Raw genomic sequence first — 54,706 nt, forward strand, 5'->3', positions numbered from 1 at the left:
GCGACAGCCGCCCGATCGGCGCCCGACGCGCCGACGTCCTGACCGCCCTGCTCCTCGGGAACCGGCGCGAACGGGTCACCGTCGAGATCCAGGTGATCGCCCCGGTCGGGACCCTCGCCGGACTCGACGACAACCCCACCGAACTCGTCGGCCACGGACCGATCCCCGCACACATCGGCCGGACCCTGGCCGCGGACGCACGCTGGCGCCGGGTGTTGACCGACCCCGCCACCGGAACGGTCCTCGACCTGGGGCATCGCCGCGTACCGACCCCGGCACTCGCCCGCCTGGTCCGCCACCGCGACACCCGCTGCGTCTACCCAGGATGCGCGATGCCCGCCACGGCCTGCGACCTCGACCACACCCTCGCCAGAACCACCAACGGCCACACCGCACTCGACAACCTCGGCACCCTCTGCCGCCGCCACCACGTCATGAAACACAGCCCAGGATGGCAACTCCACCAACCCGAACCAGGCACCTTCATCTGGATCACCCCCACCGGCCGAACCCACCACGTCAACACCACCACCAACGACGAAGAAGGTTTCCTTCCCGAAGAAGACCCCCACACCTGGACCACCAACCCCGCCGCCACCACACCCGACACCCAGACCAGGACACGGAACCCGCCGGGCAGCCGGCCTCCGGCCGACAACCGTTGCCCGTTCTAGAATCCAGTGCAGACCACGCCGTCCTCACGGCGTGCCATGCGGAGAGTACTGGCTGTCCGGCCAGGGCAGGATGGGTGTGTTCGCCAGTGAGGGAGCCTGCCGCACGTTCGACTATCAGGCGGGCGAGGTCGGGTACATACCGTTCGCGGTGGACCACTACGTGGAGAACGCGGGCAGCGAGACCCTGCGGTTCCTCGAGATGTTCAAGGCGCCCGGTTCGAGGACATCAGCCTCGCCCAGTGGATGGCCCTGACACCGCCGGAGACGGTACGCGAGCACCTCCGCCTCAACGACACCGTCATGCGGTCGCTGCGCCGCGACTGGACGCCGGTCTTCCGGCCCTGAGAGGGCCTGTCACCAGAAGGCCGGGCCGGGGCGGAGACAGCGGCGGTCGCGTCCGACGCTGTCTTCCGCGCGCAGCCTGGCCAGCTGGCCGCGCAGCTGGTCATTGACCCGCGCCGCCGTCAGCTGGTCGACAAGACCGTTCCCGTCGGCGACGAGCGTTCCCCCGACGTAGACACCGACCAGGTTGCGCGGTCCGCAGGCGAGTGTGTAAGTGCCGTACGGGTCCCATACGGGCCCCGTGTCGGGCCGGGCCGGATCGACCACGAGGAAGTCCGCGTACCTGCCGACGGCCAGGCTGCCGACATCGTGGCCGACGCCGATCAGTTCGGCCGCGCCACGGGTATGCAGCGCGAGGACCTCGGCCGCGCCCAGGCACGTCGGATCGGCATGCGCGGCTCGCTGCATGTACAGGCCCGCGCGCATGTTCGCCCAGGGATCGGACAGGTCGCCGGAGGACTGGCCGTCAAGGCCCATGCCGATACGAATTCCGGCATCCCGGTAACGGGGGATGTCGGCGACGCCGGAGCCGAGGCGCCCGTTGGAGGCGGGCTGCCAGGCCATGCCGCCGCCGGCGGCGGCGGTGGCCTCGATGATCCGCTCGTCGGTATGTATGAAGTGCCCGAACACCAGGGCCGGCCCGAGTGCCCCGGCATCCTGGTACCAGCGGAACCGCGCGCGCTGGAGGCGAGCGGCATGCGCGGTCTCCAGAAAGTGGGGCTGGTTGACCAGGCCGAACTTGCTCATCACGGCGGCCTCCGCCCGCGCCGCCCACGGGCCCCCGGCCCACTGGACCGTGCCGGTGAGGGCCAGGCCGAGGTGTGAGGGGTGCCGCGCCGTGTCGGCGGCGCGCGCCATGGTCTCGTCGAGGTGTGCCCGCAGGGCGTCGTCGTCCTCCGCCTGGGCCAGCATGACGCTGTGCAGGTGCCGAATACCGGCGTCGACCTTGGCCCGCAGCTGCGCGTGCTGGTAGTCGACCGACGGGACGGCCGCCGCGACCCGTGCCGGGCCAGTCGGGCTGGACTGAAACGTGAGCCCGTTATGGCAGAAGTCGTACACCGTCGTCACGCCGTTTATCAGGCAGTCCTGCGCACCATGTCTGGCCATCCAGTAGATGGCCTCGGGCGAGGCGCCGACGGTGAACCGGCCGGTCGTCGCCAGCCAGCCGTCCAGCGCGTCGTCCGTGGCGAGGCCGCGGAGGCCGGAACTGTAGAGGTGACTGTGCGCGGAGACGAAGCCGGGCGCCACGATCCGGCCACCGACATCGAGCTGTCTCCGGTCCGCGATGCCGGCGATTCCGGCCGGAGGAGGGCCATCTCCGCGCGCGGAGATTCGGCCGTCCTTGCCGACTGTCATCCATCCTTCGAAAGGAGGTGAGCCGTCCATCGGCAGGAACAGGCCGTTCGTGACCAGCAGCCGCGGCCGCGCGTCGACCATGGTCAGATCGTATTCATGGGAACGAAGGCCGGTTTCGCCGCCGTGGGCGGGCCGCGGTCAGGGGTGCGTGTCGGGGGTTTCGACGGTGGCCAGCTCGGTCAGCCCGCTGATCCGCAGGGCGGGCGGCCTGACGTAATGATCAACATCGCTCTGGTGCGATCTGGCCGGATCCGCGGCCGCGACGACAGGCGGGTGGTGATCGACCGGCCGCGTGCCGCCGGCGGGCCGCGTGCCGCCGGCGGGCCTCGGCGGGATGGCGGTAGATCTCGGCCCGTCTGTTGACAGGTGTGGCGGGGGTCTCATAACGTAAAGAGCGAAGGATATTTCGCTATAACGAAAGATGTGCGGAGTCGCCGGAGACCGGAAACGGACCGCTGGCGATGGAGCTCGGCTTCCCGCCGCGGGTCCCCGTCTCGGAGCCCGACCCGGCGTCCATATCCAGACCACGCAATCCAGACCACGCACTCGCGGCGTTGGGCCCGAACTCGAATCGGGCCACGCGCGCCGGGCGGCCGAGTACCACGAGCTGGCCGGAGCGGCGCCTGCTCGATGCGAAGGAGTGTGAGAGTGATCGATCTGGGGCTGACCGGGAAGCGCGCCATCGTGTCCGGCGCGGGCTATATCCCCCAGCGCGCCGGGCATGGTCGGTTCACCGCGCTGAGGCTCGCCGAGGCCGGGGCGGCGGTGGCGTGCATCGACATCGACGAGGGCCGGGCGATCGGGATCGTCGAGGAGATCGAGAAGGCGGGCGGCCAGGCCCTCCCGGTCGTCGCGGACATGACGGTGCCCGCCGAGGTCGAGCGCGCGGTCGCGGAGGCCGTGCGCGGGCTCGGCGGCGGGGTGGACGTCTGCGTCGACATCATCGGCCGGGCCACCTGGAACGGCGCGGAGCGGTTCACGCCGCAGGTCTGGGACGCCACCATCCGGGAGAACCTGTCGCAGGTGTTCTACCTGTTCCAGGCCGTCGGCCGGCAGATGATCGAGCAGGGCACGGGCGGCTCGATCGTCGCACTCACCTCGGTCGACGGCATCGTGGCTGCCGGGTACCACGCGCCCTACGGCGCGGCCAAGGCCGGTGTCATCTCGCTGGCGAAGACCTTCGCCGACGAGCTGGGCCGCTACGGCATCCGGGTCAACGCCGTCGCCCCGGGCAACGTGGGCAGCGGCAACGAGGACCAGCCGGCAGGCGAGTACGCGGTGAACGGGATCAACCCGCTCGCCGCACCCCGAGCGCACGACATCGCCAACGCGGTGCTGTTCCTGTCCTCCGCGCTGGCCGAGCGCATCACCGGGCAGACACTGATCGTCGACGGCGGAGCCAGCATCCACTCGCTGTGGGGACTCAACCCCGACCAGTCCAGACAGTTCGCCGAGGGGGACTACCTGGACGCCACCGGACAGTCGTCATGACGGGCGAGCCGCGGCCCGCGGCCCTGACCGACCTGACCGGACGCTGCGCGATCGTGACCGGCGCCGGCAGCGGCATCGGACGCGGGATCGCGCAGATGTTCGCGGCGGCGGGCGCCGCCGTGGTCTGCGCGGACATCTCCGCCCCGGCGGCCGAGGAGACGGCCGGGCTGGTCCGCGGAAGTGGCGGCGTCGCCAAGGCCGCGACCGTGGACGTGAGCAGCCGCGCCCAGGTCGCCGACCTCGTCGCGTCGGCGGTGGCCGAGCACGGCCGTCTGGACGTGATCTGCAACAACGCCGGGATCATCATCGACGTCCCCGTGCTCGACCTCGACGAGGCCGAGCTCGACCGGGTGCTGGCCGTCAACCTGAAGGGCGTCCTGTTCGGGTGCCAGGAGGCGGGCCGGGCGATGGCCGCGGCCGGTGGCAGCATCATCAACATGGCCTCGGGTGCCGTCGACGCGGCCGCGCCGGGACTGGCGGCCTACGGCATCTCCAAGGCCGGCATCGTGCAGCTCACCAAGACGCTGGCCGTCGAGCTCGGCCATGACGGCGTGCGGGTGAACGCGATCGCGCCCGGCCTGATCGAGACGAGCATGACGCGGCGCCATTACGCCCGCCCCGACGGCTCCGTCGACGAGGACAGACGCGCCGCCGTGCTCCAGCCGATGCGGAAGACGTCGCCCCTGGGCCTGATCGGGGCACCGGAGGACATCGCGTGGGCGGCGCTGTACCTCGCCTCCGACGCCGCGCGGTTCGTCACCGGCCAGATCCTGCGCCCGAACGGCGGCACCTCCATGCCCTGGTGACGGGCGAAAGAACTGCCCGCCGTCGCGCGGCCGAAGGTGACCGGGGCGGCGGAGAACTCTTCTCTTGTCGCGAAAGGAGCCGGAGTGAAACTCGACCTGTTGTACGAATTCCAACCCAAGGTCGGCCCGTACGCGGAGCCGTTCCCTCTTGGTCAGAAACGCGCTGAGCAGCAGACATACCGCGAGGCGTTAGAAGAGATCGCCTTCGCGGACAAGTTGGGGTTCCAGACCGCGTGGGTCGTGGAGCATCACTTCCGGGAGGGGCGGTCGGCGTCCCCGTGCAACGAGACGATCCTCGGGGCGCTCTCCCAGATCACCGAGAGGATTCGGCTCGGCTTCGGCGTCGTGCTGCTGCCCTCCGGGTTCCAGCACCCGGTGCGCGTGGCCGAGAAGGTCGCCACCGTCGACGTGCTCAGCGGCGGCCGGGTGGAATGGGGGTCCGGCCGCTCGACGCCCAACGAGCAGCTCGCCTTCGGTGTCCCGGCTGACGACCGCTCGCGGGATATGTGGCGGGAGGCGTTCGAGTTCGTCATCGCCGCCTGGACGAACGAGCGGCTGGCCTGGAAGTCGCCGACCATCGACTTCCCGGAGCGTTTCATCGCGCCCCGGCCGTACCAGGACCCGCATCCCCCCGCGTGGCTCGCCGCGGCCAGTGAGCAGTCCGCCTACAACGCCGGGAAGCTCGGCCTCGGGCTGCTGTCATTCGCGCTCATGCAGCCCGTCGAGAAGATGGCGGAGGCCATCGCCACCTACCGCCGGGGCCAGGCCGACTGCGAGGCGCCGCTGCCGAAGTTCAAGAACGACCGGGTGGGCGCCTACACCCTCGTCCACTGCACCGACGACCCCGACGACGCCGAGCGCTACGGGCTCTGGGACTCCGTGAAGTGGTGGTACCAGAACCTCGCCGAGTTCACCCTCGAATGGGAGCTCGCGCACCTGCCCGAAGCGGAGAAGGCACAGGTCTTCCCGTTGCTCGAGCCGACCCTCAAAGGCGACATCGACCTGCGGAAGTACACCGAGCAGGACATGATCATAATCGGGACGCCCGAGGAATGCCTGGAGAAGATCCTGCGGTACGAGGAGGCGGGCGTCGACCAGCTGCTGTGCTACACGCAGTTCGGCACGCTGCCCCACGAGAAGGTGATGCGCAACCTCGAGCTACTCGGCACGAAGGTCATCCCCGAACTGGAGAAGCGCGGGCATCGCGTCGACTACGAGGCCCTCTTCCAGGGGGCCTGATCATGGATCCGATCTCAGCGGGGGAGCCGCCCGCGCGCCTGCTTGGTGACGACGGTGGCGCAGGCGCGGACCCGTTCGCCGATGTCGAGGACCTCCCGCCCGGTCAGGCCGGGAGAGAAGCCCGACGCGGTGATCGCGACGAGCACGCGGTGGTCGGCGTCGAACACCGGCGCCGACGCCATGCCCAGGTCGTACGTCCGGGTGGGCTCGACGGTCAGCAGGTCGTAGCCGTCCCGCAGGGAGGCCGACTCCTGCGGCAGGTCGCGGTTGCCCAACGCCTGCCCCAGCGCATATCCCCGCTCGCGCACGGTGGTCAGCGCGAGCCTGGCCCGGTCCGGCTCGAGCGCGGCTCGAGCGCGGCCCAGCCACGCCTCCACCTCGAGGGGATGCGCCCACGCCATGAACACGAGGCCAAGCGGCGGGACGAGCGGTACCCGCTCGCCTTCCCGGAAACCGGGGCCGTACCGGGAACCCGGCCCTCCCACGGCGACGAACACGATCTCCGTCGGCGTCGCGGCCGTCACGACCACGTCGGCGGCGAGCTCGGCGGCGAGCTTGGGGATCTGGTCGGCGGCGGCCCGGATCGCCGGATGCTGCTCGAGCGCCGCCATACCCGCGCTGACCAGCGCCGGCCCGAGCCCGTAGGTCTTGCGGGTCGGATGACGGCTGAGGTAGCCGGTCTGCTCGAGGACGGCGAGGACGGCGTGGGCGGAGCCGAGGCTGCTGCCCGTGCGCCGCGCCAGGTCGGAGATCGTGAACTGCTCACCGCGGTGCGTCACGAGAAGGTCGATGATCTTCAACGCCTTGTCGACGGCGGGGGCCGGTCTCGCCATCCCGTCCTCCCCGGAGCGTGGGCCTCCCCGGAGCGTGGGCCGCGTCGCCGATCACGCTACCTCAATGCCGGCTAGTCTTTCACTTGAGCGAAAAATATTTCGCAGTAGACATTGTCTACCCACGGCGATGCAGAGAGGCTGACCGTCATGACGGCCACCGGCCCCAACCGTGTCCCCACCGCGACGGAACGCGCCGCCTCCACTGGCAGCTGGCTGCTCCCGCCGTTACGCCCGTCCACCATGGGGACGCCGGACGACCTCGCGTCCCGGCGCGCGGCGCTCGGCGCCCTGACCCGGCCCACGCCGGACCCCGAGGTCGCGGTCCAGGACACCTGGTACGCCGGCGTGCCGTGCACGGTGTGCACGCCGCCGGAGCCGCGTGACGTCCTCGTGTACTTCCATGGTGGCGGCTACCGGCTGGGCTCGGCGGCCCAGTTCACGCGCTTCGCCGCCCGCCTGGCCGGCGCTGCCCGCGCCCGCGTGGTCGTCGTCGACTACCGGCTCGCGCCGGAACACCCATACCCGGCGGCCCTGCACGACGCGACGAAGGTCTACGAGCAGGTCCTCGCCGCGTCGGGCACGCCGCCGATCGCCGTGGGTGACTCGGCGGGCGGTGGGCTGGCGGCCGCCCTGGTGGTTGCCTGCGCCCAGGCCGGGGTCACGGCCCCGCGCGGGCTCGTCCTCATGTCCGCGTGGCTGGACCTGCGGTGCGCCGCGGCCAGTTTCCGGTCACGGTCGGCGACCGACCAGCTGTTCTCGCTCGAGGCAGCTCGGCAGGCTGCCGACCAGTACCTCCAGGGCCACGACCCCGCGGATCCGCTGGCGTCCCCGCTCGTCGCCGACGTCGCCGCGTTTCCTCCGGCGCTGCTGTTCGTGAGCGCCGACGAGGTCCTGCTCGACGACACGGTGGCCATGGCGGCGGCGCTCGCGCGGTCCAGGGTGCCGGTGACGACCGTCGTCACCCCCGGCGTGCCGCATACCTGGCCAAGCGTCGCGCCCGACCTCCCCGCGTCGACGGCCGCGCTGGACCTCGTCGCCCGGTTCGTCGATGGGCTGTCGGCAGTCGATGGGCTGTCCGCGCAGGAATGACGGCATCCGCCCGAACTGGGGCGCCAGTGAGATCCCCTCTCGGGGCGCCGACGGCAGCCGTCGGCGCCCTTCTGAGGTCGATGGTGGCGCGCCCGGCGTGCTCCTACCAGGCGAAGTGCTCGGGTGCTGTCCGGTAGCCGGGGAAGATCTCGTTCAACCGGTCGAGTGCCTTCTCGTCCAGGTGCACGTCGAGTGCCCGGACGGCGTCGTCGAGCTGCTGCCGTGTGCGCGGGCCGACGATCGGGGCGGTGACGGCGGGCTGGTGCAGCAGCCAGGCGAGCGCGACGTCACCGGGCTCGTGGCCGAGCTCCGTGGCGAAGTCCTCGTAGGCCTCGATCTGCGCGCGCTTGGCGTTGAGGGTCTGCGCGGCCCGGCCTTCGAGGCGCCGCAGGCCCTCGCGCTCCTTGCGCAGCACGCCGCCGAGCAGTCCGCTCTGCAGCGGCGACCACGGGAGGAGGCCCAGACCGTAGTGCTGGGCGGCCGGGAGGATCTCCAGCTCGATGTCGCGGGTGATCAGATTGTAGAACGGCTGCTCGCTCGACAGGCCGACCAGCCCATGCTGGGCCGCGGCGGCCTGTGCCTGGGCGATGTGCCAGCCGGCGAAGTTGCTGCTGCCGACGTAGAGGATCTTGCCGGCGGTGATGGCGACGTCGATGGCCTGCCAGATCTCGTCCCACGGAGTCGCCCGGTCGACGTGGTGGAACTGGTACAGGTCGATGTAGTCGGTCTGCAGGCGGGCCAGGCTCGCGTCGAGGGCGCGGCGGATGTTGAGCGCCGACAGCTTGCCCTCATTGGGCCACTCGCCCATGTCGCCGTAGACCTTGGTGGCGAGCACGGTGCGCTCGCGGCGACCCCCGCCCTCGGCGAACCAGCGGCCGATGATCGACTCGGTGGAGCCCACGCCGTCCCCGAGGCCGGAGACCCCGGCCGAGCGCAGACCGTAGACATTGGCGGTGTCGAAGAAGTTGATGCCGTACTCGTGCGCCGCGTCCATGATCGCGTGTGCGTCGACCTCGTTGGTCAACGGACCGAAGTTCATCGTGCCCAGGCACAGGCGGGATACGGACAGACCGGAACGGCCGAGCTGAGTGAACTGCATCCTGAGCGGAATCCTCTCTGAGGACGGGGACCGGCCGACACCGCAGTCGGGCAGCCCCCGCATGGCACCCGGACAGTCTCCAACTTCGAGCACGCTCCAGGTCAAGCCCGAGACGTGCCCATCCAATCGGAAACGCGGACCCGGTGAAGGTCGCCGTTTCTCGCCGCGCGAAACCCGACTGGCGGGTCAGCCTGGCGGGTCAGCCGATCCAGACGGACTTCTGGTTGCAGAACTCGCGGATCCCGACGGCGCCGAGCTCGCGCCCGTAGCCGGACCTCTTCACCCCGCCGAAGGGGAGCTCCGGGTAGGAGGTCGTCATGCCGTTGATGAAGACGGCGCCGGCGGCGAGCTCGTCGGTGAAGCGGTCCTGCTCGGTCGGGTCGTTGGTCCACGCGTTGGAGCCGAGCCCGAAGGACGTGGCGTTGGCGATCTCGAGAGCGGCGTCGAGGTCCGGCACCCGGTAGAGGGTGGCCAGCGGGCCGAAGGCCTCCTCGAGGTGCAGCCGCATGGCCGGGGTGACGTCGGCGACGACTGTCGGGGGGAAGTACCAGCCCGGGCCGTCCGGCGTCTTCCCGCCGCAGAGCACGGTCGCGCCCTTGGCGATGGCGTCGGCCAGCAGCTCCTCCAGGTCGACGCGCCCCTGCTCGGTGGCGATCGGCCCGACGTCGGTGCCGTCGGTCATCGGGTCGCCGACCTTCAGCGCGGCCATCTTCTCGGTGAACAGCCGGGCGAACTCGTCGTAGGCGGCGTCGTGGACGATGAACCGCTTGGCGGCGATGCAGGACTGGCCGTTGTTCTGGCAGCGGGCCGTCACGGCGACCGTGGCGGCCCGTTCCAGGTCGGCCGAGGGCATGACGACGTAGGGGTCGCTCCCGCCGAGTTCCAGCACGGTCTTCTTGATCTCGTCGCCGCAGATGGACGCGACCGACTGGCCGGCGGGCTCGCTCCCGGTGACCGCGGCCCCGGCGACCCGGGGGTCGCGTAGCACTCCCTCGACCTGGCGGGCGCCGATCAGCAGGGTCTGGAAGGCGCCGGGCGGGAAGCCGGCTCTGGTGAACAGGTCCTCCAGGTAGAGGGCGCACTGCGGCACGTTGGAGGCGTGCTTGAGCAGGCCGACGTTGCCGGCCATGAGCGCGGGTGCGGCGAACCGGGTGACCTGCCACAGCGGGAAGTTCCATGGCATCACGGCGAGCACGACGCCGATCGGCTGGTAGCGGGCGTATGCCCGGCTGGCGCCGATGGCGGACGGGTCGTCGAGTGGCTCGTCGGCGAGGAACGCCTCGGCGTGCTCGGCGTAGAAGCGCATGCCCTTGGCGCACTTGGCGGCCTCGGCCTCGGCGGAGGCGAGCGTCTTGCCCATCTCGGTCGTCATCGTCACGGCGATGTCGCGGCGTTCGGCGTCGAGCAGGTCCGCCGCGGCGCGCAGCAGGCGGGCGCGCTCGGCGAAGGTCGTGCGCCGGTAGCTCGCGAACGTGGCGGCCGCCCGGGCCAGCTTGGCCTCGATCTCGCCGTCACCGAGCGGGTCGAAGGTCTTCAGGACGGCGCCGGTCGCCGGGTTGATGCTTTGGATCGCCATGCCGCTCACTCCTCGAAGGCCCAGATGGGGCGTCCACTACCAGGTGCTGATCCGGACAGGTCTGGCGCTCAGGCCGCGCCGGCGCGGCCGGCCGGGTTCATCCGGGGCCACGACCATCGTCGAACGCCGCGCGGCCCGCGGCCACCGTGCGGTCCAGGTCGGCCTTCGCGGCGCGCGGAACGTCGACGACGGGCCCTCGGCCGACGGGGAGACGATGTCGAACAGCTCGGCGCTCACCGGTTTCTGCCCACGTGTCGTCGAGGTAGAACACCCGCCGGTGTATCGGCTGGTCCGACACCTCCCTCCCTCGGCCGCCTCACGGGCGGACCGTAGCATCCTGAGCGAACGCTCGCTACCAACATGGACCAGTCGCGATCCGCTCCATGCCCGCTGCGCGTTCTCCGTCAGCCGATCGAGCTCCTAAATAAGTGAGTACATACTTATCAGCAGCTGGGCGCCCGCGGAGCGTTCCATCCCGCACGTCGAACGGTCGCGGGCGGTGGTGGCGCCCAGGGTGGCGGCGAAGGAGCCGGCCACCGCGCGCGGCCGCCCTTCCGCTGATCGTGTCAGGGCCACACGATCCAGGTGAGCCGCCGGGCGCGCGGGCGGGTGACCTGTGCGGCCGGGTACACCGACAATCGCGCCGGCACGACTGATGGCGTTGGAGGTGTTTCATGCGAGGACTTTCGAGAACCAAAGCTCTCGTGCTCACCGCCGCGACCGGAGCGTCGTTGGCCATGGTTCCCGCGGCCGCGGCGAGTGCCGGCACGACAAACAACCCGCTGACGGTCGCCGGAACAGTGCGGTGTGTGCTCGGGACGCCCGTGTCGCTGAAGATCACCGGTGGTGGCGAGTCCCACGGCGGCGTCGTGGGTCCGGGCGGGCAGTTCTCCATCTTCTTTGGCAACCCTCAGCTGCCCAGCACCGCGAAGGCTGAGGTGCGGTGCGATGTAGGCCAGACGAGAACCTACCCTTCCACCACCTTCAACATGGTCAGGCCGGCGGTTGGGCAGACGCTCGTGGTAAACCTCAACGTGGCCTGACAATCTTGGCCCTGGTTGACGCACCGCCCGGTCGCGGCGCGTCAACCAGGGGCGCGTCCGTGCCGTTTTCGTCAGTCCCGCGCGGATTTCCGTGAATCGTCCCGGCCAGTGGACTTCCCACGCCAGGCGATGCGGCCGGCGTATTTTTCTGTCGGCCGACCGGGCGGTCGGGCGCGGGAGGCAGTTACCCGGTGCCGCGGATCTCGGCGATGGCCTCGCCGGCGGGGGCGCCGGTGACGTCGTGCGCGGCGACGTCTGGGGGAGTGAGGCCGCCCGCAGGCTCATCCTGCCACCGCGTGAGGCTCCAGCTGGCCGTGACGTCGCCGTCGAGGACGACCATCCCGGTGTTCGGCAACAGCCATTCGTCGGCGGATCCCACCGCGCCGACACGGATGGCGACCCAGGTCCGGATAGCGGCGCCGTGGCTTATGACCACGACCGTGTCGTCGTCGGCGTGCGCCGCCGCGATGTTCGCGATGGCGTTGTCATACCGGGCGACGAACGTATGGCCGTTCTCCCCGCCCGGCATCAGGGCATCGAGGTCGCCGTGGATCCAACCGCTGACGGTTTCGAGGTACGTCGTGATCGATGCCTTGTCGCTGCGCAGCTCGAGGTCACCCGCGACGATCTCCTCGAGTCCCTCCCGTATGTGCGCCGTGAGGCCGCGGGCCGCGGCGAGGGGAGCCGCCGTGAGCTGGGTGCGGACCAGGACCGAGGCGTAGATCGCCGAGATCGGGTCATCACGGAGAGCACCCGGCAGTGCCAGCGCCTGGGCGTGCCCGAGGGGGGTCAGCCCGGCTCCCGGGCGACCGGTGTCGAGGGCACCGATGACGTTGTACGGGGTCTGGCCGTGGCGGATCAACAGTAGGCGCATCGCCGCCGAGTCTAGCGTCCGATATTCGATCAAGTGTTCGTCGGCCCGGCTGCCCATTCCGCCGGATCTGCCGCCCGGTTCTTCGCCATGGTCGAGGTGCGTGAGTTCGGCGAGGGGTCGCGGCTGCGTTTCTGGATGCGTTTTTCCGGCCGCCCCGTTCGGATCGGCTCGGCGCCCGACAGCGAGTGGGTTCTCGTCGACGGCACCCCCGAGCCGGCCGCCGGTGGCTACGGCCATGGTTCGGTGCGGCTGTGGGCTCCGGACGGCTCGCTCGCGGGCGTGGGAAGCCAGACGGCCGCGCTCCGGTTCCCCCGCGGCTGAAGTCGAGCCGGCTGGCGAGGGCTAGCGGCCCGTGTAGCTGGGCGGGCGTCGCGTGCTGAAGGCGGCGAGCCCCTCGCGGAAGTCCGCGGTGCGGGAGCTCAGCTCCAGCGCCAGGGACTCGTTCTCCAGCGCCTGGGCGAAGCTGTTCTCCAGGTTGCGGTTGAGGCTGCGCTTCGCCAGGCCGATGGCGACGGTCGGGCCGGTCGCCAGCTGCTCGATGACCGCGGCGGCCGTGGCGGCCAGCCCGCCTGTGGGCGTGCTGGCGTGGATCAGGCCCCAGTCGGCCGCCTCGACGCCGGTGAGCCTGCGGCCGAGCAGGAGCAGGTCGCGCGCCCGGGCGAGGCCGACCAGGCGGGGCAGCAGCCAGGTCGCCCCGCTGTCCGGGGTGAAACCGCGCTGCAGGAACGGCTCCCAGAACTGCGCGTCCTCGGCGGCGACGGTGATGTCGGCGGCCAGCGCGAGCTGGAAGCCCAGGCCCGCGGCCCAGCCGCGCACGACGCAGACCACCGGCAGCTGGATCTCCATGAGCAGCTGCACGAGGCGGTGGGCCTGGACCGGGGTGCGCCGCTGCACGCTGCCCGGCCGCGGCCTGGGCTTCGGGGCCTTGTCAGCCCAGCCAGCCTCATCGGCCCGGGCGCTGTCGCCCTTGTCGCCGGTGTTGGACGACACCCAGTCGGCGCCCGAGCAGAAGTGGCCGCCCGTGCCCTCGATCACGACCACCCGCAGCGTGTCGTCCGTCGACGCCGCCTCCAGGGTGGAGACGAGGGCGCCGACGGCGGCCATGTCGAGCGCGTTCCGGCGATCCGGCCGGTTGAGCACGATCCGCAGCACGCCGTCGCGCACGGTCGTCTCGACAGCCCCCGCCGTGTCGACGGCACCCGTGGTGGTCACGGCGCCGGCCGCTTCGCTCGTAGACATCTAGATGTTTACCCTCTGGAGTGTGGTCGAGAGAGGCGGGTGGCCCGCGCTGGCACGGGCCGTCGGCCTGTCACGATTCGGGGATCTCGAAGTGTTGGTCGCGTAGTTGGAAGGCGCGTTTGACGCCGTGGCGGGCGCGTTCTTTGACGAAGTTGTATTCGCCGTCTTCGAAGCTGAGGTTGGTGCCGTAGGCGTGGAGGAGGTAGCTGAGGACTTCTTCGCCTTGGTAGGCCTGGAGTTGTTCGATGAGGCGGAAGGCTTCTTTGGCGATGACGATGCCGTCGGCGGGCATGCGGGAGATCTTGTGGGCCCACCAGTCGGCGCGTTTGGCGACGTCGGTGTCGTCGACGATCTCGGTGAAGATTCCGAGGTGTTCGAGGGTGGCGGCGGGGATGGAGTCGCCGGTGAGGAGCATGCGGCGGGCGAGGACGGGTCCGAGTCGGTGGAGGAAGAGGTGCAGGGAGCCGAGGGCGGGGCCGAGGAAGCGGGTGGCGGGCATGCCGAGTTGGGTGTTGCGTCCGACGACGGCGATGTCGGCCATGAGTGCGATTTCGAAGCCGCCGCCGAGGGCGAGGCCTTCGACCTGGGCGATGGTGGCTTTGGGGAAGCCGAGGAGTTCGTGGTAGAAGCCGAAGGTCTGGCGGTCGACGGTGAGGCGGCGGCGTTGGCTGGGTCGGCGGGGCTTGGTGGGCGGCGTGCCGTTCGTGGCGGTCGTGGTGGTGTCGGGGGTGGTGCCGTTGGTGGTGGTGGTGTCGTCGTACCAGCCGTAGGCGTTGCGCATGTCGGCGCCGGCGGAGAAGTAGCCGTCGGTGCCGCGTAGGAGGACGACCTTGGTGTTGTCGTCGGTGGCGGCGGTGTCGAGGTGGGTGGCGAGCTGGTCGCGCATGGTGGCGTCGTAGGAGTTGCGCCGGTCGGGGTTGTTCAGCGTGATGCGGGCGATCCCGGTGTCGGGGTCGCGTTCGAGCAGTACGCGTCTGTCAGTCAACGCGGTCATCCTTCTCCCGTTGCGCCTGGGTCCTGGCCATCCTAGGGTTAATGTCTAGATATTTCCAGCGAGCCGCGTGCGGTCGACCCTAGCGAGGCAGAGGGAGGCGTCACGTATGGACTTCCGTCTCAGTGACGAGCAGCTTGCCCTGCGCGACACTGTCGTGTCGTTCTGCAACGGCCATTCCGACGTGGCAGGCAGGATGGGCGGGGCGACGAAGGTGGTGAGCGGATGACGGGGACGGACCGGCCGCCCGCATACGGCACGATCAAGTACGAGGTGACGCCCGACAAGGTGGCCACGATCACGCTGAACCGGCCCGAGGCGCTGAACGCGTTCGACCGCCAGATGTGCGAGGAGATCCGCGACGCCTGGAAGCGGATCAAGGACGACCCGGCGGTCAACGCGGTCGTGCTGCGCGCCGCCGGCGACCGGGCGTTCTGCGCCGGTCTGGACGTCAAGAAGAGCTACGGCCAGCCGGACGACGTCTGGAACCACGAGGACCCCGGCGAGCTGCTCTCGCCCAAGTGGCGGAAGGTCTGGAAGCCGGTCGTCTGCGCCGTGCACGGCATCTGCACCGCGGGTGCCTTCTACCTCGTCAACGAGTCGGACATCGTGATCTGCTCCGAGGACGCCACCTTCTTCGACTCGCACGTCAGCCAGGGAATGGTGCTCGCGCTGGAGCCGATCGGCCTGATGCGCAGGATCGGCCTCGGCGAGACGCTGCGGATCGCGCTGTCGGGCAACGACGAGCGGGTCACCGCCGCCACCGCACTGCGCATCGGGCTCGTGACCGAGATCGTCGATCGCGACCGGCTGTGGGAGCGGGCCCACGAGATCGCCGCCGGAATCGCCGAGAAGCCGTCGTCGGCCACCCAGGGCACGGTCCGCGCCATCTGGGAGTCGCTCGACCGTCCCTACCGCGCCGCCATGGAGCAGGGACTGATCTACACCCGGCTGGGCAACCCGATCGGCATGGCCGAGGCCAGGGCCAACCCGCGGCTGAAGCGTCAGCCGAGGCTGCGATGACAAGCGTCGAGAAGGTCGGTCAGGTCATGCCGCACTGCCCGGCCGCATCGCCGACACCTTGATCCTGAAGCCGGCCGCGCCCGCGCCGTTCCTGGAGCTCCAGGGGAGCTGTCGCTCCGAGGATTTCACCAGATCACGAACGGCTCGCGCGTTTCGGGCCAAGGCGCGCGGCGCGGCGCCGACGGCGGCGTCCGGTAGCCCCGTGTGGAGGGCCACCGGCCGCCGTGGGACCGGCAAACAGTCAGACTGGGGTTCCCACCTGCCACGTTTCGGCTCGGGTCAGGCGGGCCAGCCGACGGTCTTGGTTTCGGTGAAGATCTCGAGTCCCTCGATGCCGCACTGGCGGCCGATGCCGGACTGCTTGTAGCCGCCGAACGGGGCGTCGGCGCCGTACCAGAGGCCGCCGTTGAGGCCGAGCGTGCCGGTGCGGATCCGGCGGGCCACGTTCTTGGCCCGCTCCAGGTCGCTGGACATGATGGCGCCGGAGAGGCCGTAGACGGAGTCGTTGGCGATGCGGACGGCGTCGTCGTCGTCCTCGAAGCCGATGACGACGAGGACCGGGCCGAAGATCTCCTCCTGGGCGATCGTCATGCCGGGGGTGACGTCGGCGAACAGGGTCGGCTCGACGAAGTAGCCGCGGTCGAGGTTCTTGGGCACCCCGCCGCCGAGCACCACACGGGCGCCCTCGGCGCGGCCCTTCTCGATGTAGCCGAGGACCCGCTCCTGCTGGCGCTTCGAGACCTGCGGGCCCTGCAGCACCGAGGGGTCGGTCGGGTCGCCGTACTTGACGCCCTCGAAGGCGGCGGTGGCCAGCTCGATGGCCTCGTCGTAGCGGGAGTTCGGGACGAGCAGCCGGGTCGGCATCGCGCAGCCCTGGCCGGCGTGCATGCAGACCATCGCGGCCCCCGGGATCGCCTGGGCGAAGTCGGCGTCGTCGAGGAGCAGGTTGACCGACTTCCCGCCGAGCTCCAGGAACGTCGGCTTCACCGTGGCGGCCGCGGCCGCCATGATGCGCCGGCCGGTGACCGTCGACCCGGTGAAGGCGACCATGTCGACCAGCGGGGAGGTCGAGAGCACCTCGCCGACGAGGTGGTCGGCCGACGGGACGATGTTGACGACGCCGGGTGGGATGTCGGTGCGCTCGGCGATGAGGCGGCCAAGGCGGGTGGTGTTCCACGGGGTGTCCGGCGCGGGCTTGAGCACGCAGGTGTTGCCCATGGCGAGGATCGGGCCGAGCTTGTTCAGCGCGATCTCGATCGGGAAGTTCCACGGGGTGACCACACCGACGACCCCGACCGGCTCCTTCCACACCTCCCGCGCCGACGGGTAGCCCATCCCGAACGCGTCCTTCTCACCGAGCTGCCGCGTCCACGGGAAGGACTCGATCTGCTCGGCGGGCCAGCGCAGCGCCTCCCGCAGCGGCGCGTCGAGCTGCGGCCCGTAGGTGGTGATCACCGGGCAGCCGACCTCGGCGACGAGCTCGGCCCGCAGCTCCTCGACCTCGGCCTCGATCGCGGCCTGCAGCTGCAGGATCGCCTTCTTGCGACCGGCGTGGTCGGTGGCCCAGTCCGACTGGTCGAACGCCGAGCGGGCCGCGGCGACGGCCCGCTCCATGTCGGCGCGCGACCCGTCGGCGGTGACGCCGAGGACCTCCTCGGTCGCCGGGTTGACGTTGTCGAAAACCCGGCCTTCCTCGGCGTCGACGAGCTTGCCGTTGATTAACATTCGCTGCTCGGACATCACTTCTCCGGATAGGTCGGCGACGAGACGATCTTTCTCGGCAGGGGGAGCGGAAGGTCGGCGTAGGTCACGATTCCGGGTGGCGCGGCGACGACGGCGGGAATGGCGTGCACCGCCGGCATGGCCGTCATCACCATGCCCAGAACCATGAAATCCGCGAAAGTGGTTCCCTGGAAGTCGGGAGGCGGCAGGATCTCGACCTTCGTCCGGATCGTCGGCCGGCCGTGGACCTCGATGACGTAACCGGTGTCGATCTTCCAGTTGGGTTCCAGGGACTGGCCCTTGCGCCACCGGAAACGCAGGTCGACGACGGTGCGGCCGGCCACCCTGCCCTGCCAGCTGCCGGCGATGCCCGCGACGCAGCCGGCGGAGATCTTCCAGGAGCCGAGGTCGAGATCCTCGGTGGTCTTCGCGTACTCCGCCTCGCAGACCACCTCGTCGAACTCGACGCCGAGCGCCGCGCCGAGCAGGCGGACGGCGTCCTCGAACACCGCGGTGCCCTTGGTGGTCATCGCCAGCAGGTCCGGGTCGTCGATGGGGCGGGCGAACCCGACCGGCAGCTCGGTCGCGGGGGAGTCGTAGCCGGTGGCGTCGGCCGTCTCACTGACCACGATCTTGTCGACGCGGTCGCAACCGGCGGCGGAGACCATCGCGATCAGGTTCGCCAGGCCCGGGTTGATGCCGGAGCCGAAGACGGAGGTCTGACCCCGGGCACAGGCCTCCTGGATGCGGCCACGGCCCTCGCCGAGGGAGTGGCCGGTGATGAAACCCGCCGTGCTGACGATGTTCGCTCCCGACTCGAGGATGCGCACCATCTCGTCGACGTCGAGCCACATCGGGTTGTAGATGACGCAGTCAGGCTTGAGTGTGAGCAGGGCGTCGACGTCGTTCGTCGCGGCCACCCCGGCGGGCGCCGTACCGCACAGCTCCCCGACGTCCTTGCCGACCTTCTCGGGCGACCACGCGTAGCAGCCCACTAACTCCAGGTCCGGATGGGTGAGTACCGCCTCGACCGACTGCCGGCCGACGTTGCCGGTGGTCCACTGCACAACCCGGTAGGTCATCGCGCATCTCCGCTCCGGACGCGACAAGCTGGACATGGCGCTCGGCGTCCTGCTGAAGGTTCTACCGCCTGAGAGACGAGTCATCTAGATGTATCGCGCATGTTGCCCGCGGGTGCGTCCCGCCGGGCAGGGCCGCTGACGGACGTGCCGCGGGCGGTCCCGTCGACCGTGACCTCCGGGGTGCCGCCGGGCGGCGTCACTCCCCAGGGCGTCCGTGTCCCAGCCCGCTTCCTCTGATAAATATATAGATGTATCGTGCCAGGGCTGTTTGGACCGGCCCGGTGGAACTGGAAAGGATGTCGCCGTGACAGCGGCCACCCACATCGTCACCGAGCTCGGCCTCTCCGTCGCCATCGACGGCCCGCTGGCGGTGGGACGCGCCGCGATCGTTCCGGAGGTGTGCGTTCCGGGGAGCGTCGTGCCGCGGACCTCGGTCCTGGCCACCTGGGCCGACGTGATCACCGGGACGCTCTGCATCTCCGCCGTCGCGCCGCGCATTCCGCTCACGCTCGATCTCGAGGTCCAGGTGTTCGAGCCGCCCCTCGAGGGCGACACGGTCACGGTCGAGGCCAGCATCGTCAAGCGGGGCCGGACCGTCGTCGTGTCCGAGGCCCGGTTCTACGTGCGGGGGTCCGCCGCGCCGGCCGCGCTCGCGCTGGCGTCGTTCATCGCGTCGCCGGACCCGAGCCACGTCTTTCCCCCCGACTTCCACCCGCCGCTGCGGCAGGAGGCCGGCCGGCTGTCGGTGCCGTTCGCCGAGCGGGCCGGGTGCGCGGTCAGCACCCCCGGGACGGCGGTGGTCCCCCGGAAGCCCGACGGGCTCAACTCGTCCGGCGGGATCCAGGGCGGCCTGGTCGCGCTGGTCGCCGAGGAGGCCGCGGCCTCGCTCGCCGACCCGCCGGTGTTCCTACGGTCTCTGATGCTGCGTTACCTGAGGCCGTTCGCGGTGGGGCCGGCCCGGGCGACGGCCGAACGCCACGGCGACACCTGCCTGGTGCACCTGACCGACGCCGGCGTCGACAAGCTGAGCGCCCTCGCGACCGCCCGCCTGGCCGACGCGCCCCGGCTGCGCGCTGCCCGGGCGTAGTTGTCCTGACCATAGCGTTGGCGGCGGTACGCACCGAACTCACGGCACCCGGCTGAATCCCTGCCCCAGCGGTCCCGTCCGCGCGTCGAAGGCACACAGATGCCGCGCGGGTATTGAAGACATGTAGATGTATGGCCTAGTCTCTGCGGGCAGCGCCGGGGCCGCCGCGCGAGGGAGGCTGCATGGACAGCGAACATCCGGAGCGATCCGCCGCTCCGGCGCCGGACCGGTTGGCGCCGGACTGGTTGACGGCGGTCACGGGCGGCGGCGGGTCGCCCGTCGACCTTCCGGGCACGGCCGCCGCCGGGCACGAGGCGACGACCGAACGGGCTCGGTCCTGAGCACCGGCCCGGCCCCGGACGACGAACCCGGCTTACCCGACGGCGGCCCGGGCCCGCCGACCGGCACCATCGGCGTCGACGCGCGGCGGGTCGCCACGTGGCTGCGCGAGAGCCTGCACCCCGCTGTGTCGTCGGCCGCCGTCAGCAAGCTGCCCGGCGGCCACTCCAGCGGGGTGTGGCGCGTCGACGCGGTCATCGACGGCGACGTCCGGCCGATGATTCTCAAGGCTCCTGAACAGCCGAGCGTCGTGTACCAGCGGGATGCCTGCCGTGAGGCGCGGATCCTCGCCGCCGTCCGCGGGATGGGCGCGCCGGTGCCGGACGTGCTCGCCGTCGACACCGGGAAGGCCACCGGCCGGCGGTGCTTCGTCATGGAGCACGTCGAGGGACACGGGCTGGCCGACTCGTCGTTGGCGGGCCCGCATGAGGACACCTGGCTGCAAGGCATGGGCCCGGAAGCCCGGCGGGCGATCTGGGACTCCTTCCACGACGCGCTCGCCGCTCTGCACTCGGTCGACGCGCGGCGGGTTCCCGACGCGAGCCACGGGCCGCGCGGCGCGGTCGATGTCCTCGACTACTGGCGGGCGGCGCTGCTGGACGCCGCGCCGGCGCACTCGGTGCCGCGGCAGCTGAGCGCGCTGGACTGGCTGCGGGACAATGCCCCACCGGGCGCCGACGACGCGCCGGCGGTCTGCATGGGCGACGCCCGCATTGCCAACTGCCTCATCGACGGGAGCGAGGTACGCGCGCTGGTCGACTTCGAGGTCGCCTACGTCGGGAATCCGGCCGCCGACCTCGCCTACAGCATCTTCTTCGACGGCCTGCACAGGGCAGGCGCGCGACAGCCGCTCGACGGGCTTCCGTCGGCGGCCGAGACCTGGAACCGGTGGAGCCGCGCGACCGGGCGGCCCGTCGACAACCCCGCCTACTGGACGGCCTTCGGCGTGACGATCCTCTGCGTGACGGCCACCCGGGCGATGATCCAGTGGGGTCTCGCGGACCAGGGGATCGAGTCGGCCAACCCGATGGTCGCGCGCTGGGAGGCGTGCGTGGAAAGGGCAACCCATGCCTGAGTCACCCGCCAGGTTCACGGCCGACGACGAGAACCTGCATCCGGCCGACCCGCACGTGTGGTCGTGGAACGAGTCCTGGTACTTCTCCTGGATCGACCTGGACGGCGGGCCGGCCGGCTTCTTCCGGCTCGGGCTCCTGCCGAACCAGCGGCGGGCGATGCTGTGGTGCTTCGTCCACGTCGACGGCGCCTGGCATGGCGTCGAGGAGTCCCGGCTCGCGCTCGACCATGTCGACCTCGCCGCCGGGCATTCCTACGACAGGTGGGCCCTGCGGTTCGGCTGGCGCCCGGAACTGCCGCTGGCCGGCGCACACTTCACCTTCGCCGGAACCCTGCTCACCCGGTCCGGCGCCGACACGGGCGCCCAGGTGCCCGTCTCGATCGACCTGACCTGCGCGGCCACGAGCGAGCGCGTCGGCGCGGCGCCCAGCGCCGACACGTCGTATCCGGCGGACCGCTTCGAGCAGTCGCTCCGGGCATCCGGGACCGTCGTCGTCGGTGGCGACGCCCGCCCGGTGCGTGCCGGCGCGCACCGGGACCGGTCCTGGGGGCCGCGCGAGTGGCGCCTGCCGTTCGCGATCGGCGACCTGCAGGGCGGCGACCGCCAGCTCTACTTCGTCGGCTCGCCCAGGCACGGGCGCGGCTCCGGATACCTACGCGACGGCTCCGCCGAGCCGCGCCGGCTCAGTTGGGCCGGCGGGACCGTCGGGTACGACGACGAGGCGCGGACCATCACCCCCGGAACACTGCGCTTCGAGGACGCCGACGGCGCCCCGATCGAGGTGGAGCTCGAACCGATCGAGCCGAGCGTCTGCTTCGACATGGCCCACACCGGCCAGGAACCGGAGCAGTGGCCGTACTGGCGCATCCTCGTGCGGGCCAGGGTGCCCGGGTGGGAAGGCCCGTGCCGCGGCTGGTTCGAAGCCAGCCGCTACGGGATCCTCTGACCTCTGGTCATTGCCGTCTCGGCTGTGCCGCCGAGGCCGCCGAGGCCGCCGCGTCGCCCGAGGCCGCCATCCGTCACCCCGCCGTCCGTCACCCGCCATTCGTCGTCCGGCTACGGCTGGGCCGTCTTCTGGTATTCGGCGACGATCGGGGTGAGCTCCGCGGGGGTCGCGCCGTGCATGATGACGCCGTCGCAGCCGAGGGCGAGCTGGTTGCGGACGGCGGCGACGCACTGCGCGGGGGTGCCGGTCGCCGCGGGCGCGAGCCACTCCGGCGGGATCAGCGTCGCGGCGTGCGCCAGCTGCTCGGGGGTGCCCCTCACGTCGAGGCCGCGCACGCCGGCGATCACCGGGTCGGCCAGGAACCGCCTGAGCACCTCGGGGTCCCAGCCGTTGGTGCGTACGAGCAGGTCGCCGTACCCCTGCAGGTAGGTCCCCAGGCGGCCGACGAGCTTCATGAGCCGCTGGTCCTCCGGGACATGTTCGCCGACGGTCGCGAAACAGGACCAGACCTTGACCGAGCCGGGGTCGCGCCCTGCCTCCTCGGCTGCGCGCTTCACCGTCGCCACCGCGCGCGCCGTGGTCTCGTCGGTGAAGAAGGTGTGCAGCACGACCTGGTCGAACAACCGCCCACCCAGCTTGAGCGTGTTCGGCCCGAACGCCACGATGCCCATCGGCAGGTGCTCGTCGAGCGTCCCGTCCAGGTGGAGCACCGGCCAGGAGCCGGCCGGGCCGTTGTGGCCCATGATGACCTCGCCGCGGAAAAGCCGGCGCATGAGGTTGGTGAAGTCCTCGAGCTGCGCGGTCGTGACCCGGGGGATACCGTACGTGTCCTGCTGCAGGGGGACCCCGCGGCCCAGGCCGAGGACGAAGCGGCCGCCGGTGAGGCTCTGCATGGTGCGGGCGTAGCCGGCGGTCACCATCGGGTGGCGGGTGTTGTGGTTCGTGGCCCCGGTCGCGATCGTGATGCGCTCGGTGACGGCGCCCGCCGCGCCGGACAGCGCCGCGGCCTCCTTCTTGTTGAACCGCTCCGAGATGTAGGCGGTGCCGAGGCCCAGCCGTTCGGCCTCGACGGCCTCGACGAGGATGTCGTGCGACGACTTCGCCTGCCCGGCCAGCAGGTAGCAGCCGAGCTCCTCGTGCACCTGGCCGGTGCCGCTCACGCCGTTCGTGGTGGCGGCGGCGGTGGCGGTGTTCATGGTTCACTCCCAGGAGGACGTCAGACCGGCACCAAAAAAGTCTAGATGGATCCCATCAACGGATCCCATCAGCCGAGCGGGGCCCGCGCAAGCGGCCCGCGGAGACGGCCCGCGCGGGGGCCGTCCTCCGACGGACGTGCCTGGAGGCGTCTCAGGCCATGCGGTACGGGAGACGTCTCAGGCCATCTGGTACCGGATGGGAACGCTCTTGGGACCGCCCACGAAGAGCGTCTCCACGTACTCGGCGGGGCCGGCCAGCTCGATGGACCGGATCCGGGGCACCAGCTCAGCGTAGAGGGCCCGCCCCTCGAGGCGGGCCAGGTGGGTGCCGAGGCAGTAGTGGGCGCCGAACCCGAAGCCGACATGCTTGTTCGGCGTGCGGCCGACGTCGAACACCTCCGGGTTGGCGAAGACGGACTCGTCCCGGTTGGCCGACGGGTAGGAGAGCAGGACCGAGCCACCGGCCGGGATCGTCACCCCGCGCACGACCGTGTCGCGCGTTGCGGTGCGCATGAAGTGCTTCACCGGCGACACCCAGCGGATCATCTCGTCGACCACGGTCGGCACGAGCGACGCGTCCGCGGACAGCCGCCGCCACTGCTCCGGGTTCTGCAGCAGGGCGTGCATCCCGCCGGAGATGGCGGCGCTCGTCGTGTCGTGGCCGGCGGTCGCGATGAGCACGTAGTAGCCGACCGCCTCCAGCTCCCCGATCAGCTCCTCCTGGATCGTGGCGTTGGCGATCACGGAGGCCAGGTCGTCGGTCGGGTTCTCCCGGCGGTTCGCGATCAGCCCCTGGAAGTACTGGAAGAAGTCCAGCAGGGCCAGCGCGGCCGCGTCGTCGCTGGAGTCCCTCGCCAGGTCCGCGTCGTCGGCGCCGAACAGCTCCTGGGTGAGCTTGAGCATCCGCGGGAAGTCGTCCTCGGGCATCCCGAGCAGCGACAGGATGACGTAGAGCGGATAGTGCGCCGCCACGTCCCGGAAGAAGTCACACTCGCCGCCGAGGTCGGCCAGGTGGTCGACGTAGCGCTTCGCGAGCTGCGCGATCCGGTCGGACAACCGGCGGACGCCGGCGGGCTTGAACCACTCGGCGCTGATGTGCCGGTAGAGGACGTGGTCCGGCGCGTCCATCTGGACGAGCGTGCGCACCGGCGGCGCCGGGTCCGCCGGGTTCTGGTGCACGGTCGTGCGCGGCGCGTTGTGCCACAGCTCCGCGTCGCGTGAGATCTCCATGACGTCGTCGTAGCGGGTGACGGCCCAGAAGGGCGGATACTTGCCGTCGTCGACCCGGTGCACCGGAGACTCGCGACGCAGTAACGCCGTGGCGGCATGGAACCGCTTCTCGTCCGCGTACGCCTTCGGGTCGGTGAAGACGCCGCCCGCCTCGTCCAGCTCCATGCTCAGCCCTTCTTGGCGCCGCCGCCTACGGTGCGCAGGTATCCCGATGGATTGAATGGTTCGCCATACCTAGAACACTGTTCGCCCGGGTATTCGGGAGAGCGGTCCGGCGGCCACCGTGACGTCGGCCAGCCGCGACGCGACTGGCCGAGTCGGTAGCGACGTGCGCTGTTGTAGGGCGGCAGCGCTGGAGCCGACCAGTCAGGCACGATGCCTCCCCACGTCGGCAGCCCGGTTGCGCACGTGCATGCGATCCTACAAAAACATCTATAGGTATTCAACGGCTTGCCACCTGTCGGTAATCGGCCGGTCGATGCCGGGGTCGGGTAGGTTCTGGTGGAAAGGAAGGTTAACCTTCCCATTGGGCGCAACGAGCCCCGGGCCGGAGGTGCGCCGTCCGTCACCGAGCCAGGCGGCGTCCGCGCAGGTGGTCGGGAGGCTCGCATGTTTGATCATTTCGTCGTGTCCGTGCTGGTCGCCCCGCTGCTGACGTTGATCGGTACGTGGTGGCTGGCCGACCGCATCAGGCCGGACCTCGCGGCGCGGGTGATCGCCTGGTCGTCGGTGGTCGTCGCGACGGCGAGCTTTGTGAACCTGCTGGCCTTCGCGTTCAAGGCGCTCGCGGAAACCCGCCAGGTGGCGAGCATCGGCAACTGGTCCTCCGCCATCGTCCGGGCCGACACCGAGCACGTCGCCTGGGTCTCGGCGGTCGCGCTGGCGTGGGCCTCGCTCGCGACGCTCGCCGCCGCCGACGGGTACCGCCGCTACCGCCGTGCCCTCAGCACGGCCTGGTCGACGGTGGACGGACTGACGGTGGACGAACCGACGCTCGACGGGCTGGCTGGCGACGGCGAGGTGGTGGTGGTCCCGGACGAGCGGGTCGACGCCTTCGCGCTGCCCGGCCGCCGCGGCCAGAACGGACGCGTCGTCGTCACCTCCGGGATGCGGGCGGCGGTCGACAGTCACCTGTACGGGGCCATCGTCGCCCACGAGCATGCGCACCTGGCCGGCCGGCACCACCAGCTGGTGTGGCTGGCCCGGCTCGCCGGGCTGCTCCAGCCGATACTCTGGCCGGTGATCAAGAAGGTCGAGTACCTGGTGGAGCGGGCCGCCGACGAGGCGGCGGCGCGGTCGGTCGGTGACCGGGACGACATGGCCCGGGCGATCGCGCACGCCGCCCTCGCCGCCCTCGGCACGGACGGCACGTCGCGACGCCGGGTCGGGCCGCTGGCGATGAGCTCGCAGCCGAGCGTCGTTCCCCGCCGGATGGCCGCGATGACGAGCCCGGCGAAGGCCCGTGGATGGCTGCTCGCCCTGCCGCTGCTTCTCGCCGCCTTCACCGTCGCCTGGACCGGTGAGTGCGCCTACGACCTCCACGAGCTCCTCGCCCTCGCGGGCAGCGGCGGGGCGTGAAGGCTCTGCGCGCGCGTGGGGCCGGCGACGGGGCGAACGACCGGGCGGGCTACTGGTCCGACGGTGGTCGGGACTCCCGTTTCGGGGCCCGGGCGTCGAGCTGTTCGAGCATCCGCCGCATGACGCGCTCGTCACGCTTCGACAGCGATCCGAGGAACCTGCTCAGCACGACCTCGCGGTCCGGCCCCTCGTCAAGGATCTGGTGAATCCGCCGCGCCGCCAGCCCGGGCTCGTCGGCGACCGGCCGGTAGGCGAACGCCCTGCCCGCGCGCTCCCGCTCCACCAGGCCTTTGGCGTGCAGGCGGGACAGGATGGTCATGACGGTCGTGTAGGCAAGGTCGCTCCCGAGGCGGGTCATGACCTCGCGAGGGGTCAGCGGCCGACCGGCCGCCTGCAACGCCTGCATGATCGAGCGTTCCAGGTCGCCCGGCGGGCGCTTCTCGCGATCCACGGCACCTCCGCCTGACCAGCGCCCGAACACCTCTCGACGACGGCACCGCTCCGCTCGAGGACGATGGGTCCGCCACCGGCCGCCACCGGCCGCGACACCGCGGCCGTTCAGGTCCGATCCTCCCGAGCGAACGGCCACGTCCGACGCGCCCTGGTCACGGCTGGCGATCGACGAAATGACCGCCATCACCAGTCGGATCAGCCGCCCACTCATGCTATCGGTCGTGAACCGCCCCCTCCGGCGACACGTCCGGGGACGGCCAGGTGACCCGTTGGAAGGCTGTCCGCGACGCTCAGCGCGACCAGACCCGCGGCGCACCCGAGTTCTGGCGCCCAGGCCGCTGGACTACTGGTCCAGCCCGCACGGCTCGGCCGCTCCGGCGACATCGCGTTCAGCCGGACCGCCGCGTCGTCGCCGGCGCTGGCCAGCGTTCGTCCACCCGGCGAGAACCCAACGACGTCACCCGAGCGGAGTGGCCGTCGCCGTCGTGCCTATCGTCGCGAGGGTGAAACCAGGGGAGCTGCGGACCCTGGAGGCCGTGCGGGCGGAACTCGCGCGGCTCGTGCGCTACGACGACGAGTCGCTCGTTCATGACGTCTGGGTCAGGCAGCGGTACGAGGGCGGGTTCGCCGGGACCTACGCGCCTGCTCGGGCGGAGGCGGTGGCCACGGCCTGGCATGAGGCGGGCCACGCGGTGGCGGCGCTGGCCGCCCGGGCGCGGTTCAGTTCGGCGTCGATCCGCGCCGGCGCGCGTAGCTCCGGGCGGGTTCATGCGATCACCAGTGGCGGCGCGGACGAGTTCGTGATCGCGGCTGGCGGGCGGGTCGCGGAGGGCCTGCGGGGGTGGACGCTGCCGTCGTCGGACGCCGAGGTGCGGGCATGGCTGGCGTCGTGGCGGGACGACGGCGGGGACGCGCGACGGTTCCGGGCCGCCCTGGCGGGAACCCGGTTCGCCGCCGACGAGGCCGCCGCCTGGCGGCACTGCGTGGACATGCTGACCCCGCTGCGCCCGCAGATCCGCTCGCTGGCACGCGGCCTGCTGGTCTGGCCGCGACATCTGCCGTACGCGGTCGCGGCGGCACTCGCCGCTCCGGGGCCTGCTAGCTGACGATGTCCTTTCGCTGGAAGTGCCACCAGGCGAGGGCGAAGAACACCGCCGAATAGACCAGGACCAGGCCGCTCCCGCGCATCATGTTGTCCCATTGGATGCCGGGCCCGACCGCGTCGAGCCAGGCGTACTGGAAATGGGTGGGCAGGAACTTGCGGTACGGGTCCAGGGCCGTGATCGAGTCGAGGATGTTCGACAGGACCACGACCATGGTGGCCCCACCGACCGCGCCGAGCGGGGCGTCGGTGAGCACGCCGAACAGGAACGCGAGCGCCGCGACCAGCAGCGACTGCAGGCTGGCGTAGCCGACGACGATCAGCAGCCTCGTCAGCCCCTCCCCGGTCGTGAAGGAACCACCCAGGGGCGACTGCGCCGGCGCCCACCCGAAGAACATGCCGCCGATCACCAGCGCCCAGGCGGGCAGCAGGACGTTCGCGCCGAGGCTCAGCGACAGGGCAACGATCAGTTTCTGCCGCAGCAGCCGGGCGCGGGGCACCGGGATCGCGAGCAGGTAGCGCAACGAGGACCAGCTCGCCTCGCTGGCCACCGTGTCGCCGCAGAAGAGGGCGACCAGCACGACCAGCAGGAACGACGCCGAGGCGAACTCCGTGAACAGGGCGAAGTTGATCGCGCCCTTCGTGGCCAAAGTCGCCAGCAGCGGCCCCGAGAAGTTGCCGTTGTTCGTCCCGGAGGAGGAACCGGGCGAGCTCGCCTGGAAGGCGAGCGCGATGGCCAGCGGCAACAGCAGGAGAATGAGGGCGACCAGATGGGTCCGCCGGCGGCGCAGCTGCCGGACGAACTCGACCCCTGTCGGCAGTGTGCGGTTGGGCCGGAAGCCGCCGTCGCGGGCCCCGGCCACGTCGATGTCCATCAGCATGTCGTGCGCGCCGCGCTGGGTGGGGGGCGGCCGCAGCCCGTCGGGGGCGTCCGTGGGTGGCAGTGTCATTGATCCGCGCCGACCATCCTGAGGAACACTTCCTCCAACGAGCGTTGGGCTGGCATGATCTGCGACGTCATGCCGGCGGCGGTCAGGATGTGCTGCGCCTCCTCGGGATTCGCGACCGCGAGCTGCGTCCTGCTCGCGCCGACGATCTCCTCCACCGACCCGGCCGCGACGAGCCTCCCCTTGTGCATGACCACGACGTGGGTGCAGGTCTGTTCCACCTCGGCGAGCAGATGGCTGGAGATCACCACCGTGCGGCCCGTCGTGGCGTAGCGGCGCAGGACCTCCCGCATCTCCGCGATCTGCGGCGGGTCCAGGCCGTTGGTCGGCTCATCCAGGACCAGGAGCTCGGGCAGCCCGAGCATGGCCTGGGCGATCGCGAGGCGCTGGCGCATGCCCTGGCTGTACGTCTTGACCCGCCGCTCGACCGACGCTCCCAGCCCGGCGATCTCCAGCGCGGTGTCGACATGCGCGTCCCGTGGCGGCCGGCCGGTCGCCGCCCAGTACAGGCGCAGGTTGTCCCGTCCCGACAGGTGCGGCAGCAGCCCCGGGCCCTCGATGAACGTCCCGACCTTGGCGAGGACCGGTGCTCCCGCCTCCACGAGCTCGCCGAACAGGCGGACGGTGCCCGCCGTCGGCCTGATCAGCCCCATGAGCACGCGCAGCGCGGTGGTCTTTCCCGCCCCGTTCGGCCCCAGCAGCCCGACGACCTGGCCGCTTTCCACCCGGAAGCTCACGCCGTCCACCGCGCGGTACCCGTCGCTGTACTCCTTGACCAGGTCCTCGATGACCACCGGCACAGACGTCAGCTCGGCCGTCCCGGCTCGTCGGCGCCGGTGCCGGAGCCTCGAGACCAGCGTGCCGAGCAGGAGCAACGCCATCGCCGCGACGCCCGCCACCAGCCAGATCCATGGCAGGCCAGACCGCGCGAGCTGCCCGTCGATCGTGGCGACGGCCAGGTCGCCACGCAGAGACGTGCTGTCCAGCGCGATGACGTAGCTGCGGGGCGAGGCCGGCAGCTGGTAGGCCGAGTCGGTGGTACCGATGGCCACCACGATGCGGTGGCCGGCCGGTATCTGGGTCACGACGCCGGGCAGGGCCACCGTCACGGTCTGCGCGACGCCGGGCCGCAGGCCGGTGAGCTGGATCGGCGCCACCAGGCCGTTCGGGAGGTCGGGAGCCCCGTCCGGGGCCACGTCGACCAGCGACGCGAACAGCGTCGCGTCCGTGGCATCCCGCGCGGTCACCTGCAGGGCGATCGTCGACGATCCCCCCACGAGCATCCCGGCGGGCAGCGGCTCGGACACGAACGCCGCCACCTGGCCGGGAATCGTGGCCAGGCCCGTCAGCCCAGATCCGGACCCTGCCCCGGGCCCGGATCCGGACCCCGACCCGGATCCGGACCCCGACCCTGAGGTCGCCCCCGTCGACCTCGAAAGCGCGGTCGCGTTGGCCAGCAGGCCGCCCAGGCCCGGGATGGTGGTGATGGCGGCCGGGCTGCCGCCGGCCGGCGCGTAGATGGTCTGGGGCGGGCCCGCGACGGTCACGCGGTCAGTCCGCCGGCTCGTCGCGTCGTCGTCCGCGCGGAGAATCCGCGCGATGGTCTGCCCGGTCTGGGCGGAGATGCTGCTGCCGGGCACGGCCACCTCGAACGAGGTGTCGAGCTGCCCGCGTCCGAGCAGTACCGGCGCGAACCAGTCGTCGACGTGCCGGGCCAGGACGTCGGCGGACGTCGTCCCGTCGTGGCCGCCGCTTCGCCAGATCTCCTTCACCGGGGTGCCGTGGGCGGCGATGCCACGGGCATTCGCGTCCGCCTGGCCGAGGGAGAACAACGAGTCCCGCTCGCCCTGGATGAGCACTGTCGGCGCCCTGATCCGGTCGAGCACGCTGGCCGGGCTGGACGCCCGCAGCAGCGACACGATCGTCGCGTCCGCCTGTCCGGTGGTGGCCGCCCGCTGGTAGGCGGCGCACAGGTTCGGCGCGAACCGCCCACACTCGCCGGGCCGCTGGTCCGCGGCGGAGGTGAACAGCACGCCGGCCCACTGCTTCTTGAAGACGCCCGGCCGATCGGCGGCGGCTGGCTGGCCGGCGGCGGGGGCCGCCTGGCCGGTGGCGACGGCATTCGGAAACAGCGCCTGCGACAGGTCGTTCCAGGTGATGTCGGCCGCGACCGCGTCGATCCGCTTGTCATTGCCGGCCGCGAGCAGCCCGAGCGCGCCGCCGTAGGACGAGCCGGCGACGCCCACGCGCGGGTCGCCGGGCGCGTCCTTGCGCACCTGGGGCAGCGTGGCCAGGTAGGTGATCAGCTTGCTCGCGTCCGCCACCTCGTACTCCGGAGCGTCCAGGTGGACCAGTCCGCCGGATCGACCGAAGCCCCTCGCCGTGTAGGCGAGGACGAAGTACCCGCGCTTTGCCAGGGAACGAGCCGCGTCGGCGAGGTCATCCTTGGAGCCGCCGAACCCCTGGGCGAGCAGGATCGCCGGCGCCGGCGTGGCGCGCGGCCGGTAGCTGGTGGTATCCAGCATGACCGCCGAGCCGTTCTCCGCGGTGCCGGCGACGAACCGGGACTGGGTCCGGATCGAGGCGTCGGAGCTGGGCACCACCACAGCCACCAGGGCGCCAGTGACTGCCAGGACCGCCACTCCGGCGACGACGACAAGACGGCGCCGGCCCTTGAGCCGGGCTCTGAGTCGACCCTTGAAAGGAGCCTTCACCGCGGCTGGTTCGGCCGACGGACCAGGTGGGCCACCTCGATGGGACGCCGCGCCGGGCGAACCGCCGGCGAGAGGCGTCGCGCGCGGCGGCCAGGCGGTCGCCGGCCCACTCGCCGTCCGTCGCGACCGTGACCGTCGCGCACACCGGTCGAGCTCACAGGTGCCACCGGGATGTCACTCCTTCCGCCGCGAACGATGGTCAGACGTCGAGCATCTGGTCGTCCGGAACGAGCTGGCCACGTCGACCGTAACGGCACCGGTGAATCCCGCATCACCCCGAGGTAGGCCCGACTACATACTCACAGTGGCACCAGACCAGCTCGGCGGTCTCGGCAGGCCATACCTGGCGGCTTCGGCCTACTCGCCTGCCCCCACGACGTGACGCCGGCCGCTGGGCCACCGCGGCGGCGCCCGCTCACCTGTCTGGACGGTCCGGCCGCTTGTGTGCCGGTCTTCATGCTGACAGTTCTGGCCGGTCCGGTCGACGGGACGGCGCGCATGATGGGGTGATGGTGCTGCCCAGGGTGCCCAGGCTGTCCGTCGATGCGGGCGAGATCCGCTCGTGGGTCGGCGGCGAGGTCTTCGCGCGGGTCGCCGGGCCGGATGGCCCACAGCGGCGCGAGCGGATCTTTGAGGCCGCAGGCGAGCGATGGTTCGCCGAGGACCGCCCGATCCGGCGGGTGCACGGCGACTCGGCGATGTTCGTCGGCGGCCTGCGCGCGCTTCTGCTGCAGTCGCTGCATCCGCTGGCGATGGCCGGGGTGGCCGCGCACTCGGACTTCCGCGCCGACCCCTGGGGCCGCCTGCAGCGGACCAGCTACTTCCTGTCGGCGACGACGTTCGGGCCGGCTGACGAGGCGGAGCGGGCGATCGCCCGGGTGCGGGGCGTGCATCGCCGCGTCCGCGGGACGGCGCCCGACGGCCGGCCGTACGCGGCCTCCGACCCGCATCTGCTGCGCTGGGTGCACCTCGCGGAGGTGGACAGCTTTCTCGCGGCCTATCAGCGCTACGGCGCGGCTGCGCTGACCGCGGCCGAGCGGGACGAGTACGTCCTGGACACCGGTCTGGTGGCGGAGAAACTCGGCATCGACGGCCCGCCGCGCACCGTGGCGGAACTGTCCGACCAACTGGCGGGCTACCGCGCGGAGCTCGCCGGCACGCCGCAGGCGCGCCAGGCCGCGCGGTACCTGCTGGTCGGCGCGCCGCTCCCCCTCCCGGCCCGGGCGCCATACAGCGCGCTGGGAGTGGCCGCGGTCGGTCTGATGCCCGCGTGGACGCGGTGGCCGCTTCGGCTGCCCTACCTGCCGGTCGTCGAGGCGACCGTCGGCCGGCTGGCCGGCTGGGGTGTGGTGGCCGGCGTCCGCTGGGCGACGAGCCCGGCCGCGCGTTCCGAGGAGGTTCACCGGCCGGCGCCCTGACGGCGTCCGTTCCTGGGTGCCCCGGACGGACCCACACGGGTCACCTGGACGTTGACGTCCCGTACTCGTGGCCCAGAGGTGGCGGCGCCCGTCAGGCCAGGGAGCTCCGTCAGGTCAGGGCGCGCAGCGCCGCGGCGGCCTGCGCGATGCAGGTGGCGACGTCCTGTGGCTCTTCGGCGGGGACCTCGGCGGAAAGCCAGTGCGCGAACCCGACCTGGAAGACCGTCACCGCGCTGTGGGCGGCGAGGCTGGCGGCGGGCTCGGCGACTCCGCGGGTGCGCAGCGCCTCGGCGGCCGTGTCGGCCATGGCCGCGAGCTTGAGCAGTTCGCGCTCCTGCAGGCTCGGGTTGGCTGCGATGATCTTGGACCGGCGGATGGCGTGGTCGCGGCGGCCCTCCAGCAGGCTGCCGCCCGCGACCACCCCGGCGAGCGCCGCGTCGAGCGGCGACAGGTCGGCCGGCGCGGCCAGGATCGCGTCATACGCCGTCCGCTCCATGGTCTTCGAACCGTCGAAGAGGACCTCGCGCTTGTCGGCGAAGTGCCGGAAGAAGGTGCGCTCGGTGACGCCGGCGCGCTCGGCGATGTCGCCGGCGGTGGTCTGCTCGAAGCCGCGCTCGACGAAAAGCTCCACCGCGGCGCGGATCATCCGCCCCTGTGCGTCCGGCAGCCAGCGCCCCATATCAGGGAGTGTAGTGATGACAGGCGCTGACATGTCATGCTACGGTTGATGTCAGTAACTGACATACCCGTGGAAGGAAACCCACCATGCGCGTCTTCGTCACCGGCGCCTCCGGCTGGATCGGCTCGGCCGTCACCGACGAGCTCCTCGTGGGCGGCCACCAGGTCGTGGGCCTCGCCCGCTCCGGCGAGTCGGCCGCCGCCCTGGCGGCCAAGGGTGCCACCGCCCACCGCGGCAGCCTGGACGACCTTGACAGCCTGGCCTCAGGCGCCGAGGCCGCCGACGGCGTCATCCACCTCGCCTTCAAGCACGACTTCTCCGACTACGCCGGCGCCGGGCGCACTGAGCACGCCGCCGTCCAGCGCATGCTCGACACGCTCAAGGGCAGCGACCGGCCGTTCCTGGTCGCCTCCGGGCTGGCGTCGGGCGTCGCCGGGCGGCCGCTGACCGAGGACGACGCCTCGCCGTTCCACGGCGCCGACTCGATGCGCGGCGGCAGCGAGAACCTCGCCCTGGGGTTCGCCGACCGAGGGGTCCGCCCGGTGGCCCTGCGTTTCTCCCCGACCGTGCACGGCATGGCGGACCACGGCTTCACCGCGGTCCTGACGAAGATCGCGAAGGAGGCCGGGGTGGCCGGCTACATCGGCGACGGCGCGACCTGCTGGGCGGCCGTGCACCGCTCCGACGCCGCGCGGCTGGTCCGCCTCGCGCTGGAGAAGGCACCGGCGGGTTCGCGGGTGCACGCGGTGGCCGAGGGTGGCATCCCCTCCCGCGACATCGCCGCCGCCATCGGGGACTACCTGGGCCTGCCGACGGCGTCGGTCTCGCCGGCGGACGCGGAGGCCCACTTCGGCTGGATCGGGCGCTTCTTCGGCATGGACGCCATCGCGTCCAACGCCCATACCCGGGAACTGCTCGGCTGGACGCCGACCGGCCCGACCCTGTTGGAGGACATCGCGGCCGGCGCCTACGCGTTGCCGGAGTAAACGCTCCTTGCCGAAGGAAGCCGGGCGGCGATCCTGGATTCCGTCAGTCTCCGATGGGGGTGGAACCCAGCACGTCGAACCTGGAGGGCTGGCCCTTGTCGTCGAGGGCCGTCGACAGGCCGCCCCGTACGCAGACCGCCGGGTTCGCCGGGTCGGCCTTCCCGTTGCAGCGGAACTTCTGGCCGCCCGAGCCGGGCAGTTCCTTCTCCGGCATCGCCTGGATGGTCGCGTTGACGGTCGCCGGAGTGATGTCGCCCTTGATGCCCTCGACGGCGGTGGCCAGGCCGGCGAGCGTCATGAACATGCTCCGGCCGATGACCGCGTCGGTGCCGGTGATGCCGTGGCTGTAGGTCTTGAGCACGGCGTCGTAGAGCACGGTGGAGGGGTCGGTGCCGCCGTTGGGGACGGTGGCGGAGACGACCATTCCGTTGAGCACGTCGGCGGGCACGGCCTTGCGGGTGGCGTCGGTGATGCACTGCGAGATCGCACTGATCGTGCCGTCGTAGCCCACGGCCTTCAGTCCGTTGAACGCGCTGATGCAGAAGGTGTCGTTGCCGATGACGAACACGAGGCCGGGCTTGCCGTCGATGGCGTTCTGCATCTGGGGCGTCATGTCCGCGGTGCCCGGCGGCACCGTGACGAGCTGGTATTCGAGGCCCGCCTTGGTGAACGCCGCCGGCGCGATGTCCTGGGCGGTGTGCAGCGCGGCGGGCACGTCGATCACCACCGACGTCACCTTCTTCACCCCCAGCTTCTTCGCGAGGCTGATCGGCATCTGGAGCACCGCGTAGGTCGGGTCGCCGAGGGTGAACGACGACTCGCTGTCGGCGAGCACGTCGGTGCTGCCGGCGCCGTAGAGCATCGTGGGTATGTTCGCGGCAGCCAGGGGCTTCCAGACGTCGTCGACCACCCCAGACTCGGCGACGGCGACGGCGACGACGTCACCTGCGACCAGTTGGTTCGCGCAGTCGGCGGCCTTCGACGGGTCCGCCTGCGTCTCGCACTTCACGATTTTGATCGGGCGGCCGCCGAAGCCGGAATGCCGTTCGTTGAGGTAGGCGGCGGTGGCGTCGGCGACGTCGAGCTGAGAGGAGGCATCGAAGGCGGGGGTCGCGCCGTCCGAGATGACGCCGATCTTCACGGGCTCGCCGCTCGCGGCCTTCACGGGCCCGAGCACGTCGGCGTTCGCCGTGGTGTTCGCGGGCGCGGGGGTGTCGTCGTCCGACCCGCAGGCCGCCCCGAACACCACCAGGGCCAGCGACGCGGATAACAGCGCGCCCAACGGTCGTCGTCCCGGTGAGGCGCTCGTCCGTCGTACGGGCGAGACCACTCTTCTCCGCATGTCCACGCTCCTCTTTGCCGGGGGCAGAAATCAGTCGGCGGATGTGGGGGACAGTCCGAGCGCGGCGGCCAGGACAGCCGTCGCCTCCTTGTTTTCCCGCTGGCTGACGATGGCCTGCGCCGCGATTCCCGAGCCGTGGAACGTGCCGGGGTACAGGTGGAGCTCGACCGGCACCTCGGCGGCGAGCAGCGCCTGGGCGTAGGCGATGCCCTCGTCGCGCAGCGGGTCGAACTCCATCACCGAGATGTAGGCGGGTGGCAGGCCAGTCAGGTCGGTTGCCCGGGCCGGCGCGGCGTAGGGCGAGACGCCGGGCGTGCCCGGGACGCCCTCGCCGAGATAGGAGTTCCAGCTGATGACCGCGTTGGGCCGGTTCCACATGGGGGTGTCGACGAACCGGCGCATGCTCGGGGTGTCGAGCCGGTCGTCGATCTCGGGAACGCCGAGGAACTGGAAACACAGCGGGGGGCCGCCGAGGTCGCGGGTCAGCAGCGCGAGCCCGGCCGCGAGGCCCGCGCCGGCGCTGATCCCGCGGACCGCGATCCGGGTCGGGTCGACGCCGAGGTCGGCCGTGTTCTTCGCCAGCCATTCCAGGGCGGCATAGCAGTCCTCCAGCGGGGCCGGGAACGGATGTTCCGGGGCCAGCCGGTATTCGACCGAGACGACGACCACGCCCAGCGCGCGGACCAGGTCCAGGCAGGACCCGTCGTCGATGCTGATGTCACCGATCACGAACCCGCCGCCGTGGATGTTGAGCACGCCGGCGGTGAGGCCGGCAAGCGTTCCGGAGCCCGGGCGCGCCGGCCGGTAGACCCGGACGGGGACCTCGGGTGCGCCCGGCGGCCCGGGAACGCGCAGGTCCCGCACGTCGACCCCGGTGGTGTCGGACCGCATGCCGTTCCTGAACTCGTCGAGCAGGGCACGGAACGAGGCCAGGTCGGTGAAGTCAGGCGTCGGCAGCATCGGGATGACAGCTGCCAGCTCGGGGTCGAATCGGTAGGTCATCGCGGATCTCCCTCAGCGGATATCCCTCAACGGTGGCTGGCAGCACTCTGCCCAACCCGCGGGTCCCGGTCATCCGCCAGTCGTCGGACGTTCGCGCGCCAGCACCCGCCACCTGGCGACGGGCGCGGATATGGCTGGTGACGGGTTGCCATCGTTGGGGTGTGGCGGCGTCGCCGAGGGAGGCCGTAACCTCCCGGTGTGCGAACGGCTGCCTGGACGAGCGGCGGTGGCCGGCGGTGAAGGGCCTGCTGCTGCAGCTGTCCGCGCTCGACGCGGACGCCGAGAGCGCGGTCCGGGTCATCGCGTACTTCGATGCCCTGGTGGCCGCCCGTGCCGACGCCGCCTCCCTGGTCCGCGCCACCGCGGCGCTGGCCGAGTGCGGCGCCGGGCTGGAGACCCCGGACACCGGCCAGGTGCGGTACCGCCAGGACGGTACTTCCGCGCCGCCCCCACAGCCCGCGACGGACGGGTCCACGGTGCCCGGGCATGTCTCCGGTTGGATGAGCCTCGGCGACGACGGCGGCCGGGTGTGGCTGGAGCGGCCCGGCCCGCCTCGCCCGCTGGACGAGATCGTCCTGGAGCGGATGGCGATCGCCGCGCGGGCCATCGGCACGAGGGCCCGTCCGTCGCTGCACATCGCCGACCCGGCCCTGGTGGAGCTGGTGCTCTCCGACCGGGAGTCGGCCGAGGACCGGGCTCGGGCGCTGCGCCTGCTCGGGCTGCTGCCTGACGTCGCGGTGCGGGCGGTGGCGATCTCCCCACCGGCGGGGATGGACGTCGGAGTGCAGGCGGTCGCCCTGATGGCCCGCGGCCGGCTCGGGCGGCGCACCGTCCGCGTCGCGGTTCTGGGCCGGATGGCGGCGGTGCTGCTCCAGGACCGGTCCGCGGCGGCGAGCCCTGCCAGCGACCTGCGCCTCGCGCTCGCCGAGCGCCCGTCCAGCCGGACAGGCGCGGAGGTCCTGCCGGACGAGGAGCGGGACGAGACCTCTCCCGGCGGGAGGCAGGGGGGCGGTGGCTTCGACCGCTCGACCTCCACCGGTCACTGGGACGCCGCCGCGCAGCCGCGGGTGGGCATCGGCGGCCCGGTCGACGGGCTCGACGCCCGGCTCTCCTGGCGCCAGGCGCGCCTCGCGCTGCGGTTCGCGGCCCCCGGATCGGCCGACGCACTGGTCGTCGACTACGCGGAACTCGGCTCGGTCGCGCTGCTAGCCGACGTCCCCGTCGACCGGCTGCGCTCCGACCCGGACGTCCGCGCCCTCGACACGCTCGCCCAGGCGCCGGCCGGGGCTGGCGACATCGCCGTCCTCGAGGCGTACTGCCGGGCGACCTCGCTACGACAGGCGGCCGCCGTCCTGTACCTGCACCACAGCTCCGTCGCCGCCAGGGTGGCGCATCTGGAGGACATCCTCGGCTGGCGTCTCGACGAGCCCGAGGGACGGTTCCGCGCCCGCCTCGCCCTGCTGGCCCGCCGCCTCGCGACCGCGCCGTAGCGGCCGGCGCCAGGAAGGGCCGGCCCGGCGCTTGCCGCCGTGGCGATCCCATCGTGGGCGGGGTCTGGTGCGCCGCGGGCGATGTTGTCGGGGGATGGCTCCGGGCTCCGCCGGACAGCCGGGCTGGATGATCGCCGAGCTGGATGTAAAGTTTTCTAGACATCAAGTCAAAGATGCTCTACCTTCGGGATGTCAAAGATTCTGGACATCGAGGGGTCGGGCATGACACACGAGCAGAAGAGGGCGTGGATCAGACTCGTCGTCTCCGTCGTCGCGTACGCCGCCTACGTGGTCGTCGTCGCGGCGCGGACCGACGGACGTCCGCTGTCTGGCGCGCCGTACGTCGCGGCGCTGCTGTGGAGTGTCGGCGCGGCCATCGCCGCGTCGATCGTGGTGGAGATCGCGATCGGCGTGACGAACCCAAGGGCGTCCCGGGTGGTCGACGAACGTGACCGTGAGATCGGCCGGCTCGGCGAGCACGTCGCCCAGTCGTTCGTGGTCATCGGCGCGGTCGCCGCGATGCTCATGGCGATGGCCGAATGGGACACCTTCTGGATCGCCAACGTGATCTACCTGTGCTTCGTGCTGTCGGCGATCCTCGGCGGCGTCACCAGGGTCGTCCTCTACGGCGGGGGCGTCCCGCGGTGGTGAAGCCGACCCGCGTGACGAACCGCATCCGCGGGCTGCGCTTCGCCAACGGCGAGATGACGCAGGCCGAGCTCGCGGAGCGCCTCGGAGTGACCCGGCAGACGGTCATTGCCATCGAGCAGGGCCGGTACTCGCCGTCCCTTGAGACGGCGTTCCAGATCGCCCAGGTGTTCGGTGTCCGGCTCGACGACGTGTTCCAGTACCCGGATCCGGAGGAGGAGAAGCAGCGATGAAGGCGATTGCTCAGGACGGGTACGGCCCGCCCGACGTGCTCATGCCGCGGGAGGTCGACAGGCCGACGATCGGCGATGCGGAGGTGCTCGTCCAGGTGCGGGCCGCCGGGGTCGACCCGGGTGTCTGGATCTTCATGGCTGGCCGGCCGTATGCCGTGCGGCTGGCGGCCGGGCTGCGCAGGCCCAAGGTCTCGGTGCGGGGCCGCGCCTTCGCGGGGGTGGTCGCGGCCACCGGCGACGGCGTGACCGGGTTCCAGCCCGGGGACGAGGTGTACGGGACGACCCCACGCGGGACGTACGCCGAGTACACGGCGGCGCGGGCGGACCGGATGGCCCGCAAGCCCGCGAACGTGACGTTCGACCAGGCCGCGGCCGTTCCCATCTCGGCGCAGACCGCGTTGCAGACCGTGCGCGACCGCTGCGCCGTCCAGGCGGGGCAGCGGGTGATGGTGATCGGCGCGACGGGCGGCGTCGGGTCGTACGCGGTGCAGCTCGCCAAGGCGTACGGCGCGGCGGTGACGGCCGTGTGCGGCCCGGGACGGGCGGAGCTGGCACGGTCCATCGGCGCCGACGACGTCATCGACCACACCCGCGAGGAGATCGACCGCGACGGCCCGGTGTACGACGTGGTCATCGACACCGCGGGGGACCGCCCACTGTCGCTGCTGCGGCGCGCCCTCACGCCCCACGGGACGTTGGCGATCGTCGGCGGCAGCTACCGCCAGGGCCGGCTGCTTGGCGGCGTCAGCCGGCAGATGCTGCGCGCGCCGCTGCTGTCGATGTTCGTGGGCCAGCGGCTGCGCAACGTCACCGCGACCGAACGCGCCACCGACCTCACGGAGCTGACCCGGCTCATCGAGTCCGGCGCCGTCACCCCGGTCGTCGACCGCGTCTACCCCTTGGCCGAGGCGTCGGACGCCCTCCGCCATCTCACCGACGGGCACCCCGCCGGGAAGCTCGTCGTCACCGTCGCATAGGCACTGCCAGCCGCGTGCCGAGGCCGAGGCACGGGCACGGGGCATGGACACGGGGCGTCGTGCGGGACCTCGCGGCGGGCCGTGGACCCCGAGGGCGGCGAGGCGGCTCACCCTTTCTCATGTACGGGAGAAAAAAGTTCGGGCGGCGATGTCGAGAACTTGTGGCTGGCTCCGTCCCGGCGGTGAACGTGACCAGTATGGGTCGCTCCAGGACCGAGGAGAACACGATGGCCAAGTACTTGCTGCTCAAGCACTACCGCGGCGCTCCGGCGGCGGTCAACGATGTGCCCATGGACCGGTGGACGCCGGAGGAGATCTCGGCGCACGTGGGGTACATGAACGACTTCGCGGCCCGGCTCGAGGGGACCGGCGAGTTCGTCGACGGTCAGGCGCTCGCGCCCGAGGGGATGTTCGTCCGGTACGACGGTGAGGGGCGTCCGCCGGTCACTGACGGGCCGTTCGCCGAGACCAAGGATCTCATCGCCGGTTGGATGGTGATCGACGTCGACAGCTATGAGCGTGCCATCGAGCTGGCCGGGGAGCTGTCGGCCGCCCCCGGGGCTGGCGGGAAGCCGATCCACGAGTGGCTTGAGGTGCGTCCGTTCCTGGGCTCGGCGCCCACCATCACCGAGTGCCATGGCCATGGGTGAAGAGTGACTTCTCGGGTGAATGAGGCCCTGCTGCGGAGCCTCACACCGAGCGTGCTCGGGATCCTCGTCCGCCGCGGAGCAGACTTCGCGGCGGCCGAGGACGCCGTGCAGGACGCGCTGGTCGAGGCGGTCCGCGTCTGGCCGGCCGACTCGCCGCGGGACCCGAAGGGCTGGCTGATCACCGTGGCCTGGCGCAAGTTCCTCGACGCGACCAGGGCGGACGCCGCCCGCCGCCGGCGTGAGGACCTCGTCGACGAGGAGCCGGCGCCCGGGCCCGCGCCCGCGGTGGACGACACGCTGCAGCTCTACTTCCTGTGCGCCCACCCGTCGCTGACGCCGTCGTCGGCGGTCGCGCTTACGCTGCGCGCCGTCGGCGGGCTGACCACCCGCCAGATCGCGCAGGCCTACCTGGTGCCCGAGGCGACCATGGCGCAGCGCATCAGCCGTGCCAAGCGCACCGTCTCCGGCGTGCGGTTCGACCAGCCCGGCGACGTCGCCACCGTGCTGCGCGTCCTCTACCTGGTCTTCAACGAGGGCTACTCCGGCGACGTCGATCTCGCCGCCGAGTCCATCCGGCTCACCCGGCGGCTCGCGGCGGCGATCGACCACCCCGAGGTGGCCGGGCTGCTCGCGCTCATGCTGCTCCACCACGCCCGGCGGGCCACCAGGACCGCGCCCGACGGCAGCCTGGTGCCGCTCGCCGAGCAGGACCGCGGCCGGTGGGACACCGCGTCGATCGCCGAGGGCGTCGAGATCCTGCAGGCGGCCCTCGCCCTCGACCGCCTCGGCGAGTTCCAGGCCCAGGCCGCCATCGCGGCGCTGCACGCCGACGCGCCCACCGCCGAGGAGACCGACTGGGTGCAGATCGTCGAGTGGTACGACGAGCTCGCGCGCCTGACCGACAGCCCGGTCGTCCGGCTCAACCGCGCGGTCGCCGTCGGCGAGGCCGACGGACCGCGTGCCGGGCTGGCGGCGCTCGCCGCGCTGGACGACTCCCTGCCGCGCCGCGCCGCCGTCGCGGCGTATCTCCACGAGCGCGACGGCGACCTGGCGACGGCGGCGGGGCTGTACGCCGAGGCGGCCCGAAAGGCGCCCAACCTCGCCGAACGCGACCACCTGACACGCCAGGCCGCCCGGCTCAACGCCCGCCGACGTCGCTGACGGGTCGCGCCTGCTATCCGGCGCTATCCGGTGGCGATGGAGATTGGGCGATGGAGATTGATTTGGTGTCGAGGTAGCTTTCGAGGCCTTCGCGGCCGAGTTCGCGGCCGTAGCCGCTGGCCTTCACCCCGCCGAAGGGTGCCGCCGGGTCCATGGAGTACCCCTGGTTCACACCGAAGGTTCCGGTCCGTACTCGGCCGGCGATGTGGAGGCCGTGGGCGGTGTCGGCTGTGAAGACGGAGCCGGCGAGGCCGTATTCGGTGTCGTTGGCGATCCGGATCGCCTCGTCCTCGTCGCGGTAGGGGAGGACGACGATCACCGGGCCGAAGATTTCCTCGCGGGCGATGGTCATCGCGGGGGTGACGTCGCTGAAGACGGTGGGTTGGACGTACCAGCCGGTGTCGAGGCCGGTGGGCGGGGCGCTGCCTCCGGTGGCGAGTCGGGCGCCCTCGCGCAGGCCGGTGTCGATGTAGCCGCGTACCCGTTCCTGCTGGCGCCTGGTTACCAGCGGGCCCATCTGGGTGTCCGGGTCGGATGGGTCTCCGATTCTGATGGTCGAGAGTTCCGCGGTGAGCGCGTCCGTGTAGTCGTCGAGGCGGCCCGCGGGTGCGAGTACGCGGGTGAGGGCGTTGCAGATCTGGCCGGCCATGCCCATGCCGGAGAAGCGGACGGCTTTCGCGACGGTGGCTGGGTCGGCGTCGTCCAGGGCGATGGCGGCTGACTTTCCGCCGAGTTCGAGGCTGACCTTGGTGAGGTTGGCGGCGCAGGCGGTGGCGACCTGCCGGCCGGCGGCGGTCGAGCCGGTGAAGGAGACCTTGTCGATGCCGGGGTGGCCGACGAGGTGGGCGCTGACGTCGCGCTCGGCGGGCAGGACGCTGACGACGCCGGGTGGCAGGCCGGCCTGGGTGAACAGGTCGGCGAGGAACAGTGCGTCGAGGGGTGACTCGGGTGCCGGCTTGAGGACGACCGCGCAGCCGGCGAGCAGGGCGGGAATCAGTTTGGTCACGGTCAGGAACTGCGGCATGTTCCACGGGACGATCGCGGCGACGACACCGACGGGCTCTCGGCGAAGGACGATGTCCTGCCCGTAGACACCCGGGCGGTTCTCCTGCCAGGGGTAGGCGGCGGCGATGTCGGCGAACGCGCCGATCATTGAGCCTGGCAGGCCGACCTGGGCGCGTCTGGCGAAGGAGATCGGGGCGCCGAGCTGGGCGGTGATGATCTGGGCCAGTTCGTCGCGCCGGGCGCTGTAGAGCGTGGCGAGCCGGCGGATTGCCTTGACGCGTTCGGCGGGGTCGGTGCGTGGCCACGGCCCTTCGTCGAAGGCCTGGCGCGCGGTGGCGACGGCACGGTCGACGTCCGCGGTGCCGGCCGCGGCGACGCTTCCGACCGGCTTCTCGCTGTGTGGGGAGATCACCTTGATGCGTGCCCCGGTGCTCGGGGTGACCCATTCGCCGCCGATGAACAGCTGTTCCTGCTCGTGCATGATCACTCCCTGTGCCGATCTCCGCTGATCGCGACCGCGCCGCCGGCCGTCTCCGGCCACCTCCGGGCACCAGCCGTCCCGTCCGCGGTGCCGCCGCGCCGGGTCATGGCCGCATGCCCGCCGCTCGGTCTGGGGGTCTTGCGGCTCGCGGCGAGCCTATGTTAGTCACTTGGAGAGCGTTAGTCAGTCGTAGAAAGCCCTCGATCGGTGATCTCGAGCGACCTCGACGGAGGACTGGGCCATGGCACGTGCCACCAAGTCGGCGGAGGCCAGCTGGACGGACCGCTACCCGGGGCTGGGTACCGGCCTCGTGTCGTACGAGGACTCGATCTCGCCCGAGTTCTACGAGCTGGAGCGCGAGGCGGTCTTCCGGCGGGCGTGGCTGAACGTCGGCCGGGTCGAGCAGCTGCCCCGCAAGGGGAGCTTCTTCACGAAGGATCTCGCGGTCGCGAAGACATCCGTCATCGTCGCGCGCGACCTGGACGGCCGGGTCCGCGCCTTCCACAACGTGTGCCGCCACCGGGGGAACAAACTTCTGTGGGAAAGGACGCCGAAGGAGGAGACCAGCGGCGTCTGCCGTCAGTTCATGTGCAAGTACCACGGCTGGCGGTACGGGCTGGATGGCCAGCTGAACTTCGTCCTCCAGCAGGAGGAGTTCTTCGACTTCGACAAGGCCGACTTCCCGCTCGTGTCGGTGCACTGCGAGGTCTGGGAAGGCTTCGTCTTCGTCAACCTGAGCGACGAGCCCAGCCAGACCCTCCTGGAGTTCCTCGGGCCGATGGTGCGCGGCCTGGAGGGCTACCCGTTCGATCTGGTGTCCGAGCGGTACGCGTTCAAGGCCGATCTCAACAGCAACTGGAAGATCTACCTGGACGCTTTCCAGGAGTACTACCACGCGTCGATCCTGCATTCGCAGCAGCAGGTACCGAGCCTGCGCAGCTTCGAGTCCGGCTTCAAGGCGCCGCATTACCAGATTGACGGGCCACACCGGATGGTCAGCACCGGCGGCTGGAAGGGCGTGCCGCGGCACATGCTGCCGCACGACCAGATGTACCCGATCGAGCCCCTCACCGAGGCCGGCCTCATGGGCCCCTGGCAGCGCCCGGACATTCCCGAGCTCGACCCGGCCAACCTGCCGGCGGGGCTCAACCCCGGCGGGCTGGACCCCTGGTCGATCTCGAACTTCCAGATCTTCCCCAACTTCGTGATCCTGGTCTACGAGCGCGGCTGGTATCTGACCTACCACTACTGGCCGACGTCCCACAACACGCACGCGTGGGAGATGTCGTACTACTTCCCGCGGTCGCGGACCGCCAGCGAGCGGATCCGTCACGAGGTCACCGCCGTCATTTCCAAGGAGGCCGGCCTCCAGGACGCCGGCACGCTCGACGGCACCCAGATGGGCCTGGAATCCAGGGTCATCGACAAATACCCGCTGTCCGACCAGGAGATCGCCGTTCGTCATCTGCACAAGGTCACCGGCGACTGGGTGCAGTCCTACCTTCGAGACGGAAGGGGGGTCCGGGCATGAGTGACTCGTTACTCCCGGAGGAGTTCGCCGACCTCGAGCCCTTTGCCGCCAGGTGGTGCATCCCCGGCGAGCCGGCCAGGTACACCGCGCGGCTGAACAGCACGATGGCGGACATGCAGGCGTTCTACGACGCCGCGTTCCCACGGGTACGAGACGCCATGGCGTATCTCGACCAGTTCCGGCTGGACGAGCTGCCCGAGCGGGCGGAGAACCTGCTGCACCTCGTGTACTCGTTCGTCATGGTCTCGCTGCCGGTCGAGGTCTGGCACCAGCCCAGGGTCATCGATGCCGGCACCGCCTACTTCGACCGCTACCTGGAGCCCGCGCCGTGACGACGACCATCACCTGCGAGCCACTCGCCGCCACCGTCGGCGCCGAGGTGAGCGGCGTCGACGCCGAGCGGCTTGCCCAGGACGACACTGGCGCGGGGGCGATCCTCGAGGCACTGGAGCACTATGGCGTGCTGGTCCTCCGTGGCCTGCATCTCGACCCGGACGACCAGGTCGCGTTCTGCCGCCGGCTCGGTGAGATTGACTTCGAGCAGGGACACCACCCGGTCGCGGGTATCTATCGGGTCACCCTGGACCAGTCGAAGAACTCCTCGGCGGCCTACCTCAAGGGCACCTTCGCCTGGCATATGGACGGGTGCACCCCGCTGCACGGCGAGCCGCCGCAGAAGGCGACCATTCTCAGCGCCAAGCAGGTGGCGGCGAACGGCGGGGAGACGGAGTTCGCCAGCACCTACGCCGGCTACGACGCGCTGTCCGACGGGGAGAAGGAACGGTTCGCGTCGCTGCGGGTGGTGCACACCTTCGAGGCGTCCCAGCGCACGGTCTACCTGGACCCGACCCCGGAACAGCTCGAGCGGTGGCGCGCCCGGCCGACCTCGACGCACCCCCTGGTCTGGACGCATCGCACCGGCCGTAGGTCGCTGGTCATCGGCGCCCACGCCAGCCACATCGTCGGAATGGATCTCGGCGAGGGACGGGCGTTGCTGGGAAAACTGCTCGACCACACGACCGCGTCCGGGCTCACCTACCGCCACGAATGGTCGGTGGGGGACACCGTCATCTGGGACAACACCGGCGTCGTGCACCGGGCGGCGCCGTACGACGCGGCCTCGCCGCGCGAGATGCTCCGCACGACCGTCTTCGGGGACGAGCCGATCCAGTGACCGCGGTGGCCAGCTTCGGCCAGCCAGCGGCCGGCTAGCTGGCCCGGCGGCCGGCGACGGCGTCGACGACCTCGTCGTCGGCCGGCCGGCGGTCCCCTTCCAGGGCGCGGATCTCGCGCTCGACGACGGCGATCAGCTCGCGGTGGCCGGTGTCGACGTCGAAGGCCTCCTCGATGTGCAGGAACCGGGAGATCGCGGCCATGGCGAGAATCAACGACGCGGGTGGCCACCGATCGGGATCGACACCGTAGCCCTTGAGCACGTCCGAGAGGGTCTCGAGCTGCAGCCGCCGGAACGTCCGCGAGTAGGAGGCGATCTCGGCACGGATCGCCTTGCGGTGGTTCGCCAGCGCGGTGAACTCCATCGTGCGCGCGTTGTTCGAGGACTCCTGGACCAGTTCCCAGAGGGCCCACAACGGCTGCGGCGAGCGCATCGCCCGCCGGAGCCGGTCCAGGCTGCGCTCGGCGCCGCGGCGGAACAGCTCGACGAACAGGCCGTCCATCGTGCCGAAGTAGTAGTAGACGAGCCCGTTGTTGACGCCCGCCCTGGTCGCCAGCCGGCGGGTGGTGACGGCGGCGTAGCCCTCCTCGAGCATCAGGGCCTCGGTGGCGTCGAGGAGCGCCGTGCGCGTGACCGAGTCGTCGACGGCGCTCCGCCGTGCCCGCGTCATGTCTGTTCCTCTCGCTGCTCCCGGTGCTCCTCGCCAGTCCCAGTCTCCCCCTGTCCGCCGCGGGGCGGCCCTTGCCTCGGGCCACACTCCATGTTAGTCATGTGAAGAACGCGTTAGTCGTTCGAAGAACACCGATGTCCGAGCGTGTGCGGGCGGCGAAGGGCGGTGCCCGTCACCCGCGTCATCGAAGTCGTCTTCGAGTGAGGAAGGACAGAACGATGCCGCGTAGCAGGGTGCAACAGGCGCGCGTGGCCGTGGTCACCGGCGGAGCATCGGGCATCGGCGAGGCCACCTGCCATCACCTGGCCGAGCGCGGCCATCGCATCGCCGTACTCGACCTCGACGACCACGGCGCGCGGCGAGTGGCCAAGGAGCTGCGGGCCGAGGGGACGGAGGCACTCGGCCTCGCGGTCGACGTCACGGACCGCCCCGCTCTCGATGCCGCCTTCGCGGAGATCCGCTCGTCGCTGGGCCCGACGGAGATCCTGGTGACCAGCGCCGGCCTCGTGGACTTCCAGCCGTTCGAGCAGATCACGCTCGAACGGTGGAACCGGGTCGTCGAGGTGAACCTGACCGGCACCTTCCACTGCTGCCAGGCAGCTGTGCCGGACATGGTCGCGGCCCGGTGGGGCCGGATCGTCACGATCTCCTCGTCGAGCGCCCAGCGCGGCTCGCCGAACATGGCGCACTACGCGGCGGCCAAGGGCGGCGTCATGGTGCTGACCAAGTCCCTGGCGCGCGCCTATGCCTCCCACGGCATCACGGTCAACTGCGTCCCGCCGTCGGGGATCGAGACCCCGATGCAGCATCGTGACCAGGCCGCGGGGAACCTGCCGCCCAACGAGGTGATGGCCGCGAGCATCCCGCTCGGCCACCTCGGGACCCCGGACGACCTGGCCGCGGCGGTCGCCTTCCTCGCCTCCGAGGAGGCCGGCTTCATCACGGGCCAGGTGCTCGGGGTCAACGGCGGGTCCGTGCTGTGAGCATAGGAGCAAACGAGCGGAGTGGGCGTCCGAGGCGGACCTCCCAGATCGACTCCGTCGATCCGGCAGGAACCCCGGAGGACGGCCGCGGAGAGAGCGCGGCCGGACCTCCCAGATCGACTCCGCAAGCTCCGTCGATCCGGCAGGAACCCCGGGAGCGAACTCGGGACGTTGTGAGGCCAGCCTTCACCCCCCGGATGGGGCCGCTGCCGGTGTCGGAGTGGACCGAGGAGGACCGCGAGCTGCTGCGTGGCAACCTGGCCCGTGCCGACCGCTACCTGTCCGGCGAGGCGGATGCGCCGCCCATGCCGCCGATCCTCGGCCTGTTCGCCCGCCACTCCCGGCTGGGTGCGCCGTGGCTCGCGTTCAGCGGGAAGCTGCTCGACGACGGCGCGCTCGATCCGCGCGACCGTGAGCTGCTGATCCTCCGGGTCGGCCATCGGACGGGTTGCCGCTATCAGTGGGCGCAGCACGTCGGGATGGCGCAGGCCGCCGGGCTGACACTCGAGCAGATCGCCGCCGTGGCCGCGGCCGCCGTGGCCGCGGGCTCCGTGGCCGACGCCGGCGCCGCCGACGCGTGGACGGACCGCGACCGTGACCTGCTGCGCGCCGTCGACCAGCTCGTCGACGATCACGTCATCGACGACGCCACCTGGGCGCGGCTGGCCACGCACCTCGACGAGCGCCAGCTGCTGGAGCTGACCTTCGTGGTGGGCAGCTACGTATGCCTCGCCATGGTGCTCAACAGCGTCGGTCTGGAACCCGCGGTCCTACCAGACCCGGACGGCGAGAAAAACAGCCGCGCCGTTCCCGACGCCGCGCCGATCCCCTGAAGGAGGCAGCGCATGCCACGTTTCCCGAAACCACCGGAAGGCAGCTGGACCGAGCACTACCCGGAGCTCGGCACGGGCCCGGTGTCCTACGAGGACTCGATCTCGCCTGAGTACTTCGAGCGCGAGAAGGAGGCGATCTTCAAGCGGGCATGGCTGAACGTCGGCCGGGTCGAGCAGCTTCCGCGGGTCGGCAGCTACTTCACCAAGGACATCAAGGCCGCCCATGCGTCGATCGTCGTCGCGCGGGACAAGGCGGGCGAGGTGCGCGCCTTCCATAACATGTGCCGCCACCGGGGCAACAAGCTCGTCTGGACCGAGGACCCGAAAAACGAGAGTCAGGGCGTCTGCCGGCAGTTCACCTGCAAATACCACGGCTGGCGCTATGACCTCGACGGCTCGCTGACGTTCATCCAGCAGGAGGGCGAGTTCTTCGACGTCGACAGGAGCCAGTGGGGGCTGGCGCCGGTGCACTGCGAGGTCTGGGCGGGGTTCATCTTCGTGAACTTCTCGCGGGAGCCGTCACAGTCGCTGCGCGAGTTCCTCGGGCCGATGGTGACCGACCTGGAGGGCTACCCGTTCGAGCGGATGACGGCCCGTTTCGGGTACAGCACCACCGTCGGGGCGAACTGGAAGCTCTTCATGGACGCCTTCGCGGAATTCTACCACGCCCCGGTCCTGCACGGGAACCAGTCGCCGGAGAAGTACTCGAAGGCCGCCGTGCAGGCCGGTTTCGAGGCGCCCCACTACCAGATCGAGCGTCCGCACCGGCTCGTGAGCACGTCCGGCGTCCGGTTCTGGGAGATGGACGCGGACATGATCAAGCCGATGGAGGCGATGACCCGCGGCGGCCTGTTCGGCCCGTGGGACAAGGCCGAACTCGGCGAGATGCCGAAGGGCCTGAACCCGGCGAAGTGCGACCCGTGGGGGCTGGACTCCTTCCAGCTCTTCCCGAACTTCGTGATCCTCATCTGGAGCCAGGGCTGGTACCTGACGTACCACTACTGGCCGACGTCCCACAACACGCACGTCTTCGAGGGCAACGTCTACTTCCTGCCGGCGACGAATGTCCGTGACCGGATCTCCCAGGAGATGTCGGCGGTGACGTTCAAGGAGTTCGCGCTGCAGGACGCGAACACGCTCGAGGCCACCCAGATGATGCTCGAGACCCGGTACGTCGACCGGTTCCTCCTGGGCGACCAGGAGATCCTCTGCCGCCACCTGCACGCCGAGGTCCGCGACTGGATCGACACCTACGAGGGAGCGTCCCGGTGAGTGCCTTACTGCCGGCCGAGTTCGCCGATCTCGAACCGTTCGCCGCGAAGTGGTGCCTGCCCACGGAGCCCGAGCGGTACGGCACCCGGCTGGCCAGCACCACCGAACAGATGCAGGTCTTCTACGACGCGATCACCCCGCGGCTCGAGGACGTGTTGGCCTACCTGGAGAAGCTGCCGTACGACGCACTGCCCGACGACGCCACGAACCTCCTGTGCCTGCTGTATTCGATGATCCAGGCCTCGTTCCCCGTCGAGATCTGGCGCCAGCCGAAGGTTCCGGATACGGGTGCCACCAGCTTCGACTGCTTCGTGGAGCCGGTGCCGTGACCGCGCCGACCGTCCTGCGTGCCGACCGGTGGCTGGACATCGATGCCGGCGAGGTCCGGTCGCCCGCGGTGATCGTGGTCGAGGGCAACCGGATCGTCGCGGTCAACCCCGCCCAGCTCCCCACCGGCGCGGTGGAGATCGACCTGGGTGACGTGACGTTGCTGCCTGGGTTGATGGACATGGAGCTCAACCTCCTGATCGGCGGGCCGGAGACCCCTACGGGCCTGCCGCTGCCGATGCACGGCGTCCAGGACGACCCGGCGTACCGCACCCTCCGCGCCACCATCAACGCCCGCAAGACCCTGCTGGCCGGATTCACGACCGTCCGGAACCTCGGCCTGATGGTCAAGACGGGCGGGTATCTGTTGGACGTCGCGCTGCAGCGCGCCATCGACCAGGGATGGGTGGAAGGCCCGCGGATCATCCCCGCGGGGCACGCGGTCACCCCCTACGGCGGCCATCTTGACCCGACGGTGTTCCAACGGCTTGCTCCGGGGATCATGCCGCTCAGCGTCGGTGAGGGGATCGCGAACGGCGTCGACCAGGTCCGGCACTGCGTGCGCTACCAGATCCGCCATGGCGCCAAGGTGATCAAGGTGTCCGCCTCGGGCGGCGTGATGTCACACAGCACCGGCCCCGGCGCCCAGCAGTACTCCGACGAGGAACTCGCCGCGATCGCCGACGAGGCGCACCGGGCCGGCATCCGCGTCGCCGCGCACGCGGTGGGGGACCGGGCGGTGCGGGCCTGTGTCGAGGCGGGGATCGACTGCGTCGAGCACGGCTTCCTGGCCAGCGACGAGACGCTGAAGCTGATGGCCGAGACCGGCACGTTCCTGGTGTCCACCACCTACCTGACCGACGCGATGGACATCGCCCGCGCGGCGCCGGAGCTGCAGGCGAAGGCCGCCGTCGTGTTCCCCCAGGCCAGGGCCATGCTTCCCCGGGCCGTCGCCGCCGGCGTGAAGATCGCCTGCGGTACCGACGCTCCGGCAGTCCCGCACGGCGACAACGCCAAGGAGCTGGCCGCCCTCGTCACCCGCGGCATGACCCCGCTACAGGCACTGCGCGCGGCCACCGTCACGAGCGCCCAGCTGGTCGAGCGCGACCACGAACTCGGCCGGGTCGCCGACGGCTACCTCGCCGACGTCATCGCTGTTCCCGGCGATCCGACCCAGGACATCATCGTCACCCAGGACGTCCGGTTCGTCATGAAGGACGGCCGCGTCTACAAGGGCGCCTGAACCCCGACCGAAAGGAGCTCCACCCATGGCCAGTGGCGTGCTCATCGTCGAATCGCGACCTGCCTCGCCCGCCGAGCTGGCGGCATATCACGACTGGTACGACCACAAGCACCTTCCCGAGATCCTCAAGGTGGACGGCTTCGTCTCCGCCCGCCGGCTGGAGTCTCTCGACACCGACACCTTCATCGTGATCTACGAGATCGACGGTGACGTCGAGGCCGCCAAGGCGGCGCTGGGCGAGGCGCAGGCGACGGGCGCGCTGTCGCGGCCGGAACGCGTACAGCTCAGCCCACCGCCAACCGTCCGTTACTTCCGCCAGATCAGCTCCGCCGAGTAGGCAGGACGCATCCCGCCGCCCGCTGGTCCAGGGGCTGTCCTGCCATCCGGATCCGGGTTCTCGACCAGCCGGACGCAGCCTTCCCGCATGTCGTCGTCGGTACCGCGCGGGTGGTCTGCGCCCGGCTGGGCGTCAGTCGGTGGCTCAGCTGAGCAGGGCCTCCGCGAGGCGGGACTGCCACGCGGCCGTCGAGCTGGGATCGCTGTCGGGGGGCAGGCGCAGGCCGAGCACCACCTGGTCAGCCCCGGCCGCCTGGTAGTCGGCGATCCGCGCCACGATCGACTCCAGGCCGCCCCACACGGTGATGCCGTCCACGAAGGCGTCGCTGAGCCCGGTGATGTCGGCCTCGTCGAAGCCCATGCGGACGAAGTTGCGACGATAGCCGGGACGGGTCGTGAAGAAGCGGACCGAGGCACGGGCGAGCTCCCGTGCGGCGCCGGGGTCCGCCAGGGGAATGACCGGCACCTGCACCGCGAGTGCCGGCCCGTCTCCGAGCAGCTTGCGCGCCTCGGTCACGTAGTCGGTGGTCACCAGGTAGGGGTAGGCGCCGCCCGCGCGGCCACGGGACAGGTCGAGCATCCGCGGGCCGAGCGCGGCGAGGATCCGCTCCGACGCGGGCACCGGGGGCGTCGCGGTGTCCAGCGCGTCCAGGTAGGTGTTGAGCGTCGGCAACGGCCTCGGGCCGTGCGCGCCACCGAGGCCGACGACGAACCGGCCGGGATGCTCGGCCGCCAACGCGGCGTGGGCCGCCGCGACCTCGGTGGCCGGCACCCGGTCGACGGAGATGATGGCGCTCGCCACCCGCAGCGTCGACGTGCCGCGGACGACCCGGTCGATCTGCGCGAGATTGTTGCCCTGGCCGCCCGGTAGCCAGAGCGTCTGATATCCCAGTTCTTCCAGCCTGGCGGCGGCGTCGATCTCCGCGGCTGGTTCCGCTGTCGGGTCTAGGGCTAGGCCGGCGATACCGACCGGTCCCGCAATGGTCATAACCAGCGGCAACGGGCGTCGGGTGGGGACTGTTCCCAGTCCGGACAAAGTTGGGCTGGGCATTTCGTCATGTTTTCAGGATTGTGATCAAGCGTGAGCGGATGACACAGATTTGTGCGCGGACGGTTAGCGGAAAGTTAATTGTCGTGGCGATCTGTCAGAAGCCTGCCGGTCGGCGGACTCGCCGTCGCCGAAGAACCGTCCGATCTCCTTGTCGGGCACGTTGGCTAGAGGACGAACCATTCGGTGACGATCTCGCGGCGGTCGGTACCGGACAGCCGGACGTGAAGCTGGAAGGTGCCGGTGGGGCGGGGGCGCAGGACGAACCAGCCGACGGCGTCCGCCTCCGCCGCCTGGGCCGCGGCGCCATCCCGCGAGCGCAGCTCGATCAGGCCTGGCTGGGCCGGTACGACCTGACCGACCAGGCCGTCGTCCGCCACCTCCAGCTCGATGGTGAGGTCACTCGCGGTGAACGTCATCGCGCGCAGCCGGGCGACCGAGGCGCGTGTCCCGGCCAGCGCGCCGTCGGGCAGCGTGTCGCGCTCACCGCCGGCCGAACCTGCCTCGCCGCCTGCCTCGGCCTCGCCGCCCGGATCGGCCCCGCCGGGCCGCCCGGCCGCGTCGGTCGCCGAGTCGAACGTCAGCTCGGCGAGCTCGGCGTCCACCGTGCGCCAGACGAACGCGGCCCTGCCGATGTCGGCGATCCGGGTCGGCACGGCGCTGGCGGCGTCCAGCGCGCCACCGAGGTCGAGCAGAAGGCGGACGTCGTCGTCCCAGGGTGGTCTCGACATGACGTCATCTCCCGCCGGCCACAGTGGTGTCCATCAGCGCCGCGATCGCCGGGTTCTCCCGGAGCTTGTCCAGGCATCGGCCGCGAGTCGGGCCGATGCCGCCCTTCTTCATTCCCAGGGCCGCCACGATCCGGTTGTACCGGTCCGCCTCGTCCTCGTCGCGGAACAGCATGGCCAGCAGGCGCCGGCAGTGTTCAGGCAGGTCGGCGTAGGCGACTCGCAGGGCGAGGTGGCGTTCCTCGCGCAGGAGCCACTCGTCGGTTGCCGTGTGGTCGGTCTGGTCCGGGATCCGTTCCGTCTCGACCGGCAGCTGCCTGCCGCGGGCGTTCAACGCCTGCAGGCAGGCCCGCCGGGTGGTGGACGCGAGCCATCCGGGCAACGCCGCCGGCTCGCGGATCGTCGCGAGGCGCTCGACCAACCGCAGCCACACGGTCGCCGCGACGTCCTCGGCGTCGGCGCCGCCCAGCCCGTGCCGTCGGCAGATCGCCCAGATCAGCGCCGCGTACCGGTCGACAATCTGGTTCCAGGCCGCCTGGTCGCCGTCGCGGGCCCGTTCGACGAGCGTGACCACCGTCGGGTCATCGCGCATGCCGCCACCTTCGTGCTCGTGCCGGTCTGCTCAGCTGGGGATGTGGACGTAGCGCTGGATGGCCGAGGCCGGGTCGGCGAAGAGCTCCGCGAGCGCCTCGGCCGGCGTCAGCGTGCTGGCGCGGGCCGTGCCGTCCGCATGGGTCGTCATCCGCGCCGCGATCGCGCCGGAAACGGTCGCCGTCGCGAACGACGTGCCGCTCCACCGAGCGACACCGTCCGCGAACTTCACCGACGTGCCGCCGGGCAGCGTGACCTCGCCGGCGAGGTAGAGACTCACCACGTCGACCGCGTCGGCGGTCGCGTCGACCCAGAACCTGCGCGGACTGAACTGGGATCGGTACTCGGTGTTCGCACCGACCGCGACCACCTCGGTCAGCGCGGCCGGCCAGACCGCCTCCGGCGGGTCGGGCAGGCTCGCCCGGTTCCCCGCCGACGCCACGACGAGCAGGCCCGGGCATCTCGCGCACAGCGCCTCGATCGCGTGCCGGATGATGAACGGCGGCTCGTCGTCCTCCGTCGCCACCCCGAGCGACAGGTTCAGGATGCTGATGTTCTCGGTGGCGAGCGCGGCCATCGCCCGGGCGACGTCCCAGGAGGTGCCGGCGCCGTCCCAGGCCCGCAGCCCGGGACTGGCCACGATCCGCGCGCCGGGCGCCTGCCGCCGGACGAGTCCGACGACGAAGTTCCCGTGCCCGGCCCAGGAGGTGGGGAACTCGGCGAGCTCCTTGGGGTGCGCCAGCTCGACGACC

At 71.2% G+C, this 54,706-nt stretch carries 55 protein-coding genes (1 of these 55 cut by a window edge); 31 read left to right on the forward strand and 24 right to left on the reverse strand.

Annotation, left to right across the window (positions count from 1 at the left end; translation table 11 throughout):
* Both QOZ89_RS06915 and QOZ89_RS06920 read left to right on the forward strand, forming a co-directional pair.
* Positions 1-674 (forward strand): HNH endonuclease signature motif containing protein (locus tag QOZ89_RS06915; RefSeq protein ID WP_491723643.1); only part of this gene is annotated, 674 nt, incomplete at its 5' end.
* Positions 675-750: 76 nt separating this feature from the next.
* Entirely contained in the window at positions 751-927 is a 177-nt protein-coding gene (locus QOZ89_RS06920) for a cupin domain-containing protein (protein WP_198543292.1), read from the forward strand.
* Between the two features lie 101 nt (positions 928-1,028).
* Here QOZ89_RS06920 and QOZ89_RS06925 read toward each other — a convergent pair whose 3' ends face one another.
* Positions 1,029-2,453, reverse strand: coding sequence for an amidohydrolase family protein (locus tag QOZ89_RS06925; protein ID WP_071049564.1), 1,425 nt, complete (start codon positions 2,451-2,453; stop codon positions 1,029-1,031).
* Between the two features lie 567 nt (positions 2,454-3,020).
* Between QOZ89_RS06925 and QOZ89_RS06930 the strand changes: the two genes are divergently transcribed.
* From QOZ89_RS06930 to QOZ89_RS06940, 3 genes are all read left to right on the forward strand, one after another.
* Positions 3,021-3,863, forward strand: a complete 843-nt coding sequence (locus QOZ89_RS06930; RefSeq protein WP_071049566.1) for an SDR family NAD(P)-dependent oxidoreductase — start codon at positions 3,021-3,023, stop codon at positions 3,861-3,863.
* Positions 3,860-4,669 carry an SDR family NAD(P)-dependent oxidoreductase gene (locus QOZ89_RS06935; protein ID WP_312623327.1) on the forward strand — a complete coding sequence of 270 codons (810 nt, stop codon included), beginning with the start codon at positions 3,860-3,862 and terminating at the stop codon, positions 4,667-4,669. The genes QOZ89_RS06930 and QOZ89_RS06935 overlap by 4 nt, the downstream gene beginning before the upstream one ends.
* A gap of 84 nt (positions 4,670-4,753) precedes the next feature.
* Positions 4,754-5,908, forward strand: coding sequence for an LLM class flavin-dependent oxidoreductase (locus QOZ89_RS06940; RefSeq protein ID WP_312623328.1), 1,155 nt, complete (start codon positions 4,754-4,756; stop codon positions 5,906-5,908).
* A 14-nt stretch (positions 5,909-5,922) separates the two neighbouring features.
* Here the strand turns inward: QOZ89_RS06940 and QOZ89_RS06945 are convergent, their stop codons facing one another.
* The gene (locus QOZ89_RS06945) at positions 5,923-6,741 is read right to left on the reverse strand and encodes an IclR family transcriptional regulator (protein WP_071049571.1); all 819 of its coding nucleotides are present in this window, start codon (positions 6,739-6,741) and stop codon (positions 5,923-5,925) included.
* 147 nt (positions 6,742-6,888) lie between these two features.
* Here QOZ89_RS06945 and QOZ89_RS06950 point away from each other — a divergent pair, with 147 nt between their 5' ends.
* Positions 6,889-7,830, forward strand: coding sequence for an alpha/beta hydrolase (locus tag QOZ89_RS06950; protein WP_071049573.1), 942 nt, complete (start codon positions 6,889-6,891; stop codon positions 7,828-7,830).
* A 103-nt stretch (positions 7,831-7,933) separates the two neighbouring features.
* Here the strand turns inward: QOZ89_RS06950 and QOZ89_RS06955 are convergent, their stop codons facing one another.
* From QOZ89_RS06955 to QOZ89_RS06965, 3 genes are all read right to left on the reverse strand, one after another.
* Positions 7,934-8,929, reverse strand: a complete 996-nt coding sequence (locus tag QOZ89_RS06955; RefSeq protein ID WP_071049575.1) for an aldo/keto reductase — start codon at positions 8,927-8,929, stop codon at positions 7,934-7,936.
* A gap of 199 nt (positions 8,930-9,128) precedes the next feature.
* The gene (locus QOZ89_RS06960; RefSeq protein ID WP_312623329.1) at positions 9,129-10,505 is read right to left on the reverse strand and encodes an NADP-dependent succinic semialdehyde dehydrogenase; all 1,377 of its coding nucleotides are present in this window, start codon (positions 10,503-10,505) and stop codon (positions 9,129-9,131) included.
* 36 nt (positions 10,506-10,541) lie between these two features.
* On the reverse strand, positions 10,542-10,742 hold the full coding sequence (locus QOZ89_RS06965) for a hypothetical protein (RefSeq protein WP_071050078.1): 201 nt from the start codon (positions 10,740-10,742) through the stop codon (positions 10,542-10,544).
* Positions 10,743-11,179: 437 nt separating this feature from the next.
* Here QOZ89_RS06965 and QOZ89_RS06970 point away from each other — a divergent pair, with 437 nt between their 5' ends.
* A complete protein-coding gene (locus tag QOZ89_RS06970) occupies positions 11,180-11,548 on the forward strand; it encodes a hypothetical protein (RefSeq protein WP_071050077.1) in 369 nt (122 codons plus the stop codon).
* Between the two features lie 184 nt (positions 11,549-11,732).
* Here the strand turns inward: QOZ89_RS06970 and QOZ89_RS06975 are convergent, their stop codons facing one another.
* Positions 11,733-12,422, reverse strand: a complete 690-nt coding sequence (locus QOZ89_RS06975; protein ID WP_312623330.1) for a histidine phosphatase family protein — start codon at positions 12,420-12,422, stop codon at positions 11,733-11,735.
* An 87-nt stretch (positions 12,423-12,509) separates the two neighbouring features.
* Here QOZ89_RS06975 and QOZ89_RS06980 point away from each other — a divergent pair, with 87 nt between their 5' ends.
* Positions 12,510-12,743: a hypothetical protein gene (locus QOZ89_RS06980; RefSeq protein ID WP_071050076.1), complete on the forward strand. Its 234-nt coding sequence runs from the start codon at positions 12,510-12,512 to the stop codon at positions 12,741-12,743.
* Between the two features lie 21 nt (positions 12,744-12,764).
* Here the strand turns inward: QOZ89_RS06980 and QOZ89_RS06985 are convergent, their stop codons facing one another.
* Positions 12,765-13,661, reverse strand: a complete 897-nt coding sequence (locus QOZ89_RS06985) for an enoyl-CoA hydratase/isomerase family protein (protein ID WP_312623331.1) — start codon at positions 13,659-13,661, stop codon at positions 12,765-12,767.
* Positions 13,662-13,731: 70 nt separating this feature from the next.
* On the reverse strand, positions 13,732-14,655 hold the full coding sequence (locus tag QOZ89_RS06990; RefSeq protein ID WP_312623333.1) for an enoyl-CoA hydratase/isomerase family protein: 924 nt from the start codon (positions 14,653-14,655) through the stop codon (positions 13,732-13,734).
* Positions 14,656-14,877: 222 nt separating this feature from the next.
* Between QOZ89_RS06990 and QOZ89_RS06995 the strand changes: the two genes are divergently transcribed.
* Complete coding sequence (locus QOZ89_RS06995) at positions 14,878-15,675, forward strand: enoyl-CoA hydratase/isomerase family protein (RefSeq protein WP_071047672.1); 798 nt, start codon at positions 14,878-14,880, stop codon at positions 15,673-15,675.
* Between the two features lie 279 nt (positions 15,676-15,954).
* On the opposite strand, the gene QOZ89_RS07000 is transcribed toward QOZ89_RS06995, so the two are convergent.
* Both QOZ89_RS07000 and QOZ89_RS07005 read right to left on the reverse strand, forming a co-directional pair.
* Positions 15,955-17,415: an aldehyde dehydrogenase family protein gene (locus QOZ89_RS07000; RefSeq protein WP_312623334.1), complete on the reverse strand. Its 1,461-nt coding sequence runs from the start codon at positions 17,413-17,415 to the stop codon at positions 15,955-15,957.
* Complete coding sequence (locus QOZ89_RS07005; RefSeq protein ID WP_071047671.1) at positions 17,415-18,479, reverse strand: NAD(P)H-dependent amine dehydrogenase family protein; 1,065 nt, start codon at positions 18,477-18,479, stop codon at positions 17,415-17,417. Before QOZ89_RS07005 ends, QOZ89_RS07000 begins: the two co-directional genes overlap by 1 nt.
* A gap of 304 nt (positions 18,480-18,783) precedes the next feature.
* Here QOZ89_RS07005 and QOZ89_RS07010 point away from each other — a divergent pair, with 304 nt between their 5' ends.
* The 3 genes from QOZ89_RS07010 to QOZ89_RS07020 all read left to right on the forward strand — a co-directional run bounded on the left by QOZ89_RS07010 (position 18,784) and on the right by QOZ89_RS07020 (position 21,926).
* Positions 18,784-19,566, forward strand: a complete 783-nt coding sequence (locus QOZ89_RS07010) for a PaaI family thioesterase (RefSeq protein ID WP_071047670.1) — start codon at positions 18,784-18,786, stop codon at positions 19,564-19,566.
* Positions 19,567-19,693: 127 nt separating this feature from the next.
* A complete protein-coding gene (locus QOZ89_RS07015; RefSeq protein ID WP_312623335.1) occupies positions 19,694-20,980 on the forward strand; it encodes a phosphotransferase family protein in 1,287 nt (428 codons plus the stop codon).
* A complete protein-coding gene (locus QOZ89_RS07020) occupies positions 20,973-21,926 on the forward strand; it encodes a DUF7064 domain-containing protein (protein ID WP_071047669.1) in 954 nt (317 codons plus the stop codon). The genes QOZ89_RS07015 and QOZ89_RS07020 overlap by 8 nt, the downstream gene beginning before the upstream one ends.
* Before the next feature lie 110 nt (positions 21,927-22,036).
* On the opposite strand, the gene QOZ89_RS07025 is transcribed toward QOZ89_RS07020, so the two are convergent.
* A complete protein-coding gene (locus tag QOZ89_RS07025) occupies positions 22,037-23,122 on the reverse strand; it encodes a TIGR03857 family LLM class F420-dependent oxidoreductase (RefSeq protein WP_071047668.1) in 1,086 nt (361 codons plus the stop codon).
* Positions 23,123-23,299: 177 nt separating this feature from the next.
* Positions 23,300-24,517, reverse strand: coding sequence for a cytochrome P450 (locus QOZ89_RS07030; protein WP_312623337.1), 1,218 nt, complete (start codon positions 24,515-24,517; stop codon positions 23,300-23,302).
* A 444-nt stretch (positions 24,518-24,961) separates the two neighbouring features.
* Here QOZ89_RS07030 and QOZ89_RS07035 point away from each other — a divergent pair, with 444 nt between their 5' ends.
* A complete protein-coding gene (locus QOZ89_RS07035; protein ID WP_071047666.1) occupies positions 24,962-25,930 on the forward strand; it encodes a M48 family metalloprotease in 969 nt (322 codons plus the stop codon).
* Between the two features lie 49 nt (positions 25,931-25,979).
* Here QOZ89_RS07035 and QOZ89_RS07040 read toward each other — a convergent pair whose 3' ends face one another.
* Entirely contained in the window at positions 25,980-26,381 is a 402-nt protein-coding gene (locus tag QOZ89_RS07040; RefSeq protein ID WP_241841582.1) for a BlaI/MecI/CopY family transcriptional regulator, read from the reverse strand.
* Between the two features lie 505 nt (positions 26,382-26,886).
* Between QOZ89_RS07040 and QOZ89_RS07045 the strand changes: the two genes are divergently transcribed.
* Positions 26,887-27,489 carry a M50 family metallopeptidase gene (locus QOZ89_RS07045; protein ID WP_071047679.1) on the forward strand — a complete coding sequence of 201 codons (603 nt, stop codon included), beginning with the start codon at positions 26,887-26,889 and terminating at the stop codon, positions 27,487-27,489.
* On the opposite strand, the gene QOZ89_RS07050 is transcribed toward QOZ89_RS07045, so the two are convergent.
* Both QOZ89_RS07050 and QOZ89_RS07055 read right to left on the reverse strand, forming a co-directional pair.
* Complete coding sequence (locus QOZ89_RS07050; RefSeq protein ID WP_083418311.1) at positions 27,482-28,435, reverse strand: ABC transporter permease; 954 nt, start codon at positions 28,433-28,435, stop codon at positions 27,482-27,484. The genes QOZ89_RS07045 and QOZ89_RS07050 overlap by 8 nt on opposite strands.
* Positions 28,432-31,146, reverse strand: coding sequence for an alpha/beta fold hydrolase (locus QOZ89_RS07055; RefSeq protein ID WP_071047665.1), 2,715 nt, complete (start codon positions 31,144-31,146; stop codon positions 28,432-28,434). The genes QOZ89_RS07050 and QOZ89_RS07055 overlap by 4 nt, the downstream gene beginning before the upstream one ends.
* 509 nt (positions 31,147-31,655) lie before the next feature.
* Here QOZ89_RS07055 and QOZ89_RS07060 point away from each other — a divergent pair.
* The gene (locus QOZ89_RS07060; protein WP_071047664.1) at positions 31,656-32,564 is read left to right on the forward strand and encodes an oxygenase MpaB family protein; all 909 of its coding nucleotides are present in this window, start codon (positions 31,656-31,658) and stop codon (positions 32,562-32,564) included.
* Between the two features lie 109 nt (positions 32,565-32,673).
* Here the strand turns inward: QOZ89_RS07060 and QOZ89_RS07065 are convergent, their stop codons facing one another.
* On the reverse strand, positions 32,674-33,276 hold the full coding sequence (locus QOZ89_RS07065) for a TetR family transcriptional regulator (RefSeq protein ID WP_198543141.1): 603 nt from the start codon (positions 33,274-33,276) through the stop codon (positions 32,674-32,676).
* 53 nt (positions 33,277-33,329) lie between these two features.
* Here QOZ89_RS07065 and QOZ89_RS07070 point away from each other — a divergent pair, with 53 nt between their 5' ends.
* Positions 33,330-34,229 carry an SDR family oxidoreductase gene (locus QOZ89_RS07070; RefSeq protein ID WP_071047662.1) on the forward strand — a complete coding sequence of 300 codons (900 nt, stop codon included), beginning with the start codon at positions 33,330-33,332 and terminating at the stop codon, positions 34,227-34,229.
* A gap of 43 nt (positions 34,230-34,272) precedes the next feature.
* Here the strand turns inward: QOZ89_RS07070 and QOZ89_RS07075 are convergent, their stop codons facing one another.
* Together QOZ89_RS07075 and QOZ89_RS07080 are read right to left on the reverse strand one after the other, a co-directional pair.
* Positions 34,273-35,571, reverse strand: a complete 1,299-nt coding sequence (locus QOZ89_RS07075; RefSeq protein ID WP_083418310.1) for an ABC transporter substrate-binding protein — start codon at positions 35,569-35,571, stop codon at positions 34,273-34,275.
* Positions 35,572-35,601: 30 nt separating this feature from the next.
* A complete protein-coding gene (locus QOZ89_RS07080; protein WP_071047661.1) occupies positions 35,602-36,573 on the reverse strand; it encodes an alpha/beta hydrolase in 972 nt (323 codons plus the stop codon).
* 236 nt (positions 36,574-36,809) lie between these two features.
* Between QOZ89_RS07080 and QOZ89_RS07085 the strand changes: the two genes are divergently transcribed.
* The 6 genes from QOZ89_RS07085 to QOZ89_RS07110 all read left to right on the forward strand — a co-directional run bounded on the left by QOZ89_RS07085 (position 36,810) and on the right by QOZ89_RS07110 (position 41,732).
* Positions 36,810-38,063 (forward strand): PucR family transcriptional regulator, encoded by a 1,254-nt coding sequence (locus QOZ89_RS07085; RefSeq protein ID WP_312623338.1) that lies wholly within the window; start codon positions 36,810-36,812, stop codon positions 38,061-38,063.
* Positions 38,064-38,285: 222 nt separating this feature from the next.
* A complete protein-coding gene (locus tag QOZ89_RS07090) occupies positions 38,286-38,714 on the forward strand; it encodes a hypothetical protein (RefSeq protein ID WP_071047676.1) in 429 nt (142 codons plus the stop codon).
* Between the two features lie 11 nt (positions 38,715-38,725).
* Entirely contained in the window at positions 38,726-38,944 is a 219-nt protein-coding gene (locus QOZ89_RS07095) for a helix-turn-helix transcriptional regulator (protein WP_241841581.1), read from the forward strand.
* Positions 38,941-39,921, forward strand: a complete 981-nt coding sequence (locus QOZ89_RS07100; RefSeq protein ID WP_071047658.1) for an NAD(P)-dependent alcohol dehydrogenase — start codon at positions 38,941-38,943, stop codon at positions 39,919-39,921. Before QOZ89_RS07095 ends, QOZ89_RS07100 begins: the two co-directional genes overlap by 4 nt.
* Positions 39,922-40,148: 227 nt before the next feature.
* Positions 40,149-40,571 carry a YciI family protein gene (locus QOZ89_RS07105; RefSeq protein WP_071047675.1) on the forward strand — a complete coding sequence of 141 codons (423 nt, stop codon included), beginning with the start codon at positions 40,149-40,151 and terminating at the stop codon, positions 40,569-40,571.
* Between the two features lie 15 nt (positions 40,572-40,586).
* On the forward strand, positions 40,587-41,732 hold the full coding sequence (locus QOZ89_RS07110) for an RNA polymerase sigma factor (RefSeq protein ID WP_071047657.1): 1,146 nt from the start codon (positions 40,587-40,589) through the stop codon (positions 41,730-41,732).
* Between the two features lie 13 nt (positions 41,733-41,745).
* On the opposite strand, the gene QOZ89_RS07115 is transcribed toward QOZ89_RS07110, so the two are convergent.
* Complete coding sequence (locus QOZ89_RS07115; protein ID WP_312623339.1) at positions 41,746-43,218, reverse strand: aldehyde dehydrogenase; 1,473 nt, start codon at positions 43,216-43,218, stop codon at positions 41,746-41,748.
* Between the two features lie 241 nt (positions 43,219-43,459).
* Between QOZ89_RS07115 and QOZ89_RS07120 the strand changes: the two genes are divergently transcribed.
* The 3 genes from QOZ89_RS07120 to QOZ89_RS07130 are packed head-to-tail and all read left to right on the forward strand — an operon-like array spanning position 43,460 to position 45,923.
* Positions 43,460-44,749, forward strand: a complete 1,290-nt coding sequence (locus QOZ89_RS07120; RefSeq protein ID WP_071047656.1) for an aromatic ring-hydroxylating oxygenase subunit alpha — start codon at positions 43,460-43,462, stop codon at positions 44,747-44,749.
* Complete coding sequence (locus QOZ89_RS07125; RefSeq protein WP_071047655.1) at positions 44,746-45,081, forward strand: hypothetical protein; 336 nt, start codon at positions 44,746-44,748, stop codon at positions 45,079-45,081. The genes QOZ89_RS07120 and QOZ89_RS07125 overlap by 4 nt, the downstream gene beginning before the upstream one ends.
* Positions 45,078-45,923: a TauD/TfdA dioxygenase family protein gene (locus tag QOZ89_RS07130; protein WP_071047654.1), complete on the forward strand. Its 846-nt coding sequence runs from the start codon at positions 45,078-45,080 to the stop codon at positions 45,921-45,923. The genes QOZ89_RS07125 and QOZ89_RS07130 overlap by 4 nt, the downstream gene beginning before the upstream one ends.
* Positions 45,924-45,957: 34 nt before the next feature.
* On the opposite strand, the gene QOZ89_RS07135 is transcribed toward QOZ89_RS07130, so the two are convergent.
* On the reverse strand, positions 45,958-46,593 hold the full coding sequence (locus QOZ89_RS07135) for a TetR/AcrR family transcriptional regulator (protein ID WP_071047653.1): 636 nt from the start codon (positions 46,591-46,593) through the stop codon (positions 45,958-45,960).
* 218 nt (positions 46,594-46,811) lie between these two features.
* Between QOZ89_RS07135 and QOZ89_RS07140 the strand changes: the two genes are divergently transcribed.
* The 6 genes from QOZ89_RS07140 (at position 46,812) to QOZ89_RS07165 (ending at position 51,588) form a co-directional block, all read left to right on the forward strand.
* On the forward strand, positions 46,812-47,576 hold the full coding sequence (locus QOZ89_RS07140) for an SDR family NAD(P)-dependent oxidoreductase (RefSeq protein WP_071047652.1): 765 nt from the start codon (positions 46,812-46,814) through the stop codon (positions 47,574-47,576).
* Between the two features lie 173 nt (positions 47,577-47,749).
* The gene (locus QOZ89_RS07145; protein ID WP_116271452.1) at positions 47,750-48,409 is read left to right on the forward strand and encodes a carboxymuconolactone decarboxylase family protein; all 660 of its coding nucleotides are present in this window, start codon (positions 47,750-47,752) and stop codon (positions 48,407-48,409) included.
* A 12-nt stretch (positions 48,410-48,421) separates the two neighbouring features.
* Complete coding sequence (locus tag QOZ89_RS07150) at positions 48,422-49,681, forward strand: aromatic ring-hydroxylating oxygenase subunit alpha (RefSeq protein WP_071047650.1); 1,260 nt, start codon at positions 48,422-48,424, stop codon at positions 49,679-49,681.
* On the forward strand, positions 49,678-50,010 hold the full coding sequence (locus QOZ89_RS07155) for a hypothetical protein (RefSeq protein WP_071047649.1): 333 nt from the start codon (positions 49,678-49,680) through the stop codon (positions 50,008-50,010). Before QOZ89_RS07150 ends, QOZ89_RS07155 begins: the two co-directional genes overlap by 4 nt.
* Positions 50,007-51,251 (forward strand): metal-dependent hydrolase family protein, encoded by a 1,245-nt coding sequence (locus QOZ89_RS07160; RefSeq protein ID WP_312623342.1) that lies wholly within the window; start codon positions 50,007-50,009, stop codon positions 51,249-51,251. Before QOZ89_RS07155 ends, QOZ89_RS07160 begins: the two co-directional genes overlap by 4 nt.
* Positions 51,252-51,276: 25 nt before the next feature.
* A complete protein-coding gene (locus QOZ89_RS07165; RefSeq protein WP_071047647.1) occupies positions 51,277-51,588 on the forward strand; it encodes a DUF4286 family protein in 312 nt (103 codons plus the stop codon).
* Between the two features lie 144 nt (positions 51,589-51,732).
* Here the strand turns inward: QOZ89_RS07165 and QOZ89_RS07170 are convergent, their stop codons facing one another.
* From QOZ89_RS07170 to QOZ89_RS07185, 4 genes are all read right to left on the reverse strand, one after another.
* Positions 51,733-52,575 (reverse strand): TIGR03620 family F420-dependent LLM class oxidoreductase, encoded by an 843-nt coding sequence (locus QOZ89_RS07170; RefSeq protein ID WP_071047646.1) that lies wholly within the window; start codon positions 52,573-52,575, stop codon positions 51,733-51,735.
* A gap of 227 nt (positions 52,576-52,802) precedes the next feature.
* A complete protein-coding gene (locus QOZ89_RS07175; protein WP_071047645.1) occupies positions 52,803-53,366 on the reverse strand; it encodes a hypothetical protein in 564 nt (187 codons plus the stop codon).
* A 4-nt stretch (positions 53,367-53,370) separates the two neighbouring features.
* Complete coding sequence (locus QOZ89_RS07180) at positions 53,371-53,955, reverse strand: RNA polymerase sigma factor (protein WP_071047644.1); 585 nt, start codon at positions 53,953-53,955, stop codon at positions 53,371-53,373.
* A 30-nt stretch (positions 53,956-53,985) separates the two neighbouring features.
* A protein-coding gene (locus tag QOZ89_RS07185; protein WP_071047643.1) for a S8 family peptidase crosses the window boundary here: on the reverse strand, positions 53,986-54,706 show its final stretch. 740 nt of this gene lie beyond the right edge of the window; only the last 721 of its 1,461 coding nucleotides appear in the window; its start codon lies off the right edge, out of view; its stop codon occupies positions 53,986-53,988.

It is taken from the genome of Pseudofrankia coriaricola, from assembly GCF_032027725.1.
In the GTDB taxonomy this organism is placed as follows: domain Bacteria; phylum Actinomycetota; class Actinomycetes; order Frankiales; family Frankiaceae; genus Pseudofrankia.

What these genes read in the sequence shown, in the direction of transcription:
- QOZ89_RS06925 (WP_071049564.1), bottom strand. Translation starts at nt 2,453, where the DNA reads ATGGTCGACGCGCGGCCGCGGCTGCTGGTCACGAACGGCCTGTTCCTG.
- QOZ89_RS06935 (WP_312623327.1), top strand. Translation starts at nt 3,860, where the DNA reads ATGACGGGCGAGCCGCGGCCCGCGGCCCTGACCGACCTGACCGGACGC.
- QOZ89_RS06945 (WP_071049571.1), bottom strand. Translation starts at nt 6,741, where the DNA reads ATGGCGAGACCGGCCCCCGCCGTCGACAAGGCGTTGAAGATCATCGAC.
- QOZ89_RS06950 (WP_071049573.1), top strand. Translation starts at nt 6,889, where the DNA reads ATGACGGCCACCGGCCCCAACCGTGTCCCCACCGCGACGGAACGCGCC.
- QOZ89_RS06955 (WP_071049575.1), bottom strand. Translation starts at nt 8,929, where the DNA reads ATGCAGTTCACTCAGCTCGGCCGTTCCGGTCTGTCCGTATCCCGCCTG.
- QOZ89_RS06960 (WP_312623329.1), bottom strand. Translation starts at nt 10,505, where the DNA reads ATGGCGATCCAAAGCATCAACCCGGCGACCGGCGCCGTCCTGAAGACC.
- QOZ89_RS06970 (WP_071050077.1), top strand. Translation starts at nt 11,180, where the DNA reads ATGCGAGGACTTTCGAGAACCAAAGCTCTCGTGCTCACCGCCGCGACC.
- QOZ89_RS06975 (WP_312623330.1), bottom strand. Translation starts at nt 12,422, where the DNA reads ATGCGCCTACTGTTGATCCGCCACGGCCAGACCCCGTACAACGTCATC.
- QOZ89_RS06980 (WP_071050076.1), top strand. Translation starts at nt 12,510, where the DNA reads ATGGTCGAGGTGCGTGAGTTCGGCGAGGGGTCGCGGCTGCGTTTCTGG.
- QOZ89_RS06985 (WP_312623331.1), bottom strand. Translation starts at nt 13,661, where the DNA reads ATGTCTACGAGCGAAGCGGCCGGCGCCGTGACCACCACGGGTGCCGTC.
- QOZ89_RS06990 (WP_312623333.1), bottom strand. Translation starts at nt 14,655, where the DNA reads ATGACCGCGTTGACTGACAGACGCGTACTGCTCGAACGCGACCCCGAC.
- QOZ89_RS06995 (WP_071047672.1), top strand. Translation starts at nt 14,878, where the DNA reads ATGACGGGGACGGACCGGCCGCCCGCATACGGCACGATCAAGTACGAG.
- QOZ89_RS07000 (WP_312623334.1), bottom strand. Translation starts at nt 17,415, where the DNA reads ATGTCCGAGCAGCGAATGTTAATCAACGGCAAGCTCGTCGACGCCGAG.
- QOZ89_RS07005 (WP_071047671.1), bottom strand. Translation starts at nt 18,479, where the DNA reads ATGACCTACCGGGTTGTGCAGTGGACCACCGGCAACGTCGGCCGGCAG.
- QOZ89_RS07015 (WP_312623335.1), top strand. Translation starts at nt 19,694, where the DNA reads ATGTATGGCCTAGTCTCTGCGGGCAGCGCCGGGGCCGCCGCGCGAGGG.
- QOZ89_RS07020 (WP_071047669.1), top strand. Translation starts at nt 20,973, where the DNA reads ATGCCTGAGTCACCCGCCAGGTTCACGGCCGACGACGAGAACCTGCAT.
- QOZ89_RS07025 (WP_071047668.1), bottom strand. Translation starts at nt 23,122, where the DNA reads ATGAACACCGCCACCGCCGCCGCCACCACGAACGGCGTGAGCGGCACC.
- QOZ89_RS07030 (WP_312623337.1), bottom strand. Translation starts at nt 24,517, where the DNA reads ATGGAGCTGGACGAGGCGGGCGGCGTCTTCACCGACCCGAAGGCGTAC.
- QOZ89_RS07035 (WP_071047666.1), top strand. Translation starts at nt 24,962, where the DNA reads ATGTTTGATCATTTCGTCGTGTCCGTGCTGGTCGCCCCGCTGCTGACG.
- QOZ89_RS07050 (WP_083418311.1), bottom strand. Translation starts at nt 28,435, where the DNA reads ATGACACTGCCACCCACGGACGCCCCCGACGGGCTGCGGCCGCCCCCC.
- QOZ89_RS07060 (WP_071047664.1), top strand. Translation starts at nt 31,656, where the DNA reads ATGGTGCTGCCCAGGGTGCCCAGGCTGTCCGTCGATGCGGGCGAGATC.
- QOZ89_RS07065 (WP_198543141.1), bottom strand. Translation starts at nt 33,276, where the DNA reads ATGTCAGCGCCTGTCATCACTACACTCCCTGATATGGGGCGCTGGCTG.
- QOZ89_RS07070 (WP_071047662.1), top strand. Translation starts at nt 33,330, where the DNA reads ATGCGCGTCTTCGTCACCGGCGCCTCCGGCTGGATCGGCTCGGCCGTC.
- QOZ89_RS07075 (WP_083418310.1), bottom strand. Translation starts at nt 35,571, where the DNA reads ATGCGGAGAAGAGTGGTCTCGCCCGTACGACGGACGAGCGCCTCACCG.
- QOZ89_RS07080 (WP_071047661.1), bottom strand. Translation starts at nt 36,573, where the DNA reads ATGACCTACCGATTCGACCCCGAGCTGGCAGCTGTCATCCCGATGCTG.
- QOZ89_RS07090 (WP_071047676.1), top strand. Translation starts at nt 38,286, where the DNA reads ATGACACACGAGCAGAAGAGGGCGTGGATCAGACTCGTCGTCTCCGTC.
- QOZ89_RS07100 (WP_071047658.1), top strand. Translation starts at nt 38,941, where the DNA reads ATGAAGGCGATTGCTCAGGACGGGTACGGCCCGCCCGACGTGCTCATG.
- QOZ89_RS07105 (WP_071047675.1), top strand. Translation starts at nt 40,149, where the DNA reads ATGGCCAAGTACTTGCTGCTCAAGCACTACCGCGGCGCTCCGGCGGCG.
- QOZ89_RS07115 (WP_312623339.1), bottom strand. Translation starts at nt 43,218, where the DNA reads ATGCACGAGCAGGAACAGCTGTTCATCGGCGGCGAATGGGTCACCCCG.
- QOZ89_RS07120 (WP_071047656.1), top strand. Translation starts at nt 43,460, where the DNA reads ATGGCACGTGCCACCAAGTCGGCGGAGGCCAGCTGGACGGACCGCTAC.
- QOZ89_RS07125 (WP_071047655.1), top strand. Translation starts at nt 44,746, where the DNA reads ATGAGTGACTCGTTACTCCCGGAGGAGTTCGCCGACCTCGAGCCCTTT.
- QOZ89_RS07135 (WP_071047653.1), bottom strand. Translation starts at nt 46,593, where the DNA reads ATGACGCGGGCACGGCGGAGCGCCGTCGACGACTCGGTCACGCGCACG.
- QOZ89_RS07140 (WP_071047652.1), top strand. Translation starts at nt 46,812, where the DNA reads ATGCCGCGTAGCAGGGTGCAACAGGCGCGCGTGGCCGTGGTCACCGGC.
- QOZ89_RS07150 (WP_071047650.1), top strand. Translation starts at nt 48,422, where the DNA reads ATGCCACGTTTCCCGAAACCACCGGAAGGCAGCTGGACCGAGCACTAC.
- QOZ89_RS07165 (WP_071047647.1), top strand. Translation starts at nt 51,277, where the DNA reads ATGGCCAGTGGCGTGCTCATCGTCGAATCGCGACCTGCCTCGCCCGCC.
- QOZ89_RS07170 (WP_071047646.1), bottom strand. Translation starts at nt 52,575, where the DNA reads ATGACCATTGCGGGACCGGTCGGTATCGCCGGCCTAGCCCTAGACCCG.
- QOZ89_RS07175 (WP_071047645.1), bottom strand. Translation starts at nt 53,366, where the DNA reads ATGTCGAGACCACCCTGGGACGACGACGTCCGCCTTCTGCTCGACCTC.
- QOZ89_RS07180 (WP_071047644.1), bottom strand. Translation starts at nt 53,955, where the DNA reads ATGCGCGATGACCCGACGGTGGTCACGCTCGTCGAACGGGCCCGCGAC.